The 57,671-nt window shown below is 60.4% G+C and carries 49 protein-coding genes (1 of these 49 running past the window's edge); 21 read left to right on the top strand and 28 right to left on the bottom strand.

The features are described 5' to 3' along the window. The 9 genes from G5134_RS13270 to rmf all read left to right on the top strand — a co-directional run. Nucleotides 1-4,586: the 3' portion of an NAD-glutamate dehydrogenase gene (locus G5134_RS13270; RefSeq protein ID WP_408824798.1), read on the top strand. The gene continues 277 nt to the left of window position 1, outside the view; the window shows 4,586 of its 4,863 coding nt (coding positions 278-4,863); its start codon lies off the left edge, out of view; its stop codon occupies nucleotides 4,584-4,586. A gap of 47 nt (nucleotides 4,587-4,633) precedes the next feature. Further along, complete coding sequence (gene pyrD, locus G5134_RS13265) at nucleotides 4,634-5,644, top strand: quinone-dependent dihydroorotate dehydrogenase (protein WP_065017627.1); 1,011 nt, start codon at nucleotides 4,634-4,636, stop codon at nucleotides 5,642-5,644. 87 nt (nucleotides 5,645-5,731) lie between these two features. After that, entirely contained in the window at nucleotides 5,732-6,268 is a 537-nt protein-coding gene (locus tag G5134_RS13260; RefSeq protein ID WP_065017626.1) for a cell division protein ZapC, read from the top strand. Between the two features lie 270 nt (nucleotides 6,269-6,538). After that, nucleotides 6,539-7,042, top strand: a complete 504-nt coding sequence (locus tag G5134_RS13255) for a hypothetical protein (protein ID WP_065017625.1) — start codon at nucleotides 6,539-6,541, stop codon at nucleotides 7,040-7,042. A gap of 699 nt (nucleotides 7,043-7,741) precedes the next feature. Next, the gene (gene rlmKL, locus G5134_RS13250; RefSeq protein WP_065017624.1) at nucleotides 7,742-9,910 is read left to right on the top strand and encodes a bifunctional 23S rRNA (guanine(2069)-N(7))-methyltransferase RlmK/23S rRNA (guanine(2445)-N(2))-methyltransferase RlmL; all 2,169 of its coding nucleotides are present in this window, start codon (nucleotides 7,742-7,744) and stop codon (nucleotides 9,908-9,910) included. Next, a complete protein-coding gene (locus G5134_RS13245) occupies nucleotides 9,910-10,140 on the top strand; it encodes a glutaredoxin family protein (RefSeq protein ID WP_011706136.1) in 231 nt (76 codons plus the stop codon). The genes rlmKL and G5134_RS13245 overlap by 1 nt, the downstream gene beginning before the upstream one ends. 74 nt (nucleotides 10,141-10,214) lie before the next feature. After that, entirely contained in the window at nucleotides 10,215-12,137 is a 1,923-nt protein-coding gene (locus G5134_RS13240; RefSeq protein WP_065017623.1) for an ABC transporter ATP-binding protein, read from the top strand. Nucleotides 12,138-12,145: 8 nt separating this feature from the next. Then, a complete protein-coding gene (locus G5134_RS13235; protein ID WP_017780101.1) occupies nucleotides 12,146-13,783 on the top strand; it encodes a DUF3466 family protein in 1,638 nt (545 codons plus the stop codon). A 160-nt stretch (nucleotides 13,784-13,943) separates the two neighbouring features. After that, nucleotides 13,944-14,123, top strand: coding sequence for a ribosome modulation factor (gene rmf, locus G5134_RS13230; RefSeq protein ID WP_005315693.1), 180 nt, complete (start codon nucleotides 13,944-13,946; stop codon nucleotides 14,121-14,123). An 88-nt stretch (nucleotides 14,124-14,211) separates the two neighbouring features. Here rmf and fabA read toward each other — a convergent pair whose 3' ends face one another. The 4 genes from fabA to G5134_RS13210 form a co-directional block, all read right to left on the bottom strand. Then, nucleotides 14,212-14,772: a 3-hydroxyacyl-[acyl-carrier-protein] dehydratase FabA gene (fabA, locus tag G5134_RS13225; RefSeq protein WP_065017622.1), complete on the bottom strand. Its 561-nt coding sequence runs from the start codon at nucleotides 14,770-14,772 to the stop codon at nucleotides 14,212-14,214. A 78-nt stretch (nucleotides 14,773-14,850) separates the two neighbouring features. Next, nucleotides 14,851-16,830: a Lon protease family protein gene (locus G5134_RS13220; RefSeq protein ID WP_065017621.1), complete on the bottom strand. Its 1,980-nt coding sequence runs from the start codon at nucleotides 16,828-16,830 to the stop codon at nucleotides 14,851-14,853. Between the two features lie 210 nt (nucleotides 16,831-17,040). Beyond that, complete coding sequence (locus G5134_RS13215; protein ID WP_065017616.1) at nucleotides 17,041-18,318, bottom strand: tyrosine-type recombinase/integrase; 1,278 nt, start codon at nucleotides 18,316-18,318, stop codon at nucleotides 17,041-17,043. Nucleotides 18,319-18,616: 298 nt separating this feature from the next. Then, nucleotides 18,617-18,931, bottom strand: a complete 315-nt coding sequence (locus tag G5134_RS13210) for a YebG family protein (RefSeq protein ID WP_024941798.1) — start codon at nucleotides 18,929-18,931, stop codon at nucleotides 18,617-18,619. A gap of 168 nt (nucleotides 18,932-19,099) precedes the next feature. Between G5134_RS13210 and G5134_RS13205 the strand changes: the two genes are divergently transcribed. Beyond that, a complete protein-coding gene (locus G5134_RS13205; protein ID WP_065017615.1) occupies nucleotides 19,100-19,975 on the top strand; it encodes an esterase/lipase family protein in 876 nt (291 codons plus the stop codon). A 70-nt stretch (nucleotides 19,976-20,045) separates the two neighbouring features. On the opposite strand, the gene G5134_RS13200 is transcribed toward G5134_RS13205, so the two are convergent. After that, nucleotides 20,046-22,016: an SDR family oxidoreductase gene (locus G5134_RS13200; protein ID WP_065017614.1), complete on the bottom strand. Its 1,971-nt coding sequence runs from the start codon at nucleotides 22,014-22,016 to the stop codon at nucleotides 20,046-20,048. 248 nt (nucleotides 22,017-22,264) lie between these two features. Between G5134_RS13200 and G5134_RS13195 the strand changes: the two genes are divergently transcribed. The 4 genes from G5134_RS13195 to G5134_RS13180 all read left to right on the top strand — a co-directional run bounded on the left by G5134_RS13195 (nucleotide 22,265) and on the right by G5134_RS13180 (nucleotide 25,603). Next, nucleotides 22,265-22,843, top strand: coding sequence for a phasin family protein (locus G5134_RS13195; protein WP_065017613.1), 579 nt, complete (start codon nucleotides 22,265-22,267; stop codon nucleotides 22,841-22,843). Nucleotides 22,844-22,925: 82 nt separating this feature from the next. Beyond that, nucleotides 22,926-24,110, top strand: a complete 1,185-nt coding sequence (locus G5134_RS13190; protein WP_065017612.1) for a patatin-like phospholipase family protein — start codon at nucleotides 22,926-22,928, stop codon at nucleotides 24,108-24,110. A gap of 1 nt (nucleotide 24,111) precedes the next feature. Beyond that, nucleotides 24,112-24,762, top strand: coding sequence for a TetR/AcrR family transcriptional regulator (locus G5134_RS13185; RefSeq protein ID WP_065017611.1), 651 nt, complete (start codon nucleotides 24,112-24,114; stop codon nucleotides 24,760-24,762). Between the two features lie 43 nt (nucleotides 24,763-24,805). After that, on the top strand, nucleotides 24,806-25,603 hold the full coding sequence (locus tag G5134_RS13180) for a hypothetical protein (RefSeq protein ID WP_065017610.1): 798 nt from the start codon (nucleotides 24,806-24,808) through the stop codon (nucleotides 25,601-25,603). 66 nt (nucleotides 25,604-25,669) lie between these two features. On the opposite strand, the gene G5134_RS13175 is transcribed toward G5134_RS13180, so the two are convergent. Continuing rightward, nucleotides 25,670-27,094 (bottom strand): wax ester/triacylglycerol synthase family O-acyltransferase, encoded by a 1,425-nt coding sequence (locus G5134_RS13175; RefSeq protein WP_065017609.1) that lies wholly within the window; start codon nucleotides 27,092-27,094, stop codon nucleotides 25,670-25,672. Nucleotides 27,095-27,386: 292 nt separating this feature from the next. Further along, nucleotides 27,387-27,764: a polyhydroxyalkanoic acid system family protein gene (locus tag G5134_RS13170; protein ID WP_082970027.1), complete on the bottom strand. Its 378-nt coding sequence runs from the start codon at nucleotides 27,762-27,764 to the stop codon at nucleotides 27,387-27,389. 211 nt (nucleotides 27,765-27,975) lie between these two features. Between G5134_RS13170 and G5134_RS13165 the strand changes: the two genes are divergently transcribed. Further along, nucleotides 27,976-28,719 (top strand): FFLEELY motif protein, encoded by a 744-nt coding sequence (locus tag G5134_RS13165; protein WP_065017607.1) that lies wholly within the window; start codon nucleotides 27,976-27,978, stop codon nucleotides 28,717-28,719. A 90-nt stretch (nucleotides 28,720-28,809) separates the two neighbouring features. Here G5134_RS13165 and G5134_RS13160 read toward each other — a convergent pair whose 3' ends face one another. The 3 genes from G5134_RS13160 to prpB all read right to left on the bottom strand — a co-directional run bounded on the left by G5134_RS13160 (nucleotide 28,810) and on the right by prpB (nucleotide 32,411). Next, the gene (locus G5134_RS13160; RefSeq protein WP_065017606.1) at nucleotides 28,810-30,255 is read right to left on the bottom strand and encodes a bifunctional 2-methylcitrate dehydratase/aconitate hydratase; all 1,446 of its coding nucleotides are present in this window, start codon (nucleotides 30,253-30,255) and stop codon (nucleotides 28,810-28,812) included. Between the two features lie 129 nt (nucleotides 30,256-30,384). After that, entirely contained in the window at nucleotides 30,385-31,512 is a 1,128-nt protein-coding gene (gene prpC / locus G5134_RS13155) for a bifunctional 2-methylcitrate synthase/citrate synthase (RefSeq protein WP_010633991.1), read from the bottom strand. An 11-nt stretch (nucleotides 31,513-31,523) separates the two neighbouring features. Next, nucleotides 31,524-32,411, bottom strand: coding sequence for a methylisocitrate lyase (prpB, locus tag G5134_RS13150; protein ID WP_024941789.1), 888 nt, complete (start codon nucleotides 32,409-32,411; stop codon nucleotides 31,524-31,526). Between the two features lie 148 nt (nucleotides 32,412-32,559). On the opposite strand from prpB, the gene G5134_RS13145 reads away from it, so the two are divergent. From G5134_RS13145 to rsmF, 4 genes are all read left to right on the top strand, one after another. After that, nucleotides 32,560-33,192: a paraquat-inducible protein A gene (locus tag G5134_RS13145; RefSeq protein ID WP_017779025.1), complete on the top strand. Its 633-nt coding sequence runs from the start codon at nucleotides 32,560-32,562 to the stop codon at nucleotides 33,190-33,192. Then, the gene (locus G5134_RS13140; RefSeq protein ID WP_019840923.1) at nucleotides 33,170-33,778 is read left to right on the top strand and encodes a paraquat-inducible protein A; all 609 of its coding nucleotides are present in this window, start codon (nucleotides 33,170-33,172) and stop codon (nucleotides 33,776-33,778) included. The genes G5134_RS13145 and G5134_RS13140 overlap by 23 nt, the downstream gene beginning before the upstream one ends. A gap of 77 nt (nucleotides 33,779-33,855) precedes the next feature. Continuing rightward, the gene (locus G5134_RS13135; RefSeq protein WP_065017605.1) at nucleotides 33,856-36,408 is read left to right on the top strand and encodes an MlaD family protein; all 2,553 of its coding nucleotides are present in this window, start codon (nucleotides 33,856-33,858) and stop codon (nucleotides 36,406-36,408) included. 130 nt (nucleotides 36,409-36,538) lie between these two features. Beyond that, entirely contained in the window at nucleotides 36,539-37,966 is a 1,428-nt protein-coding gene (rsmF, locus tag G5134_RS13130; protein WP_065017778.1) for a 16S rRNA (cytosine(1407)-C(5))-methyltransferase RsmF, read from the top strand. A 214-nt stretch (nucleotides 37,967-38,180) separates the two neighbouring features. On the opposite strand, the gene G5134_RS13125 is transcribed toward rsmF, so the two are convergent. The 16 genes from G5134_RS13125 to G5134_RS13050 form a co-directional block, all read right to left on the bottom strand. Beyond that, on the bottom strand, nucleotides 38,181-38,462 hold the full coding sequence (locus tag G5134_RS13125) for a RepB family protein (RefSeq protein ID WP_065017604.1): 282 nt from the start codon (nucleotides 38,460-38,462) through the stop codon (nucleotides 38,181-38,183). A 180-nt stretch (nucleotides 38,463-38,642) separates the two neighbouring features. Beyond that, nucleotides 38,643-39,671: a site-specific integrase gene (locus tag G5134_RS13120; protein WP_065017596.1), complete on the bottom strand. Its 1,029-nt coding sequence runs from the start codon at nucleotides 39,669-39,671 to the stop codon at nucleotides 38,643-38,645. A gap of 303 nt (nucleotides 39,672-39,974) precedes the next feature. Next, the gene (locus tag G5134_RS13115; RefSeq protein ID WP_017764494.1) at nucleotides 39,975-40,754 is read right to left on the bottom strand and encodes a TatD family hydrolase; all 780 of its coding nucleotides are present in this window, start codon (nucleotides 40,752-40,754) and stop codon (nucleotides 39,975-39,977) included. A gap of 17 nt (nucleotides 40,755-40,771) precedes the next feature. Then, entirely contained in the window at nucleotides 40,772-41,719 is a 948-nt protein-coding gene (holB, locus tag G5134_RS13110) for a DNA polymerase III subunit delta' (protein WP_017782853.1), read from the bottom strand. Next, nucleotides 41,704-42,345 (bottom strand): dTMP kinase, encoded by a 642-nt coding sequence (gene tmk / locus G5134_RS13105; RefSeq protein ID WP_421232053.1) that lies wholly within the window; start codon nucleotides 42,343-42,345, stop codon nucleotides 41,704-41,706. Before tmk ends, holB begins: the two co-directional genes overlap by 16 nt. Further along, nucleotides 42,345-43,346, bottom strand: coding sequence for an endolytic transglycosylase MltG (mltG, locus tag G5134_RS13100; RefSeq protein ID WP_005300892.1), 1,002 nt, complete (start codon nucleotides 43,344-43,346; stop codon nucleotides 42,345-42,347). Before mltG ends, tmk begins: the two co-directional genes overlap by 1 nt. Further along, nucleotides 43,336-44,190 carry an aminodeoxychorismate lyase gene (gene pabC / locus G5134_RS13095; protein ID WP_017785362.1) on the bottom strand — a complete coding sequence of 285 codons (855 nt, stop codon included), beginning with the start codon at nucleotides 44,188-44,190 and terminating at the stop codon, nucleotides 43,336-43,338. The genes mltG and pabC overlap by 11 nt, the downstream gene beginning before the upstream one ends. 19 nt (nucleotides 44,191-44,209) lie before the next feature. Continuing rightward, nucleotides 44,210-45,451: a beta-ketoacyl-ACP synthase II gene (gene fabF / locus G5134_RS13090; protein WP_010633978.1), complete on the bottom strand. Its 1,242-nt coding sequence runs from the start codon at nucleotides 45,449-45,451 to the stop codon at nucleotides 44,210-44,212. 82 nt (nucleotides 45,452-45,533) lie between these two features. Continuing rightward, on the bottom strand, nucleotides 45,534-45,770 hold the full coding sequence (gene acpP, locus G5134_RS13085) for an acyl carrier protein (RefSeq protein ID WP_005300909.1): 237 nt from the start codon (nucleotides 45,768-45,770) through the stop codon (nucleotides 45,534-45,536). A 157-nt stretch (nucleotides 45,771-45,927) separates the two neighbouring features. Further along, complete coding sequence (gene fabG / locus G5134_RS13080) at nucleotides 45,928-46,662, bottom strand: 3-oxoacyl-ACP reductase FabG (RefSeq protein WP_005300916.1); 735 nt, start codon at nucleotides 46,660-46,662, stop codon at nucleotides 45,928-45,930. 13 nt (nucleotides 46,663-46,675) lie between these two features. Next, nucleotides 46,676-47,611, bottom strand: coding sequence for an ACP S-malonyltransferase (gene fabD / locus G5134_RS13075; protein ID WP_421232055.1), 936 nt, complete (start codon nucleotides 47,609-47,611; stop codon nucleotides 46,676-46,678). Nucleotides 47,612-47,680: 69 nt separating this feature from the next. Continuing rightward, nucleotides 47,681-48,640 (bottom strand): beta-ketoacyl-ACP synthase III, encoded by a 960-nt coding sequence (locus G5134_RS13070; RefSeq protein ID WP_010633976.1) that lies wholly within the window; start codon nucleotides 48,638-48,640, stop codon nucleotides 47,681-47,683. Nucleotides 48,641-48,647: 7 nt separating this feature from the next. After that, on the bottom strand, nucleotides 48,648-49,667 hold the full coding sequence (plsX, locus tag G5134_RS13065) for a phosphate acyltransferase PlsX (protein ID WP_214453766.1): 1,020 nt from the start codon (nucleotides 49,665-49,667) through the stop codon (nucleotides 48,648-48,650). A gap of 9 nt (nucleotides 49,668-49,676) precedes the next feature. After that, on the bottom strand, nucleotides 49,677-49,844 hold the full coding sequence (rpmF, locus tag G5134_RS13060; protein ID WP_005300935.1) for a 50S ribosomal protein L32: 168 nt from the start codon (nucleotides 49,842-49,844) through the stop codon (nucleotides 49,677-49,679). Between the two features lie 19 nt (nucleotides 49,845-49,863). Continuing rightward, nucleotides 49,864-50,385, bottom strand: coding sequence for a 23S rRNA accumulation protein YceD (gene yceD, locus G5134_RS13055; RefSeq protein ID WP_010633974.1), 522 nt, complete (start codon nucleotides 50,383-50,385; stop codon nucleotides 49,864-49,866). Between the two features lie 249 nt (nucleotides 50,386-50,634). After that, the gene (locus G5134_RS13050; RefSeq protein ID WP_065017590.1) at nucleotides 50,635-51,300 is read right to left on the bottom strand and encodes an START domain-containing protein; all 666 of its coding nucleotides are present in this window, start codon (nucleotides 51,298-51,300) and stop codon (nucleotides 50,635-50,637) included. Nucleotides 51,301-51,547: 247 nt separating this feature from the next. On the opposite strand from G5134_RS13050, the gene G5134_RS13045 reads away from it, so the two are divergent. Beyond that, nucleotides 51,548-52,129, top strand: coding sequence for a Maf family protein (locus G5134_RS13045; protein ID WP_065017589.1), 582 nt, complete (start codon nucleotides 51,548-51,550; stop codon nucleotides 52,127-52,129). A gap of 72 nt (nucleotides 52,130-52,201) precedes the next feature. Here G5134_RS13045 and G5134_RS13040 read toward each other — a convergent pair whose 3' ends face one another. Further along, the gene (locus tag G5134_RS13040; protein WP_065017588.1) at nucleotides 52,202-52,849 is read right to left on the bottom strand and encodes an HAD family hydrolase; all 648 of its coding nucleotides are present in this window, start codon (nucleotides 52,847-52,849) and stop codon (nucleotides 52,202-52,204) included. Further along, nucleotides 52,849-53,793, bottom strand: coding sequence for a 23S rRNA pseudouridine(955/2504/2580) synthase RluC (rluC, locus tag G5134_RS13035; RefSeq protein ID WP_231939778.1), 945 nt, complete (start codon nucleotides 53,791-53,793; stop codon nucleotides 52,849-52,851). The genes G5134_RS13040 and rluC overlap by 1 nt, the downstream gene beginning before the upstream one ends. Before the next feature lie 411 nt (nucleotides 53,794-54,204). Between rluC and rne the strand changes: the two genes are divergently transcribed. After that, nucleotides 54,205-57,333 (top strand): ribonuclease E, encoded by a 3,129-nt coding sequence (gene rne, locus G5134_RS13030; protein WP_065017586.1) that lies wholly within the window; start codon nucleotides 54,205-54,207, stop codon nucleotides 57,331-57,333. Nucleotides 57,334-57,671 lie beyond the last annotated feature (338 nt).

Raw genomic sequence — 57,671 nt, 5'->3', positions numbered from 1 at the left:
CCATCGTCGAAATCATCCTGCAGGACTCCCCCTTCCTGGTGGATTCCATCCGCATGGCGCTCAAGCGCCGGGGCATCACGGCGCACATGATGCTGCACCAGCCGCTGCACCTCATTCGCGGCAGTGAAGGCAAGATCAGCGCCATTCTGGATCTGGACAACACGGCCGAACAGACCTCCGTCGAGACTGCCTTCCTCATCGAAATCGATCACCTTACCAGCGAGGAGCAGATGGAAGGGCTGACCGCCGAGCTCAACTCCGTCGCCGGTGAAGTGGCCCTGGCGGTCGGTGACTGGCAGCCCATGCTGGCACGCCTGAACGAGATCATCGACGAGCTGCCCAAACGCAAACACCCGGTCAGCAAGGCCGAGGTGGACTCTTGCGTCGCCTTCCTCAAATGGGTGGCCGCTCACAACTTCACCCTGATGGGCTATCGTCGCTACGACGTCAAGGCGGTGGAAGGGGATCACGAGATCCTGCCGCAGCCGGATTCGAGCCTGGGTCTGATGAAAAACTCCATCAAGGATGAGGGGCAGCGCCTGGGCACCATGCCGGCCAGTGCCCGTCACGCGGCCCTGAGCTCCTCCTTGTTGATCCTCACCAAGTCCAACAGCAAATCACGGGTGCATCGCCCGGCCTATGTGGACTACATCGGCATCAAACGCTTCGACGAGCACGGCAAGGTGGTAGGCGAAGATCGCTTCATCGGTCTGTATGCCTCCTCCATCTACAACACCAGCGCGACCCAGATCCCGCTCATCAGCCACCGCCTCGAGCGCATCATGGCCGCTTCCGGTCACGAGAAGGGTTCCCATGCCTACAAGGCGTTGCTGAACGTGCTGGAAACCTACCCGCGCGATGAGCTGATCCAGGCTCGCGAAGAGGAGCTGCTGGCCACCGGTCTTGGGGTGCTGGAGATGCAGGAGCGCGACATGCTGCGCCTGTTCGTGCGCCGCGACGTCTACGGCCGCTTCTTCTCCTGCATGGTCTATGTCACCAAGGAGCGCTACAACACGGCGCTGCGGGTCAAGACCCAGCAGATCCTGCAGAAGTATTTCGGCAGCAGCGAAGAGGTGGAGTTCAACGTCTACTTCACCGAGGGCGTGCTGGCACGGACCCACTACATAGTGCGGGTCAACAACAACAACGTGGATGTGGATGTGAACGAAGTACAGAACAACCTGATTGAAGCGGCCCGCAGCTGGGATGACCGTCTGGACTCCGTGCTGCTCTCTCACTACGGTGAAGCCCGTGGCAACGAACTGCGCCGCCGTTTCAGCACCGCCTTCCCCCGCGCTTACAAGGAAGACGTGCTGCCGGGTTCCGCCGTGGCCGACATCATGGAGCTGGACAACCTGAGCGAGGCCAATCCGCTCGGCATGCTGTTCTACCGTGCCCAGGAGGAGGAGAACGATCGCCGGGTCCGCCTCAAGCTGTTCCACCGCACCGAACCCATCCACCTTTCCGACGTCTTGCCCATGCTGGAAAACATGGGGCTGCGGGTCATCGGTGAAACCCCGTATCAGGTCCGCACCCCGGCGGGCGACATCTTCTGGATCCTCGACTTCTCCATGCTGCTGCATGGGGAGCAGCCGTTCGATCTGGAGCAGAGCCAGCAACGCTTCCAGCAGGCTTTTGCGGCCATCTGGAACAAGCAACTGGAAGATGACGGCTTCAACCGGCTGGTGCTGGGCGCCGGCCTCACCGGTCGTCAGGTCTCGGTACTGCGCGCCTATGCCAAATACATGCGCCAGACCGGCGTCTCCTTCAGCCAGTCCTATATCGAAGAGACCCTGACCCGCTACCCGGATATCGCCCAGCTGCTGTTCACCCTGTTCGAACAACGTCTGGATCCGGCCGGCAAGCAGGACGCCAAGGTGCCATCGCAAGATGCCAAGGCATCCGCCAAGCTGCACGAGCAGCTCGCCGCCAAGCTCGATCAGGTCGCCAACCTGGACGACGATCGCATCATCCGCCGCTATGTGGAGATGATCGACGCCACCCTGCGCACCAACTACTACCAGCTGGACAAGGCGGGCAACATCAAGCCCTACGTCTCCTTCAAGCTGGCCCCCTCCAGCATCACCGACATGCCGTTGCCGCTGCCGAAGTTCGAGATCTTCGTCTACTCGCCGCGGGTGGAAGGGGTGCACCTGCGCTGGGGCAAGGTAGCCCGTGGCGGTCTGCGCTGGTCCGATCGCAAGGAGGACTTCCGTACCGAGGTGCTGGGTCTGGTGAAAGCCCAGCAGGTGAAGAACACCGTCATCGTGCCGGTGGGAGCCAAGGGCGGCTTCTACTGCAAACAGATGCCGGCAGGCGCCCCCCGTGCCGTCATCCAGGAAGAGGGCAAGGCCTGCTATCGCCTGTTCATCCGCGGCCTGCTCGATGTGACCGACAACATCATCGGCGGCGAGGTGATCCCGCCTAAATCCGTGGTGCGTCACGACGAGGATGATTACTACCTGGTAGTGGCTGCCGACAAGGGCACTGCAACCTTCTCCGACATCGCCAACGAGATAAGCCTGGAATATGGCCACTGGCTGGGCGACGCGTTCGCCTCCGGCGGCTCGGTCGGCTATGACCACAAGAAGATGGGCATCACCGCCCGTGGCGCCTGGGAATCGGTCAAGCGCCACTTCCGTGAGATTGGCGTCAACTGCCAGACTACCGACTTCACCTGCGTGGGGATTGGCGACATGGCCGGCGACGTGTTTGGCAACGGCATGCTGCTCTCCGAGCACACCCAGCTGGTGGGTGCCTTCAACCACATGCACATCTTCGTCGATCCGACCCCCAATGCAGCCAAGAGCTTCGTCGAGCGCAAGCGCCTGTTCGAGCTGCCAGGCTCAAGCTGGGATGACTACAACCGGGAACTGATCTCGGCAGGGGGCGGCATCTTCCTGCGCTCGGCCAAGTCCATCAAGCTGAGCCCCGAAATGCAGACCCTGCTCGGCACCGACAAGGCCAGCATGGCCCCGAACGAGCTGATCAAGGCGCTGCTCTGCCTGAACGTCGATCTGCTGTGGAACGGCGGCATCGGTACCTATGTGAAGAGTGCCCGCGAGAGCGATGCCGAAGTGGGCGATCGCAGCAACGATGTGCTGCGGGTCAACGGCCGCGATCTGCGGGCCCGCATCGTGGGCGAGGGTGGCAACCTGGGCTTCACCCAGCTCGGCCGGGTGGAGTACGCCAGCCAGGGTGGTCGCATCAACACCGACTTCACCGACAACGTGGGCGGGGTGGATTGCTCCGACAACGAGGTGAACATCAAGATCCTGCTGAACCAGCTGGTGGCGGCTGGCGATCTGACCCTAAAGCAGCGCAACCAGATGCTCTACGAGATGACCGACGACGTGGCGCAGATTGTCATCACCAACGCCTATCGCCAGTCCCAGTCCATCTCGGTGACCAGTTTCCGCGGCGCCGAGCAGCTCAAGGAGCAGCAGCGCTTCATCCAGGGGCTGGAGCGCGAAGGCAAGTTGGACCGCGGCCTCGAGTTCCTGCCCTCCGACGAAGAGCTCTCCGAGCGGATGGCGGCAGGGCAGGGGCTGACCCGACCCGAACTGGCGGTGCTGGTGGCCTACGGCAAGATGGTGCTGAAAGAGCAGCTCAACTGCCCGGAAGTGACCGACGAGCCCTTCCTCGCCAACATGTTGGTGACCAGCTTCCCGGCCAAGCTGCAGCAGCAGTTCGGGGCGGCGCTTGCCCAGCATCCGCTGCGCGGCGAGATCATCGCGACCCGGGTGGCCAACATGCTGGTCAACGACATGGGGCTCAACTTCGCCAGCCGGATGAAGGACGAGACCGGTGCCTCGGTGGCGGAAGTGGCCTGCTGCTTCGCCATGGCACGCGAGGTGTTTGGCCTCAACCAGCTGTGGCGCGACATCGAAGGGTGTGACAACCTGGTGGATGCCCAGACCCAGCTCGAACTGATGTTCTACAGCCGTCGCATCGTGCGCCGTGCCACCCGCTGGTTCCTGCGCGCCCGCAACCGCAGCTGGAGCATCAGCGAGAACATCGCCTTCTTCCGTCCGGCCTTCGAGACGTTGGGTCAGCACCTCTACGAGGTGATGGACGAGAGCGAAGTAGCCGAGCACCAGCAGGCGGTCGCCGCCCTGGTGGCCAAGCAGGTGCCGGAAGCGATCGCCCGTCAGGTGGCCCACATGAGCAGCCTCTTCTCCAGCCTGGATCTGGCGCAGATTGCCGCGGAGCACAAGACCGACATCCTGCGCGCCGCCAACGTCTACTATCGCCTCGGCGCCAAGCTGGATCTGCACTGGTTCCTCGACCAGATCAATCATCAACCGGTGGGCAACCACTGGCAGGCGATGGCGCGGGCCTCCTTCCGCGAAGATCTGGACTGGCAGCAACGCAGTCTCACTTCCGTGGTACTGGAAGGGTGCAAAGATCAGGGAGAATGCGCTACCATACTGGCCGACTGGATTTCGGAGCATGAGCAACTCTTGTCCCGTTGGACCCACATGTTGGCCGACTTCAAGACCACCAGCACTCACGAGTTCGCCAAGTTCTCGGTGGCCTTGCGGGAGTTGAACCTGCTCCAGTTGAATTGCCGAACCTCGGCATAACCCCAAAAGCCCCGGCCAGTTGCCGGGGCTTTTTTTAAGGAGCAAACATGCTGTACCCTCTCGCCAGGCATTTCCTGTTCAAGCTCAATCCGGAACAGGCGCACGATCTCTCCATCAAATATTTGCCCCGCCTTCTCGGTACACCGCTCGATTGTTTCTTCCGCCATTCTCTGCCCAAACGCCCCGTCACCGTCATGGGGCTTTCTTTTGCCAATCCGGTGGGTCTGGCGGCCGGGCTCGACAAGGACGGTGAGTGTATCGATGCCTTCGGGGCCATGGGGTTCGGTTTTATCGAGGTCGGTACTGTCACCCCCAGACCCCAGAGCGGCAATGACAAACCCCGTCTGTTCCGGGTCATTCCGGCCGAGGGGATCATCAACCGGATGGGCTTCAACAACAAAGGGGTCGATCACCTGGTCGCTCAGGTCAAGCAGGCCAAATATCAGGGGGTGATCGGCATCAATATCGGCAAGAACAAGGACACCCCCATCGAGCAGGGCAAGGATGATTATCTGATCTGCATGGACAAGGTGTATGACCACGCCGGTTATATTGCCGTCAATATCTCTTCCCCCAATACCCCTGGGCTGCGTTCGCTGCAATATGGCGAGGCACTGGATGAACTGTTGGCCGCCCTCAAGGTTCGTCAGCAGGAGCTGGCCGCACAATATAAGAAGTACGTGCCGCTGGCCGTTAAAATTGCGCCAGATTTGACCCCGGATGAAATTAATCAAGTCGCCGCATCCTTGATAAAAAATGGCATCGATGGCGTGATTGCCACCAATACCACCCTCGAGCGCGACATGATTTATGACATGCCTCATGCCGGTGAAGCGGGGGGGCTCAGCGGTCGCCCTCTGCAGCACAAGAGCACCGAGGTGATCCGCCAGCTGGCCAAGGCGCTGGATGGTGTGCTGCCCATTATCGGGGTCGGCGGCATCGACAGCGCCATGGCGGCCCGCGAGAAGCTGGCGGCGGGTGCCAGTCTGGTCCAGATTTATAGCGGTTTTATTTATAAAGGCCCGGATCTGGTCAAAGAGATCGTGACCCATATATAAGAAATAAATCGGTGCCCTTTATTTAAAGTTGCTGAAATTCTCGACATGGAATAAAGTCGAGTAACGACTTCCAGTAAGGGCACCTCCATGTGTATCCAACCCAATGACAATTGGCAGTGGCATTATGATGCTCATGACGATCGTCTGATGCTGGATTTATCCGATCGCATGATATTTGCCACCGAATATAAAGGGCGGCAATTGGTGCCTAGCTCCTTCACCACCCAGCCGTTTTGTGTGGATGATGCCGCGCTCTATTATCAGCTGATGGACAGGGTGGCAGAACTGGAGTGGAGCGTGCCCCATCAGGTGCAGCTGGTCCTCAATGCCATCGCCGTCAGCCGCTTTTACAAACCCTTGATGCCACAAAGCTGGTTCTTTGGCGAAACCCATCCGGTTATCACTCCGGAAACCGGTGCACTGGTGTGCATGGGGACGCCTCATGGCAAGGGGGAGTTTCTGGTGATTGAAGCCGGCGATCAGGCCAGCGTCTGTTTGAGCCTGACCGACGATCTGATATTGACTACCAGCAAGACACTGCCCCGGTTTGGCGTCATCAAGGTGATGAACAATCGCATGAGCCCAAGACCCGCGGCTCAGGCGCAATATCGCCAAGTCGGTTGATATATTCCCGCATAACGTTACCTGCCCTCTGAAGAGGGCAACTGACAATAGATTGCCAGTTGTCATCACTTTCATCTCCATTCTGAACCTGGTCTGAACGTTCACAAAGCCGAACGATATTTAATTTAATCGTTGACCGTTGTGGCTGGTGGAAATGTGAACTGTGCCACTTGAGGCTTTTCCATAAACTACGTAATCTCAAAATGCGAGTGTAATAATGTGCGTGTATCTGGTTGATACGTGTAAGTAGCATGATCAAGGAAATGACTCATGAAAATAAACAAGTATCTATTGGCCAGCAGTCTATTCCTTCTCCCCTTGACTACCTCGGCGGCAGAAGATCTGTCAGTTCTCATCTATGGAGCATCAATACACAGCGGGTGTGAGAAGGCCAAAGGGCCGCACGGGAAGACTTGTGACTTCAACAATATCAACCCTGGTTTGGGCGTTGACTGGGTATTCTTGGGGGATCAGGACACCGGCAAGCTCTCATTGCGTGGTGGGGCTTATGAAGACTCTTATGAAAAATTGGCAGCATTTGCCGGCTTTATGTACCGCAAGGAGTGGTATTTGACCGGGAGCTTCTTTGCTGGTCTCGGGTTACAGGCCGGCTATCTTGATGGCTCTGGCATGAATGGCTTCGCCGTGCTGCCCGTTGTCAGCCTGGGTTACAAGAATCTGGCATTGGAAATAGGATACGCTCCCAAGATGGACCACGTCCCCGGCAGAAAACATGCTGCAGTGACTTCATTTGGTTTGCGCTGGGCAATTTAAGGCAACCAGACCGATGACAGACCCGCATCAAGCGGGTCTTTTCATTTTACGTTATCTTGTTTGTCATCTGGATACCCGCTTGTCGCGGTCAATAGCGTCAAATACAGGAAGTTACTTTTTCATTCTGGCGCCAGTGAATAAAGACCAATAAAAATGCCCTCACGTCAATTCGAGGCGAGGGCGACAAACACACACTACAGGAGGAATAAGCTGTTGTATCAACAACACGGGACTATTCTAAAACCTGTAGTTTCTCTTGAAACCTGATAGATATGACAGGTGGGGCAATGTCGGCATAAACGGGGAGGGGATGTAAAAAATAGCCCTCCCGTTTACGGACGATAACGGGAGGGCAAAGCACGGGGTTTACAGAAAGGACTTGCTCTGTCGTGAAGAATAATAACGACTTGAGTTTTGTTTGACTCCTGTCAGATGTGGCAATTTAGAAGAGGGCAAGGGGGAATATATATCCGGATAACGGATCAAGACTTGCTCGCAAAATAGCCGATTCTGCTTTTTGTGCCATCACTCGCATTGGCGTTGCGTGTGCTGTCGTTACGAGGTCACTCGCTTGCCATCAATGTCACCATTACCGGCCTTCATCTCGCACCTGCGTAACCACTGCCTCTGGGTCGACTGCGCGCTCTTTATGCCGACATGCCCAAGCTTTTGCTGCTCCGGATCGCCGCTTAAGGTATAATGCGGCACTATTTTTATGGCTTCCCCGTGAGCGTGATGAAAGAATTTTTTGCAACCTGCCCCAAAGGGCTGGAAAACCTGTTGGCCGTCGAGCTGACCAATCTGGGTGCAGAGCAGGTCCGCGAGACCGTGGCCGGCGTCCATTTCTGCGGCGAGCTGGCCATCGGTTACAAGGCCTGTCTGTGGAGCCGTTTTGCCTCCCGCATCGTGCTGGTGCTCTCCGAGTTCCAGATGAACGACGATCTGGACCTCTATCTGGGCGCCCATACCATTCCCTGGGAAGAGCACTTCTCCGGCACCGCCACCATAGCGGTGGATTTCACCGGTACCAATGCCTCCATTCGCAACACCCAGTATGGCGCGCTCAAGATCAAGGACGCCATCGTCGATCGCTTCACCAAGCGTGGTCATGTGCGCCCGGACGTGGACAAGAAATCCCCGGACATTCGCATCATGGCCCATCTGGGCAAGGGCAAGGCCAATATCACGCTGGACTTGTCAGGCCCCGCGCTGCACCAGCGCTTCTATCGTCAGGGCACCGGTGAGGCTCCGCTCAAAGAGAACCTGGCCGCGGCCATGATTGCCCGTAGCGGCTGGGCCGGCGAGCCCATGATGGACCCCATGTGCGGTTCCGGTACCCTGCTGATTGAAGCGGCCTTTATCGCCGCCGACATGGCGCCGGCCCTGCGCCGCGAGCGCTTCGGTTTCGATCGCTGGCTGCAGCATGACAGCGAACTGTGGCAAAGCCTGATGATGGAGGCGCAAGTGCGCGCCAAACGCGGCATGCAGCGCTGCGAGGTGAAGCTGTTCGGTTGTGATGCCGACTCCCGCGTGCTGCTCAAAGCCCGTGACAACGCCAAAGCCGCCGGCGTGGCTCATCTCATCACCTTCAAACAGGCCGATGCGACCGCCCTGGAAAACCCGCTGCCCATGGCGGCGGAAGGGGAGACCCGTCAGGTCGGCATGCTCATTTCCAACCCGCCCTATGGCGAGCGTCTCGGCGAGTTCCCGGCGCTGCTGGAAGTGCACCAGGCCCTTGGCGATGCCCTGCGTCGCAGCTTCCAGGGCTGGAAGGTCTCGATCCTTTCTGCCTCCCCCGAGCTTTTGAGCTGTCTGCGCCTGCGCGCCGACAAGCAATATCGCCTGTTCAACGGGGCGCTCGAGTGTCAGCTGCGCAACTACCAGATCGCGCTGGACTCCGTGGCCTCGCAAAAAGAGGTGGCACAGGACTTTGCCAACCGTCTGCGCAAGAATCTGAAGGCCCTCGAGAAGTGGGCGAAGAAAGAGAACCTCGACTGCTATCGTCTCTACGACGCCGATCTGCCGGAGTACAACGCCGCCATCGACCGCTATCAGGACTACCTGGTGGTGCAGGAGTACGCGGCGCCCAAGGATATCCCCGCCCAGAAGACCCGTCAGCGCCTGCTCGACATGGTACAGGCCGCCATCAAGGTGACCGGCATGGACGGCGAGAAGGTGATCCTGAAAGTGCGCGAGCGTCAGGAAGGCAAACAACAGTACCAGAAACTCTCCGAAGAGCAGCACCGGATGGAGGTGCAGGAGTACGGTGCCCGTCTGTGGGTCAACCTCTACGACTATCTCGACACCGGCCTGTTCCTCGACCACCGTCAGACCCGCCGCATGCTGGGCGAGATGGCCCGTGGCAAGCGCTTCCTGAATCTCTTTGCCTACACCGGCAGTGCCACCGTGCACGCGGGTCTGGGCGGTGCCAGCGAAACCACCACGGTGGACATGTCGCGTACCTACCTGAACTGGGCACAGGACAACATGCGCCTCAACTCGCTGGTGGGCCGCGAACACAAGTTCGTGCAGGCGGACTGCCTGAAGTGGCTCTCCGAGGCGGACGATCAGTACGACCTCATCTTCATCGATCCGCCCACCTTCTCCAACTCCAAGCGGATGGACGAGAGCTTCGACGTGCAGCGCGATCACCTGCTGCTGATGCAGCACCTGAAGCGGCTGCTGGCCGCGGGTGGCACCCTGGTGTTCTCCAACAACAAGCGCCACTTCAAGATGGATCTGGCCGGTCTCGAGGCGATCGGTCTCAAGGCCCAGAACATCACCGGCAAGACCCGGCCCAAGGATTTCGAGCGCAATCAGCATATCCACAACTGCTGGATCATCACCCATGCGGAGGCCCAGGGCTGATGCTGACCCTGTTTCACACTGACGGCTGCCACCTGTGCGAACAGGCGTGGGCGCTGGTGGAGCAGGCCGGTCTTGCGGCCGACACTCGCCAGTGCGACATCATGGATGATGCGCAGTGGCTGGCAACCTATCGGGTCCGCATTCCGGTACTGCGGGATGAAGCGGGGCGTGAACTGGGTTGGCCCTTCACCTTGGCTGAACTGCAAGCGTGGCTTGCCAGGCAGGGGTGAGCGGGCGATTTGACGATGAAACGGGGGGAGATCCAGTCTGCCACCCGTTTTTTCATTAGCAATAAGGAACAAGAATGGCTCTTTTGACATTGCACGGCGCGTCGTTGTCGTTCAGTGATTTTCCGCTGCTCGATCAGGCCGAGCTCACCATCGAGCGGGGCGAGCGCCTCTGCCTGGTGGGGCGCAACGGGGCGGGCAAGTCCACCCTGATGAAGGTTATCGCCGGCGAACTGCCGCTCGATGACGGCCGTCTGGTGCTGCAACAAGATTTGAAAGTGACCCGTCTCGAGCAGGATCCCCCCGCGTCGAGCGAACTCACCGTGTTTGACTACGCCGCCGAAGGGCTGGCCGGGGTAGGGGAGCTGCTCAAGCAGTATCACCATATCTCCATGGAACTGGCACACGATGCTTCCGATGCCAACATCCGCAAGATGAGCCAGCTGCAGGAGCAGCTTGACTACCAGAATGGCTGGCAGTTCGAGACTCGCATCAACCAGGTGCTGACCCTGCTGGGTCTGGATCCCGACGTGACCCTCGAGAGCCTCTCCGGCGGCTGGCTGCGCAAGGTGGCACTGGCCCGCGCGCTGGCTTGCGATCCGGATCTGTTGCTGCTGGACGAGCCGACCAACCACCTGGACATCGATGCCATCAACTGGCTGGAAGAGTTCCTCAAGGATTTTCGCGGCGCCATCGTCTTCATCTCCCACGACCGGGAATTCATCCACAAGCTGGCGACCCGGATCATCGATCTGGACCGCGGCGTGATCACCTCCTGGCCCGGCAACTACGACGAGTACCTGCAGGGGAAAGAGGAGTGGTTGCGAGTCGAGGAGCTCAAGAACGCCGAATTCGATCGCAAGCTTGCCCAGGAAGAGGTGTGGGTACGCCAGGGGATCAAGGCCCGTCGTACCCGTAATGAGGGGCGAGTGCGCGCCCTCAAGGCGATGCGGATGGAGCGGACCCAGCGCCGTGAGCTGCAGGGCAAGGCCAAGCTGCAGCTGGACGAGGCGGGCCGCTCCGGCAAGCTGGTATTTGAAAGTGAAGGCTTGGGTCTCGACTTTGGCGATCGCACCCTGTTTCAGGGGCTGGATCTGCAGGTGTTGCGTGGCGACAAGATTGCGCTGGTCGGCCCCAACGGCTGTGGCAAGTCGACCCTGATCAAGCTGCTGCTCGGCCAGCTCGAGGCTAGCCGCGGCTCGGTGCGTCAGGGTACCAACCTGGAAGTGGCCTATTTCGATCAGTACCGCGAACAGCTCGACCCCGAGAAGACGGTGGTGGACAACGTCGGCGAGGGCAAGCAGGAGGTGATGGTGCGCGGCCGCTCCCGTCACATCCTCGGCTACCTGCAGGACTTCCTGTTTGAGCCAAAACGGGCACGCACCCCGGTGAAAGCCTTGTCAGGGGGCGAAAAAAACCGTTTACTGTTGGCCAAATTGTTCTTGAAGCCCAGTAATTTACTGATCCTCGATGAACCAACCAACGACCTGGATGTCGAAACGCTGGAACTGCTGGAGGAGCTGCTGGCGGACTATCCCGGTACCCTGCTGCTGGTAAGCCACGATCGTCGTTTCATCGACAATACCGTGACCGGTTGCTGGTTGTTTGAAGGGGATGGGCGGATCAGTGATTATGTGGGGGGCTATGCCGACATGATGACCACCCGTGCCCAGCAGCAGTCTCAGCTGGCCGCACAGCAGGTGGCGAAGCAGCCCCAGAGCAAGGCGCCAGAGCCTGTCGTGACGCAGGCGCCGGTCGCGGCAAAACAGAAGAAACTCTCTTACAAGTTGCAGCTGGAGCTGGATAATCTGCCAGCCCGGCTGGAACAGCTGGAGGCGGAGCTGGATGCCCTGCAGACGGAGATCAACCACCCCGGTTTCTTCTCCCTGCCTGCGGAACAAACCCAGACCAAACTGGATGCCCTGAATGCCGCAGAGGCGGCATTGGAACAAGCCTTCTCCCGCTGGGAGGAGTTGGAAGCGTTGAAACATCAGGACTAAGGAAGTAGATGAAAAAGCAATTATCCATGCTGGCCATTCTGGTCAGCGCCAGCCTGAATGCCCAGGCGGCACAAAGTCCCTTTTTCACCATTGTCGATGCGTCCGACAAGGGTTACGCCAGCGGGATCAGCGGCGACGGTAACGGGCTCATCGGGATCAACACCAAGAACAACATGGCCGAGCACTTCTCGACCGTGCGCTTCGCCGACTTCCTGGTTGACCGCTTCCGCTTCGAGCAGGGCTGCATGCTCTCCAACTCGGTCTGCAACTCCTTCTGGAACGACAACAGCAACTTCGCCTACCAGTGGCGTCGTGACTTCCTCGATGGTGTCGACCAGCGCAACAACGTAGGTTACGTGCAGCTGGGCGAGACCGACGGTCTGGTGACCGCGCTGGGTGACGTACCCGGCACCCGGGCGGGCTACAAGATGAATGGCAAGGTGCGTACCGCCTTTGCCGTGGTCGAGGAGGGCAACCCCGTCGAGCTGAAGGATGGCGCCGGCACTCACAGCCTGAGCGTGCCGACCAGCATCAAGAAGCTGGACAACGGCCAGTATCTGGTGACCGGTACCGCTGCCACCGGCAAAAACATCGCCGTCAACTCCGAAACCTACAACTGGTGCTTTGCCGGCAACGACGGCCAGTACGGCGACTACCGCTACTGCCCGGGCCTCAACACCCAGGCGAGCTTCTGGCTGGTCAACAGTACCGGTACCTTCAACAAGTTGCTGCAGGCCAACGAGTATGCCCGGGGCCGCAACGAAGTGGTGCAGACTGCTTCCGCGCTCGGCGTGGGCAAATTCAACGGCACACTGTATGGGGTAGGGTACTCCTCCACCGGCGAGATCGGCACCAACTACCTGGATGGCCGCAACCTGGCCGCCTACTGGACACTGGATCTGGATGGCAGCAAGGTAGGGACCACCCAGATCATCCCGCTGGCAGAAGGCGAGCCCGGCAAGGATGACGCCAAGCTGCAACACAGCTGGGCCGTGGGGGTCAACGACAACGGTTATGTGGTCGGCAACCAGCTCTATCGTATCAACAAGGGCCAGAACCGCCCGGTGGAGATGTTCGTGTTCAACCTGAACACGCCGACCACCAACGCCGTGGTCTCCCTGCAGGACAAGCCGCTCAGCGGCTCCGGCTCGGAAGCGGCCGCCATCAACAACCACAACATGGTGGTTGGCTGGCGTGACTCCCGCCATCAGACCCAACCCGTGGTCAACGGCACCAACCGCATGCAGGAAGGCTTCCTGCTCAACGCGGCGACCGGCAACAACTGGTACCTGAACGATCTCATCTGCGGTCTGGATGATGCGGGTGCCAAACAGTGTGCCCAAAACGGTTACTACTACCACATCGCCTATGCCAGCGGCATCAGCGAGAATGGGACTGTGGCCGCGACCGCCTATCGCTACAACAGCGAAAGCGATCTGAACAACCGCACCAACGCTACAGTGGTCAGCGTCAAGCTGGCACCGGTCGTGACCGACTACAAGAACAACGATCCGGCCGGTTATGTGGTCGCCAACGCACCGGTCAACAACCAGACCGGTCAGGATGGCGGCAGCGGTGGTGGCAGCCTGTTCTGGTTGACTCTGCTGGCCCTGCCATTCGCCTGGCTGCGCCGTTTCCAGCGCTAAAAAGTTGTGTCACTAAAAATTAATGCGGTTCAGTGTCTTGTGTCACAATGACCGGATAGCATGAAATTTTTTGTTTGACCCTGCCAACCCCCTGGGGTAAAGATGAAAGCGACCGATGAAAAATTGGTCGCTTTTTTTGTTCCACGGAAGAGGGTCGTAGATGATGAAGAGACAAAAACGGGACCGTCTGGAAAGAGCTCGTGCTCGTGGTTATCAGGCTGGCGTGGTCGGCAAACAGAAAGAAGCGTGTCCGTATCAATGCCTGGATGCACGTGGGCACTGGCTTGGTGGTTGGCGTGATGCCATGGAAGGGCGGGGCTCAGGCCTCTTCATGAAGTAGTCGGTACTTCATCACACATTGCAAAAAGGAAAGGGGCCATGGCGGCCCCTTTACGTTGTGCGGTCTGACCAGGTGGTCAGTCAGCTCATCAGAATGCGGTGGTGTCCTTGAACAGGCCCACTTTCAGGTCGGTGGCGCTGTAGATGGGGCGACCATCCACCTCGACCACGCCATCGGCAATTCCCATCACCAACTTGCGATTGATGACGCGCTTGAAGGTGATCTTGTAGGTCACTTTCTTGGCAGTCGGCAGGATCTGACCGGTGAATTTCACCTCGCCAACCCCCAGCGCACGACCCTTGCCGGGGCCGCCTTTCCAGCCGAGGAAGAAACCAACCAGCTGCCACATGGCATCCAGACCGAGACAGCCAGGCATGACGGGATCACCCGGGAAGTGGCAATCGAAGAACCAGAGATCCGGCGTGATGTCGAGTTCTGCCAGGATCTCACCTTTACCGTGCTCACCACCATGGTCATTGATCTTGACGATGCGATCCATCATCAACATGTTGGGGGCGGGCAGCTGGCTGTTGCCCTCACCAAACAGCTCGCCACGGCTGCAGGCGAGCAGCTCTTCACAGGTAAACGAGTCTTTGCCTTGTTCACACAGGGAAAGGCGGGCATCAATGGTGGAATTGTCTACGGTCACGCTGGTTATCCTTAAAATGGGTCAAAGCCGGGCCAATTTAGCGTACAGATGTTCGCTAAACAACTCCGATCACTTCGTTTATACCCCGAACAGCCTGCCAAACAGGCGGCGCAGCACGCCCCCCTTGACGGCCTCGGTGCCGTTGAGCTCATCCAGGCGCTGCTGGATGCGGCCAAACAGGGTATCCGGCATGTCCGGCTCACCTGCAACACAACCAGTCAGCAGCTCGATGGCCTCTTCCACATGATCCACCGGGTGGATATGGAACTGGCCGGCCTCTACTGCCGCGATCACTTCATCAGAGAGGTTGAGCTGCTGGGCGTTGGTACCGGGCAGCAGGATCCCCTGTTTGCCGGTGAGGCCGTGGATCTTGCACACCCGGAAGAAGCCCTCGATCTTCTCGTTGACGCCGCCGACGGCCTGTACGTTGCCAAACTGGTCGACCGCGCCGGTAACCGCAAAGTGCTGGTAGATAGGCTGGCGGGCGAGGGCGGAGAGCAGGGCACACAGACCGGTCAGAGACGCGCTGTCACCATCGATCTCATGGTAGGACTGCTCGAACACCAGGTTGGCCGACAGCGGGGAGGGGTTTTCGGCACCAAATTTGTTGGAGAGATAACCGTGAATGATCATCATCGCCTTGGCGTGGATATGACCTGCCAGCTCCGCCTTGCGTTCGATGTCCGCCACGTCACCATCCCCCAGATGCACGGTGGCGGTGAGGCGCACCGGCTCGCCGAAATCATAGGGGTGCCCTGAGACCTGAATGACGGAGAGACCGTTGATCTGACCCACTTCCTCACCATCGGTCTGCAGCAGGATCTGGCCGTCGATGACCCCCTGATCGGACTGCTCGACCAGGTAGTTGAGCCGATAATCCTGCTCTTCCAGTGCTCCGCGGATGTGCTCGTCGGTGACGACGTCCGCTTCCAGCTCACGTGCCAGGCTGTCGGCCATGCGCATGATGGCTGAGAGCTGCACCTCGGAGAGCGAGAGCCACTCCTGATGATCACAGAGCCGGCTGGCATGGCGGCAGAGGGCGGCGAGGGCGGCCGGCGTGAAGTCCAGCAGGTTCCAGCGCTCGCGCAGCCAGGCCAGATATTGCAGATAGTCAGGCAGCTCCTCTTCGATGTTCACCTCGGAGACCAAGTCCGCGCGCAGGAAGATGCGCTCCGACATGTCTCTGTCCAGCATCTGGAACTCGGCCACATCGAGCCGGTCACCGACCAGGATCAGCTTGAGCTTGATGGGGGTGGCTTCCGGCGTAAAGAAGGGGGTGAGGGTCTTGCCTTCCTGATAGGCGTTCCAGTCCAGCTCGCCTTTTTGTATCGCGTTCTTGAGCTTGAACCAGAGATGGGGCTGATCCAGCAGCTCATCCAGCTGCAGGATCAGGTAGCCACCGTTGGCCTGACGCAGCAGGCCAGGTTCCAGCAGGTGCTGGTTGGCATAGACGGAACCTTGCTCGGTCTGGTAGTTGATGGAGCCGAACAGGGTGTCCCAGTTGAGGTCGCGGCCATACACCACGGGGGCTTCCTGTTCCTCATGGTGGATCAGCAGGTTGATGAGGACCGGGTGCTGAAATTCGAGCCCCTGTGCCACATGGGCGGCCAGATCGGAGAGGAAATCATCGATCTTGGGATCGTTGTTCTGCTTGCGCATGATGCGGGTGACCAGACGCTCGGCATCCAGATGATGGCTCATCAACTTGAGCAGTTCACCGACCATTTCACAAAACTCGATGCCGGTACCGGGTTGCAGGCGCAGCCAGATGGGTTTGAACGGATTGTTCAGGTTTTCCGTGTAGCAGAGATCGAACAGGTCGCCATCCTTGCCATTGGAGGCGGCGATCAGCGTCTGGCAGACATCTTCATAGTCGACCCCGGGAAAACCGTTGAGCAGCATGACCGGGCAGTCGCCATCAAAACTGGCGAGACGCTTGATGCCGGAGATGGCCCTGGGTTGCAGCGCGGCAAACGGAATGGGTTCGAGCTCGCTGAGGGCAGGAAACTGTTCAATCGCAAAAGCAGGTTTTAATTGTTCTGATGTTAATTCAGCCACTTAAGACATCCGGTCGGAGATAGGATCAATTGTTGCCATTATACACAGTTCAATAAGTGGTAACAGGAAACAAGATATTTCATTTAACATAATATACATTATGCGCGGTTGTGAATATGGAGCAATTTAGTGTCCTGGATTGGTTCAACTGCACTGGATTGGTTTGCCATGAACGAATCTTTTTCTTTCTGTTATCTCTCACTTTTGAACTTAATCATGTAGCCGATCCAGTGGCTTGTGATTGGCACTCTCGTGACGTTCGCTGTTGTCGGTGTGCAGGTATTTGGAGGTGGTATCGATGCTGTCGTGGCCGGCATCGGCTTGCACATGGGACAAGGGCCGGCCGTTGAGATTGATGTCGTGAGTGATACCAGTATGACGAATGGAGTGCGGTGTCAGGTTGCGCATCTCGGCGCCATCCTGGGCAAAGCCATCCTGTTCTGCCAGCGTAGCGGCCGCCTGAATGACGGCCATCACCAGCTCGCGCAGCTGACGGATGCCGAGGTTGGCATTGAGCTCACCTTGTTCACGGCCGTGGGCTGCGGCCTTGTGGCGCACAAACAGTGGCGTCTGTTCATCGGGTACCGGCAGTGGCGAGAGACCGAGAAACGTCCGGTAGCGTTTGAGGGCCTCCAGCAAGGCATGGGAGACCGCCACGGTGCGGCGCTTGCCACCCTTGCTGCGGGGAATGTAATAGCCCCAGACGCCGGTTTTCCCGTCGCGGCGAAACTGCCCCATGACGGGGGTAAAACCCGGCCTTGCCGCCACCTCGGAGATGCGCAGGTAGCAGGCATACATCAGGCTGATCAGAAAGCGGCTGCGCTCATGCTGCTCCGGTGACTCGGTGGCCAGCCGATCGGCCGCCTGCATCACATAGGACCACTGCAGCTCGCTGAAGGCCTGGCCCTGATCATCCGGCTCCTGCTGTACGGTGCGCTTCACCCGTTGCAGCAGAAGCGCTGGGTTGCGGTCCATGTACTCTTCCTGGATCAAAAACTGGAAAAAGGCCGACAGAATGGCGAGCTTGGTCTTCATGGCTTGCTCACTGAGTCGGTACGGCAGTTCGCGGCCCAGCTCCCGTTTGCCAAGAAAGGGTCGCCACTGGGGATTGGGCAGACGCTCTCCCCACTCCTTGTCGAGCACGAACTGCGCCACATTGCGATAGGCAATCAGGGCCGCTGGCGGTGACTGGCAATAATCGAGGTAGCGCATCATGATGCGCCGGGTCAGATCCTTTGGGCTGATGCGCATCTCGCCAAAGCACCAGTGCAAGAACGTGGTCAGCTCACTGCGATAGGTCTTGTAGTTGTTCTCGTTGTTGCGCTGCTCCAGCAGCCAGTCGACGGCGAGTTCGTAGACGATCCCGGCATCGGGTACGTCGGTGAGGCTGAGGTTGGCCAGGTACTGATTGACCTGGGGGTTGCCCGCCTCCAGGTATGCTAAGCCATCGAACAGCGGCATGGCGGGTGGAAGTATGGTTGTGGTCATGGTCTTGCTTGAAATGGTTCTGGCTTGCGGCCTGCTCAAGGGTAATGCCGATAAATGGGGTTATCGGCATCATCGGTGGTGGGAACATTGTCAGGAAACATGGATGCAGTCACCACGTGGAATCACTGCGAACACATTCTTATCCCATTCAATGAATATGCACTCTTGTCAGAAAATTCTCGGGGTAAATAGTCTGAAAGTTGACTGTTAATTCTATCTTTTTGAATAAGAAAGTGTTTGGCCGTGATGGCTCGCCCCTTTTCCCTGTCCTTCCTCACCCTGTTATCCAGACGCCTTGCTACGCAACCCGCTTGAGTGACTTGCCTTTGGGGTCGGTTGCTTCACTCTGGGTTTCCTGGCTCTCTGTCTTGTTGCTCCCCTGCCCCTTTCCACCACGCAATACGCTCTGCAGTGCGTCCCGCTGTTCGGCCAGATAGAAGGCCAGGCTCTCCTGCTGTTCCGGCGCGAGTGCAATGGGAGCCGCGGCCAGCAACGTCATCAACTCATCGGCAGTGTCCAGCAGCTTGTCATAGGCGTCAGCCTCTTTCTTGCTGGTAAAGGTCATCTTCTCCACTCCCCCACGAACCACAACATATTTGATCTCAACGGCCATAGTGGCGTCCTCCTTCTGATGGTGAATACAAGTATATGTATGGATATACAGTATTGCAAATAGCCACAGGCAGGTAGGTTTGAGCCGAGACTGACCGAGAGCGGGTTGGCCGTACATTGATGAAAGGGTCATTTGACTTCCACGCCAAACTGGTCGGATGATTGAGTCATGACGATAACAAAGCAATTACTGATCCTGCTGCTGGTTGAGGTGACGCTCCTTGGGAGCATCGCCCACCTTGCCATCGACCTCTCTTGGGCACCCTCCATCTTGTTTGTGGTGGTAGCCCTGCTGGGGCTGCGCACCTTGGTGGTATTGCTGACCTGGGGCTTTTCCCGCTTCTACCCGGTGCCAGCCATCGGCTGGCGAGCCTGGCTGCCCATGGTGGGGCGGGAGATAGCCGCCTACCTGCTGACCTTCACCTGGCTGCTGCCGTTCGAGCGCTGGTTAATGCCGCCTGACAAGTTGCCCCCCTCTCCCCTGCCCCTGCTGCTGATCCACGGTTATGGCTGCAGTCGCGGCATCTGGCGGGTGCAGCGGGCACGGCTGGAGGCCGCCGGTCACACGGTGGCAACCGTCACCCTGACTCCTCCCTTTGGCCATCTCGACGACATGGTGCCGCTGTTGGCCAGGCGTATCGACGAGGTGTTGGTCGCCACCGGCGCATCGCAACTGGTGTTGATCGGTCACAGCATGGGCGGACTGGTGTGCCGCGACTATCTGGCGGTGGCGGGTGGTGACAAGGTGGCGCAGCTCATCACCCTGGCCACCCCTCATCAGGGCAGCCAGCTCGCCACCCTGGGACTCGGCGACAATGCCCGCGAGATGGAGCCAGGCTCCGGCTGGTTGCAGCGCTTTGCCGCCGTGCCGCTCTGCGTACCCGGTGTCTCGGTGCGCACCAGTCACGACAACTTCGTGCTGCCCCAGTCCCGCCAGCGTCTCGATGGCATGGAGGACGTGGAGCTTGCCGCCCTTGGCCACCTCTCCTTGCTCTACTCCCGTCGCACCACGGCCCTGCTGCTGACTCTGCTCTCCCGCCCGTAACCGCAAATGAAAAGGGCCTGATTGTTCAGGCCCTTTCCGTTTTTGCTACATCAACTCGTTGTGGTCACCACTAGAAGTGGATCCCCTTGATCAGGGTGGAGACTGCCATCTGATCCGCCGACGCCTTGGACTCGTTGCCCTCCTTGGGGTCGGAGAAGGTGCGGAAGCTGGTGTTCATGATCACCTGGGCCACCCGCGGCGCCAGGGCATGGATCACCTGGCCAAACACCCCGAGCCGGGTAGCCAGTCGCACATGCTTGTTGATGATGGTGTCGCACACCAGATCGGCGGCCTCTTCCGGGGTCATCATGGGCACCTGTTCATACACCTTGGTGGGGGCCACCATGGGAGTTTTAACCAGCGGCATGTTGATGATGGAGAAGTTGACCCCCTTGTCGGCAAACTCGGAGGCCGCGGTACGCACCCAGGCATCCAGCGCCGACTTGGAGGCGACGTAGGCGGAGAAGCGCGGCGCATTGGTCAGCACCCCGATGGAGGAGATGTTGATGATGTGGCCCTTCTTCTTCTCGATCATGGTGGGCAGCACCCCCATGATCACCTTGAGGGTGCCGAAGTAGTTGAGCTGCATGGTGCGCTCCAGATCGTGGAAACGATCGAAGGAGTCTTCGATGGCGCGGCGGATGGAGCGACCGGCGTTGTTGACCAGAATGTCTACGCCGCCATGCTCGGCCACTATCTGCCGGGTGATCGCCTCCCCCTGCGCCAGGTCGGCGAGATCACCCTGATAGACCTGCAGGGTCAAGCCCAGCTCGGCAAACTCGGCCTGGGTTTCGGCAATCTTGTGCTCGTCCCGGGCGATGGTCAGCACCCTGGCCCCCGCCTCTGCCAGTTTCTTCGCGGTGGCCTTGCCGATGCCGGAAGTAGCACCGGTGATCAGCACCACCTTGCCCTCGACCCGGCCGCGCAGGGTGCGATCGATGAACAGATCCGGGTCGAGGTGACGCTCCCAGTAATCCCACAGGCGCCAGGCGTAGCTGTGCAGCGGCGGCACTTCGATGCCGGTCCCCTTCAGCACCCGCTGGGCCTCGCGGTTGTCAAAACGGGTCGGATAGTTGATGAGCCGGAAGATGTCCTTGGGCAGGCCGAGATCGGCGATGGCCGCATCGCGAATGCGCCGCACCGGGGTCAGCGCCATCAGCATGGTCATCAGATGGCGGGGAATGAAGCTGAACAGGGCTGCATTGATGCGAATGGCCGGTTCGGGGGCATGGGCCGCCCGGGAGAAGGTGCTCAGCATGTCGCCGACCCGCATGGGGTGAGAGTCGGTCAGGTGGAACGCCTTGTTGTCTTCCCCCTCCAGGTGGGCGATGTGATCGATGGCATCCACCACGAAGTTGACCGGTACCAGGTTGATGCGTCCCCCCTCGACCCCGATGGCGGGCATCCAGGGCGGCAGCATGCGGCGCAGCTTCTGGATGGTCTTGAAGAAGTAATAGGGGCCGTCCACCTTGTCCATCTCGCCGGTATTGGCGTCGCCGACCACGATGCCGGGCCGGTAGATGCGCCAGGGGATGGTGCTCTCCTTGCGCACTATCCCTTCGGCCTCGTGCTTGGTCTGGAAATAGGGCATGTCGAGGTGTTCGGCCTCATCGAACATGTCTTCCCGAAACAGGCCGTCAAACAGGCCGGCCACCGCGATGGAGCTGCAATGATGGAAGCAGCGCACCTTGAGCCGCTCTGCCAGTTGCAGGGCCTGACGGGTGCCCTCGGCATTGACCTGCTGCTGAATGCCCGCCTTGGCGTTGAGATCATAGATGGCGGCGAGATGCAGAAAATGATCGACCTTGCCGATGAGGGGGTCCAGTTCTCCGTTGCCCACGCCGAGCAGCGGGTGGGTCATGTCGCCCACCACGGCAATGGCGCGATCCTCACCAACGCCCCAGTAGGCCAGCAGGTCGGGTACCCGCTCGAGATGGGCTGCCCGCATCAGGAAATGCACCCGACTATTTGGACGCTGCAGCAATTTTTTAATCAGCCGGCGGCCGATGAAGCCGCTGCCACCTGTGATGAAATAATCCATGGTATTTATATCCCTTACTGATTGGGCTGTTAGTTGCTGTTAGATATATCACGATTTTACTGAAAATATTCATTCGAATATCATTCTTCGTGACCCAGTCCAAAATTACCAGGGTTGCCTGTTTCGTTATTAGGTAGAACCCTCTATTTTTTCTCCCTAGACTGAGGATGAAAGTTAAGTAATGCCACAACGAATATACCAAGGTTGTTGTCATTACCATCATCTATATCACGAGTAAGGAGACTGTCATGGCCAAAAAATTGAAAGCACTGGCAAGTTCGGTGACCGACAACCACCTCACTTCCACCATCAAAGAGTCCACCCAGCAGATCTGGCTGGCTGGCCTGGGTGCCTATGCCAAGGCGCAAGAGGAAGGCGGCAAGATCTTTGAAGCCCTGGTTCAGGAAGGGGAAGCCCTGCAAACCCGTACCCGTCAGAGCGCCGATGAAAAGATCGCGGCCATGACCGACAAGACCGCCGGTACCTGGGGCCGTCTGGAGCAGGTATTTGAGGATCGCGTGGCCCGCGCCGTCGCCAGCCTCGGCATCCCGACCCGCAAGGACATCGACAAGCTCTCCAAGCGGATGGCCGAGCTGACCGAAGTGGTGCAGCAGCTGATCGATGCCCAGGACGACACTGCCCCGGCTGACGAGGCCAAGCCTGCTGCGGCAGCGGCCAAGAAGCCGGTTGTTGCCAAGAAGCCGCCGGTCAAGAAAGCCGCCCCCGCCCCCGTCGCCAAAGTGAAGGAAGAGGTCAAGGAGCTGGCAACGGAAGTAGAGAACGTGGCCAATGAGATCAAGGAGAAGGGCGAAACCGCACTCTTCTGATCCTGACCGGCTTGTTCTGACTGATGATCCACCGGCCCATGCCCTCTGCTGGGCCGGTTTTGCGTGATAAGGGAGGCAAATCATGAGCACGATTGCGGTTGCCCTCGCCGGGGGGGGACCTCTGGGGGGGATCTACGAGATCGGTGCCTGCGCCGCCCTGGCCGACAGCATCAAGGGAGTGCGTTTCGAGCAGGCTGACATCTATGTGGGGGTGAGTTCGGGGGCGGTGATCGCCTCGGCGCTGGCCAACGGCATCTCCCCCGACAAGCTGGTGCGGATCCTGCTGAGCGACGACAGTGGCGAGTTCTTCGACCCCTCTACCCTGCTGCGCCCCGCCTTCGGGGAGTATGTTGAGCGGCTCACCTCGCTGCCGCCGCTGGCGCTGGCGTGTCTGGCCGACTACCTCTCCTCTCCCTGGAACAAGAGCCTGCTCGGCTCACTGCAGGGGCTGTCCAAGGCGATCCCCACCGGCATGTTCGACAGCCGCGGGGTGGATCGGATCCTGACCCAGTTCTTCTCGCGCCCCGGTCGCAGCAACGATTTTCGCGAGCTGACCAGCCGGCTGTTCGTCATCGCCACCGAACTCGACACCGGTCGGGCGGTGGCCTTCGGCAGCCCAGGGCTCGACCAGGTGCCCATCTCCGCCGCGGTGCAGGCCTCCGCCGCCTTGCCCGGTCTGTTCCCGCCCTCCCTCATCGATGGTCGCTACTACGTGGACGGCGCGCTCATCAAGACGCTGCACGCCTCGGTGGCGCTGCAGGAGGGGGCCGATCTGGTGTTCTGCATCAATCCGCTGGTGCCCTTTGATGCGGGCCTGGCCAGCGAGCGCCCCGCCAAGCTGGTGGATAGCGGTCTGCCGGTGGTGCTGGCCCAGACGTTTCGCGCCATCATCCACTCGCGCATGCACGTGGGGATGGATCGCTACAAACACCAGTACCCAGAGGCGGATGCCCTACTGTTCGAGCCCTCCCCGGCCGATGGCGAGATGTTCTTCACCAATGTGTTCAGTTATCGGGACCGGCGCCATCTGTGCGAGCACGCCTTCCAGCATACCCGCCGGGATCTGTGGCAGCGGCGGGCCGAGCTTGGTCCCATCCTCGCCAGACACGGGCTGGAGCTGGATCTTGACGCGCTGGCCGATGAGCAGCGCTCCCTGCTGACCCCGGGCATCGGCGCGGTGGCGGCGCTGGATGCCTCACTGACCCAGTTGCAGCACTGGCTGACCCGTCGCTATGGCGACAAGGGCCGGCGTCAACCGAAGGAGTAGCATGGATCGCAAACCCAAGCGGCGTACCAGGGATCGCATCCTGGCCACCGCCCTCGCCCAGTTCAACCTGCTGGGCGAGCCGACCGTCACCACCACCGCCATCGCGGCCGAGCTGGAGATGAGCCCGGGCAACCTCTATTACCACTTTCACAACAAGGAGGAGATAGTCAACGCCCTGTTCGGCGAGTTCGAACAGGAGATGGCCCACCTGCTCGACACCATTACCCCGCCGTTGAACGAGGCGGAGGACATCTGGTTCTTCTTGCACCTGATGTTCGAACTCATCTGGAAGTACCGCTTTTTCTATTACGACATCAGCACCCTGATGAACGGCAACCACAAGGTGGAGCTGCGCTTTTCGGCCCTGCTGCGGCGCAAGGAGCTGACCGCCGCCGCCATCTGCCACCACCTCTGGCGCAGCGGTCTGCTAGAAGGTGACGAAGCGCAGGTGACGGCGCTGGCTGCCAACATCGCACTGGTGGGGACCTTCTGGATCTCCTATCAGCGGGCGCTGCATCCACGCGCCGATGCCGACATCGCCCTCGGCGTTGTTCAGGTGATGGAGCTGGTGGCCCCCAGGCTGCGAGCCGATGCCCGCGCAGCGCTCGATGCCATCGCCAGCCATTATCGTCCCGCCACCGTGGCGGGTTGACCGAACCGTGTTTTTTGATTGTGTTTTTAACAGGGAGAATCATATGACCACTTCACAGCCCAACTTCGATTTCACCCCCTTCCCCTGGCCGGAGGCCACCTATGACTATGCCGGGGAGCGCCTTGAGCAGCACTGGGAGCGGCTGCACCAGGGGGATGCCGAGCCCTGGCCCGAAGATGAACAGGTACAGGAAGCATGGCGCGCCTATCACGCCGGTGATTTCGCCCGGGCCGTCAGCCTGGGGCTGGCCGCCGGCGAGGATGGCCTCAACGTGGCGAACAAGGCGCTGGTGATCCACGCCAGCTACCTGCTGGATGACAAGTATGCCAAGCGCGAGGCGTTCGAGCTGGCCGCCAGCAACGCCGAGAGGCTGCAAAAACGTCAGCCAGACAACGTCAACGCCTGGTACTTCCACGCCCTGGCGCTGGGTCGCTACAGCCAGGTGATCTCGGTCTCCAAGGCACTCTCCATCGGCATAGGTGACAAGATCAAGAGCAGCCTGGAGCAGGCGCTGGCGCTGGAGCCTGACCACGGGGAAGCCCATATCGCCTTCGGTGCCTGGCATGCGGAGATCATCGACAAGCTGGGCGCCATGATCGGCGGCATCACCTACGGCGCCAAGAAGGATGAGTCCGAGCGTCACTTCAAGGCGGCGCTGGCCATCATCCCTCACTCCGCCATTGCCCGCATGGAGTACGCCAATGCCATGGTGATGATGCACGGCAAGAGCAAGATGGCGGCGGCCGAGGCACTCTATGGCGAGGCTGCCGAGTGCGAGGCGCTGGATGCCATGGAGCGGCTCGATGTGGAAGCCGCCCGTGAGGAGCTGGAGGAGGAGTAATTCGCCAGACTCATAAAACAAGAGGCCAACCCCCGGGTTGGCCTCTTGCGTTTGAAGCGCGGCGGATCAGCCGTGCAGCAGCTGATCCAGCATGGCGGGGTCGCAGAGCAGATCCGGCTCCATCAGCACCAGCAGCAGCAACTGCTCAAACTCCACCGCGAAGCGCTCGACGATGAGATCCGGGTCCGGCACCCGCTTCTTGTCGGTGATCAGGCCCACCTGCACCTTGTTGTCATAGGAGAGGATGGAGACGCCGACTGCGATATCGCCGGCCTGGGGCACCCAGAACAGCGGCTGGCGCAACCTGGCGCCGGCCAGATAGAGGGTCTGCTGCGGGCCAGGCACGTTGGTGATGACGGCGCTGGCCTTGGCGGAGAGGATGTCGATGGCCTGTTGCTGCACCGCCTTGGGGGCCATGCCCATCACTTCCAGCAGGTTGAGCACCACCGCCGGCTGCAGGGAAGATTTGAGCGCCTGCATCCGATCCCGCACCGCATAGAGGCGTTGCAGCGGATGTTCGATGTTGAGGGGCAGATCCAGGGCCACCAGCCCGAAGCGGTTGCCAAGGGCCCCCTTGTCGTCCGGAGCGCGCATGTTGACCGGCACCAGGGCCCGGATGTCGACGTCGGCCTCGTCGCCCTTCTCCAGCAGATAGTGGCGAAAGGCCCCGGCGGTGGCGGCGATCAGCAGGTCGTTGACCGAGCAGCCGAGCACCCGCCCCACCGCCTTCACGTCCGGCAGCGGGATCTGTTCTGACCAGGCTACCCGCTTGGTGCAGCCGGTCTCTCCCCTGAGCCGGGTATCGGCATCATCGGAGAGGGTGGCAATGGTGTAGAGCTCGGCGGTCACGTCCCGGCTGGTCTTGAGGTAGTCCATCGCCTTGGTGGGGTGGGTCAGCACCTCGACGTATTTGGACCAGAGGGTGCCGGTCAGCTTGAGGCCGGCCCGCAGCAGGCGACTGCCCTGCTGATCGTGCTCTTCGTCGCCGTCGTCGTTGGCCACCGGCTCGGGCTGCGGTCTGGGAGGGGCAACCGGGCTCTCGTCCATCATGGTGAGCATGGCCCGCACCAGGGAGAAGCCGTCCCCCATGGCGTGATGAAAGCGCACCACCAGCGCCTGGCCGCCGAGGGAGGTGTCTACCAGGTGCATCTCCCAGAGCGGACGCTGGTGGTTGAGGGGGGTGGAGGCAAAGTCGGCCACCAGCCGCTCCAGTTCGGCCTTGCCGGCCTTGCCCGGCAGGATCACCCGCTTGAGATGCAGGTCGAGATCGAAATCGGGGTCGGTACGCCAGTAGTACTCTCCCCCTTCCAGGCAGGCTTTCTGCGCGAAGCGCGGCTGTACCCGTACGGTGTGCAGCAGGCTCTCGCGCAATCTGGTTTCATCCAGCTGACCGTCGAACATCAGCACGCCGACGATCTGCATCAAATTGTTGGGCCTGTCCATCCGCAGCCAGGCGGTATCGACACAGGAGATGAGTTCACACACAGACATGTATTATCCCTATCGTTTCGCATTATTTGTGCCACATTTCGTTCTGGACGTCGGCGACCAGAACGGAAGCAACAAACAATGTTTTCTTATGTTGGTGAAACTGCACGGCGATTAATTTACGCCAGCCATCCATGACAAAGGCAGAGGCTCTTATTGCCCAGTGAAAATTAAAAATCAGACTTGTGATATGCCGCCTGAATAATAATCTCCAGGTCGGCCATTTCGTCAAAAGAATATAAAGCGCGCTATTTCACCATTATTTATTGCGCTGGATCAGTCTTTATTGGATTGGTTATCGCCGCGCGGGACAAGGCAGGCGCTGATCGACATATTCGAGGATCTCCTGCTCCAGTACGCTGCGTACCGGTAACAGCATCAGGCCGAGGCGCACTTCCAGCGACAGGGTATCCTCGGTGAGGCAGAGGGAGCCATTGACCCCGGCGCCGCGAAACAGCAAGCGGGTCTCCTCCTCGTCTTCCCACTCGCAGTCGAGCTCGTACTCTTCGCTCATGTCCTGGGCGATGGCTTCGGCAGCGAGCCGAGCACCGGCGAGGCCGAGCGGGTGTTGACGGCTGACCTGGATGGTCGACAGGCTGCTGCCGGCAAGGGGATCGTATAGAAACATGCTAACTCTCTGAGCGGTGACGACATTTACTGATATTAAACACATGAATCAAACAAGTGAAAGTGATTTGCAACATATTTGGGACTCACTTAACAAAGGCTGTCGAGTAAAAGCTCCATCGATTCCGCCTGGGTTGCCTCCGCGTTACACTGGGCTGACGGCTCGTGACGAGTGACTCCCGCCCCTCGCCGGCCGCCCGTTTTATCCGTCACAGGCCATGGGGTACACCAGAGAACACAGGTCAAGAGAGCAGCAGATGACCCAAGAGAAACAACCATCCGATGACCACCACATGGATGAAGAGAGCACCCTGGGGCGACTCTACCGTCAGCTCAACCAGGTGGCCGCCTTGCGCGAGCAGATGCGCACCCATCCGCAGGATCAGCAAGACAGGGACGCATTGCGCCAATGGCAGGCCGATCGGCTGGGGCGCACTCACCGCGATCTGCTGGAGAGCAAGCGCTACGGCCCGGCCGCGCAGTTTTTCCTGACCGACCTCTACGGGCCGGGGGATTGTGCCCGCCGCGATGCGGACGTGATGCGGGTGATGCCGACCGCCGAGCGGCTGTTGCCGGAGTCCGGCCTCAAGGTGCTGGCGCAGGCCATTGAACTCGATGCTCTCTCCGAGGAGCTCGACTACCTGATGGTGGTGGCGCTGCGCCGTAGCGGCAGCATGGCACGGCTGAACGCCAAGGCCTATGCCCTCGCCTATCAGGAGGTGGGTGAAGAAGCGCGCCGCCGTCATCAGTTGCAACTGGTCAACGAGCTGGGGATGACCCTGGACCGGCTGGCCAGGAAACCGCTGCTCGGGGCGACCTTGAAGCTGATATCGGGGCCGGCCCATCTGGCGGGGTTGGGCGAGCTCTTCTCCTTTGTCGAGCGGGGTTACCGGGTCTGTCACCACATGGGGCGGGCCAGCGGGTTTCTCGAGACCATCGCCAGCCGCGAGACGGCGATCATGCAGGCGTTGCTGGCGGGCGATGACACAGTGCTGGATTGACCTTGGGAGTCATGCAGGCACACATGCAGTCAAACATGACAAAGCGGGCCGAGTGGCCCGCTTTTCGTTTATTGCTGGACAGGAGTGCGGTCAGATCACCAGCAGATCCATGAAGGCGTGCACCGGGGTGGCGGCCAGTTGCTTGCCATCCTGGCAGAGGGCCAGGATGGCCTCGGCCCGTTTGGCCGGGAAGCGGGTGGCCAGGTTGTGGCGGAACTTCTCTACCAGCAGCGGGATCCCCTCCTCGCGGCGACGACGATGGCCGACCGGGTACTCCACCTCCACCTTGGCGGTATGGGTGCCGTCCTTGAAGAAGATCTGGATGGCGTTGGCAATGGATCGCTTGTCCGCTTCCAGATACTCGCGACTGTAGCGCTTGTCCTCCTGCACCACCATCTTGGCGCGCAGCCCATCGATGCGGGGATCGGCGGCCACGGCGTCCTCGTAATCCTCGGCGATGAGACGCCCGAAGATGAGCGGCACCGCCACCATGTACTGCAGGCAGTGATCCCGGTCGGCCGGGTTGTTGAGGGCGCCCACCTTGCTGATGATGCGAATGGCCGACTCATGGGTGGTGAGCTCGATGCGGTCGATCTCGTCGAGGCGTCCCTTCACCTGCTCATGCAGCTTCATGGCGCACTCCACCGCGGTCTGGGCATGGAACTCGGCAGGGTAAGAGATCTTGAACAGCACGTTCTCCATCACATAGCTGCCGTAGCTCTGATGCAGGGAGAACTGGTTGCCCTTGAACAGCACGTCGTAGAAGCCCCACTTGGGAGCCGTCAGAGCGCCGGGATAACCCATCTCGCCGCTCATGGTGATCAGCGCTAGGCGCACCGCGCGGGAGGTGGCATCCCCCGCCGCCCAGCTCTTGCGCGAACCCGCATTGGGTGCATGACGGTAGGTACGCAGGCTCTGGCCATCGACCCAGGCCTGGGAGACCGCATCGATCACCTGATCGCGGGTCCCCCCCAGCATGTGGGTCACCACGGCGGTACTGGCAACCTTCACCAGCACCACGTGATCGAGACCGACCCGGTTGAAGGAGTTCTCCAGCGCCAGTACCCCCTGGATCTCGTGGGCCTTCACCATGGCCGTCAACACATCGCTCATGGTGAGCGGCGCCTTGCCTTCTGCCACGCGGGTACGGGAGAGCCAGTCGGCGGTGGCGAGGATCCCCCCCAGGTTGTCGGAGGGGTGACCCCACTCGGCGGCCAGCCAGGTGTCGTTGTAATCGAGCCAGCGGATGATGGCACCGATATCCCAGGCGGCCTTGACCGGATCGAGACAGAGCTGGGTACCGGGCACCCGGGCACCATGGGGTACCAGGGTACCGGGCACGATGGGACCAAGGTGCTTGGTGCACTCGGGAAAACGCAGGGCCAAGAGGCCACAGCCCAGGGTATCCATCAGGCAGTAACGGGCGGTATCGAGGGCGGCCTGGCTGGTAATGGGGTGATTGCAGACGTAATCGGCAATATCGACCAGCACCTGATCGGGGTCTGGTCTGTGGTTGACGTCGACGTTGGCGGACATCGTGACTTCCTTATCGTTGTAGTGAATGAAACGGGGTGATGAAACGGCGCCCTGCCCGACCGCCTGCGCACATCGACCCCGCTGTTGCCGGTGTCGGGTGACGCAATGGGGTGACAGGGCCGCCCATGGTTATCGCTGCTGCAGCGAGACGAAATGCCGGGGCGCCGGGCCGACGTAATCGGCGCTCGGGCGGATGATCCGGTTGTGTTCGCGCTGCTCCATCACGTGGGCGCACCAGCCGGTGACCCGCGAGCAGACGAAGATGGGGGTGAACAGCTTGGTCGGGATCCCCATGTAGTGGTAGGCGCTGGCGTGGAAGAAGTCGGCGTTCGGGAAGAGCTCTTTCTCTTCCCACATCACCTTCTCCGCCTCGCAGGAGACGCGATAGAGCCGGTCATCGCCCACCGCCTCGGCCAGCTTGGCCGACCAGTTCTTGATGATGACGTTGCGCGGATCCGAGGTGCGATAGACGGCGTGGCCAAAGCCCATGATCTTCTCCTTGGCTGCCAGCTTGGCCTGCAGCTCGCGCCGCGCCTGGGCCTCATCCTGCCAGGGCTCGATCATCGCCATGGCGGCCTCGTTGGCGCCGCCGTGCAGCGGGCCGCGCAGGGTGCCGATGGCCGCGGTAACGCAGGAGAACATATCCGAGAGCGTCGAGGCGCAGACCCGCGCCGCAAAGGTGGAGGCGTTGAACTCATGCTCAGCGTAGAGAATGAGGGAGACGTGCATCACCCGGCGCTCCAGCTCGCTCGGCGCCTTCTGGTGCAGCAGTGCCAGGAAGTGGCCGCCGATGCACTCTTCGTCGGTGTCGAGGGCGATGCGCACCCCGTCGTGGCTGAACTTGTACCAATAGAGGAGAATGCCAGGGAAGGCAGCCAGCAGCCGATCCGCCACTTCATGCTCGTGCTCGAAGCCATCCTCCGGCTCCAGATCACCGAGCATGGAGCAGCCGGTGCGCAGCACATCCATGGGATGGGCGTCGGCAGGAATGCGCTCGAGCACCTCCAGCAAGGCGGCAGGCAGGGTGCGCAGGCTGCGCAGCGTCCGCTTGTAATCCTCGAGCTGCTGCTCGTCCGGCAGCTCGCCCTTGAGCAGCAGGTAGGCGACCTCCTCGAACTGGGCGCCATCGGCCAGCTCCTGGATGTCATAGCCGCGATAGGTGAGCCCGGTGCCGCTCTTGCCCACGGTGCAGATGCTGGTCTCCCCCGCGCTCTGGCCACGCAGGCCGGCGCCACCCAACGGTTTTTGCTGTCCCATTGCCTTTCCTCCTAGTCCTTGGATGTAAACAGACGGTCCAGCGTCTGCTCGTAGTGGTGATAACCGAGGAAGTCGTAGAGCGACTCCCGGGTCTGCATGGTGTCGACGACGGCCCGCTGATGGCCATCCTGGCGAAGGTGTTGATAGACGTTGAGGGCCGCCTGGTTGGCCGCCCGGCTGGCGCTCAAGGGATAGAGCACCATGTCGACGCCGTGGGCGGCGAGCGCCTCCTTGTCGAACAGCTCGGTTTTGCCGAACTCGGTCATGTTGGCGAGAATGGGGACCCCGGCCGCCTGCTTGAACAGGTCATACTGGCCGAGCTCGGTCACCGCCTCGGCGAAGATCATGTCTGCCCCGGCGGCCACATAGGCGGCGGCGCGCTCCAGCGCCGGGCCAATCCCCTCCACCGCCAGCGCGTCGGTACGGGCCATGATGACGAACTCGTCGTTCTCGCGGGCATCCACCGCCGCCTTGATGCGATCACACATCTCCTCCTGCGAGACCACCGCCTTGTTGGGTCGGTGGCCACAGCGCTTCTGGGCGACCTGATCTTCCATGTGCACGGCAGCTACTCCGGCACGCTCGAAGGCGCGTACGGTGCGGGCGATGTTGAAGGCCCCGCCCCAGCCGGTGTCGATGTCGACCAAAAGCGGCACTCGGGTCGCCGCCGTGATGCGTTCGGCGTCGGTCAAGACGTCGTTCAGGCTGGTCATGCCAAGATCCGGCAGGCCATAGGAGGCGTTGGCCACGCCGGCGCCCGAGAGGTAAATGGCCTGAAAACCGCTGCGCTCTGCCATCAGCGCCATGTAGGCATTGATGGTGCCGACGATCTGCAGGGGGCGTTCATTGGCGAGGGCGGTGCGAAAGCGCAGACCTGCCGAGGGGGTAAGGCTGGACATCATGACTCCTTTCACTTGTCTGGTCTGACTATCTAATATCACGTTTACGTTAACGTCAATCATACTTTCGTGGCAGACCCCTGCCAGGCAAGACAGGACGCGGCTTTTAGGGTAAATTTCACCAATTCCTTCAACAGGTTGAATCGTAATGTCGGATCCCAATCCCGTGATCGTCTGCCCGGCTTGCGACTTGCTGATCGAACGCAAGTTATTGCCGCTTGGGCGCCACGCCCACTGCCCCCGCTGTCATCAGCATTTGTACGGGCGCTACGCATTTCGCCCCTCCCAGCTGATGGCGCTGACCATCACCGGTTTCCTGTTGCTCCCGTCCGCCTTCTTCGAGCCGCTGATCTACCTGCGCCTGGCCGGCGTCAATTCGGACGCCAACCTGCTCAAAGGGATCCTGGTGCTGCTGCTCGAACACGAGATCTGGGTGGCGGGGCTGGTGTTCTGGTGCGCCGTACTGGCGCCGGTGGGCTTGCTGCTCGGGATCTTTGCGCTGGCCTCGGGCCTCGCCAAACGCTGGCACATACTGGCGCCGACTCTGAAGTCGGTGGAGGTGTTTCGCCACTGGGCCATGCTGGAGGTCTACATCGTCAGCCTGCTGGTCGCCCTGTTCAAGCTGGTCGACATCGCCGACGTGCGCCTCGGCGGCGGCCTGCTTAGCCTGGGGATCCTGATGCTGCTCAACCTGACATTGCTGATCCTGTTTGACCCCGCCCCCTATTGGGAGCGGGTACCGCTGGAGGAGCCGGACCATGTCCCAGACCAGCGCCCGTGAACTGGGGCTCTGCCGCTGCCACACCTGCGGCCTGCTGGTGCGCTATCAGGTGGGCAGCGTCTGCCCCCGCTGCCACAGCCGGCTGCAAGTGCGCATTCCCCACTCCCTGGCCTGGTCCTGGGGCTTGCTGGCGCTGGCCAGCTTCATGTTGTTGCCCGCCAACCTGCTGCCCATCACCCACTTCTACAACAAGGGGTTGTTGCAGTCCGACACCATCTTCAGCGGTATCATGATGCTCTATCGCAGCAAGATGTCGGGGATTGCCACCATAGTCCTCACCGCCAGCATCATAGTGCCGGTGGGCAAGATCCTGGGGCTGGGCTGGATCTGCTGGCAACTGCAGCGCAGCAAGCCGGTGCGGCGCAAACGCCAGCTCATCATGTATCGCATCATCGACTTCATCGGCCGCTGGTCCATGCTGGACTTGTTCGTCATCTCGCTGATGGTGGCCCTGGTGGATCGCGGGGTGCTGCTCAACGTGCGGGCCGGCCCCGGCGCCACCGCCTTTGCCGGTGTGGTTGTGCTGACCATGATGTCGGCCCGCATGCTGGATACGCGCCTGCTGTGGGACAAGGCGGCCCGTTAGGGTCGGCCATCACATATGCCTGAAACTGTTTGTCTTTATCTGAACTGCTGTTTATCTCAGCCAATTAAGGAGTCGGTATGATCGGGGCTGAACCCGTCATTGAGAAGCGTCGCTGGTTGTCACCCGTCTGGTTGCTGCCCTTTATCGCCCTGTTGCTGGCGGGGGGCTTCATCTACCAGCAGTTTGTCAGCAGTGGCCAGCTTATTCGCATCAACTTCGCCCAGGGCAACGGCATCTTGCCGGGCAAGACCCAAGTGCGTTACCAGGGGGTCGCCATCGGGGTGGTACAGGAGCTGGCGCTGGCCGAGGATGGCCGCAAGATAGCCGTGCTGGCCAAGATTGACAGCCGAGCCCGCCCGCTCATCCGCAAAGGTTCGGATTTCTGGCTGGTGAGCCCCAAAGCGTCGCTCACCGAGATTTCCGGCCTCGATACCCTGGTCTCCGGCAACTACATCAACCTGCAGCCCGGGCGGGACAACAACCCGCTGCAGGAGGAGTTCGACGCGCTGGACGGCCCTCCCCCCGGTTATCAGGCCCAGGGGCGGATGCTGCACCTGACCGCCGATTCACTCGGCTCGGTCGGTATCGGCGCCAAGCTCTATTTTCGCGGCATCGAGGTGGGCAGCGTCATCAACACCCGCCTTGGCGAAGAGAACCAGAACGTGATCCTGGATCTGGTGATCGAGCCGCGTTTTGAACACCTCATCAAGGCCGACACCCGCTTCTGGAACATCAGCGGCATCAAGGGCTCCTTCAGCCTGGCCGGGGTCAATGTGGAGGCCGGCAGCCTCACCTCCATCCTGAGCGGCGGCATCGCCTTCGACTCTCCCAAGGACTCCCCGGAGCCGGAGAAAGGCCAGGTCTTCACCCTCTACAAAGGCCTGGCCGAGGCGGCCCGCGGCGAGCGAATTGACATCCAGGCGGGGGATCTGCCCATCAAGGAGGGGATGCCCATCCTGTTTGAAGGCATCGAGATCGGCCGCATCGATCCCATTCGCCTCACCAACAAGGGCCGGGTGGTGAGCGCACTGATCAACCCGGAGCAGGCGTTTCGGATCACCGGTAACAGCCGTCTGGTGTGGGAGAGCGTCTCCCTCGGCGCCGGCGGCATCAAGCATGCAGATCGCCTGCTGGCGGGCCCGGCCATTCGCCTCGACTATGTGGCGGGCGAGCGGGTCAAGGCCATGACCCTGAGCAGCAAGGAGCAACCGGGCGGCATCAAGCTGGTGCTGCAGGCCGACGATCTGGCCGGCCTCAACGAAGGGGCGCCGCTCTGGTACAAGGGCTTGCAGGTGGGCCAGATCAGCCAGCTCACCCTGGATGGCGGTGGCAACGCCAGCGTGGCTCTGGTCGTGCAGAACCAGTATCAGCATCTGCTGAACCGGGCCCGTTTCTATCGGGCGGCGCCGCTGCAGATCGATGCCGATCTGAGCGGCATCAAGGTGGAAACCAGCCCGGCCAGCGCCTGGATTGGCGGTGGCATCAAGCTGGTGCAGGCCCCCTCTGGCGAGCGGGTCAACCGGCTCTATCCCAGCCAGGAGCTGGCCCTGCTCGGCACCCGGGATGCCAAGCCCCGTCGCTGGATGTTGAAGGCTGAACAAGCCGATGGCATCGGTATCGGCTCCCCGGTGCTCTATCTGGGGCTCGAGGCCGGCAAGGTCAATGCGCTGCGCGCCGCCAAGGAGGGGGTGGAGATCGAACTCGAGATCGCCGGTGTCTATGCCCCCCTGCTCGAGCAGCAGCCGCAATTCTGGAAAAAGCCGGCGCTGGATACCCGGGTGCGGGTGGATGGTGTACAGGTCAAGGTGGGGAATCTCGCCACCCTGCTACGCGGCGCCATCGAATTCGATCGGCTCGGCACAGGCCGCAGCAGTCATCAGCTGTTTGACAGCAAGGAGCAGGCCAAGGCCAAGGTTCGGACCCTCTCCCTGGTGGCTGACAGCAACCCGGGGCTCGGGGTCGGCAGCCCGATCCGCTACCGCGGGGTCGACATCGGCAAGATTGAACAGATTGAGCTGGAGCCGACCCTGGGCCAGGTGATCTTCAAGGCCGAGCTGGATGGCCAGTATGCCGCGCGCTTCCTGCAGTCTGGTGCCCGCTTCACCCTGGTGCAGGCCAAGCTGGGACTGGGCGGCGTGGCTCATCTCGATACCCTGATCAAGGGCGCCTTTGTGGAGGCGCAGCCCGGCCAAGGGGCTGGCAAGGAGCGCTTCCCCCTCAGCCAGAGTGGCCCGGCCGGCCTGGCGCTCACCCTCAAGAGCGCGTCGGTCAACGGTTTGAGCGTCGGCAGTCCACTGCTGTTTCGCAAGATGGTGGTGGGCAGCGTGACCAAGGTGGCGCTGGCCCGCGATGGCAGCGAGGTGCTGATCGACGTCAACGTGGAGCAGGAGTACGCCCATCTGGTGCGGGCCAACACCCGCTTCTGGAACGTCTCCGGGGTCAAGGCGGATATCGGCCTGACCGGTGGCACCATAGAGGTGGAGACGGTGCAGAGCCTGCTCGCCGGCGGCATCGCCTTCAACACTCCAGAGAAAGAGATGGGGCCGACCGTCAAGGCCGGCCACAGCTACCCGCTGCATGCCAAGGCAGAGAAAGAGTGGCAGGAGTGGAGCCCCCGCATCCAGCCCTGATCTCTCCCCTCACCCACGCTCACTCAAGCCCGGCACTGTGCCGGGCTTGTTTTTAGCCGCTGCGCTTTCAGAATATTCCTGCCCTTGTGATAAGATGTCGCCCCTCATTTTCGGTCAACGAGACGGCTCCGTGCACGACAACACCTATCTTCCCGATCACTTCTTGCGCCATATCGCAGCCATCATGCCGGCGCACCTCTCCATGGATGAGTTCGTGGCCAGTTGTCGACGACCGCTGCGGCGCAGCATCCGGGTCAATACCTTGAAGATATCGGTGGCGGCGTTTGTGGCGCGGATGCAACCGCTCGGTTGGCAGCTTGATCCCGTGCCCTGGTGCGACACCGGCTTCTGGCTCAGTCGCGAAGACGAGAGCGTGCCCCTTGGCAACACCGCCGAGCACTTGAGCGGCCTCTTCTACATTCAGGAGGCGAGCTCCATGCTGCCGGTCACCGCCCTGTTTGCCTGTGAGCAGACCCGGCGTGACGGCATGTTGCTGGACGCGGCGGCGGCCCCCGGCTCCAAGACCACCCAGATCGCGGCCCTGATGAACAACCAGGGCATGCTGGTTGCCAACGAGTACTCCAGCAGCAGGCTCAAGGTGCTCAGTGCCAATCTGCAACGCTGCGGCGTGACCAACGTGGGCATGACCCACTTCGATGCCAAGGTCTTCGGCCAGTGGTTGCCGGAAACCTTCGATGCCATCCTGCTCGACGCCCCCTGCTCCGGCGAGGGCACGGTGCGCAAGGATGAAGACGCCCTGCGCAACTGGAGCATCGAGAGCATTGACGAAATCGCCGCCGTGCAGCAAGGGTTGCTGGAGAGCGCCTTCCATGCCCTCAAACCGGGGGGCGTACTGGTCTACTCCACCTGTACCTTGAGCCTGCAGGAGAACCAGGCCGTCTGTCAGTCACTGCAAGACAAGTTCGGCGATGCCTTCAGCTTTGACTCGCTGGCCGATCTCTTCCCCGCTGCGGAGAAAGCCTGTACACCGGAAGGATATCTGCACGTTTGGCCCCAGATCTTCGACAGTGAAGGCTTTTTCGTCGCTAGATTGCGCAAGCACCACTCAGTGCCCAACACCATGTTCAAACCGGGCAAGCTCGGCAAATTTCCCTTCTCGCCGCTGCCGGCCAAGGAGTCCGAACCCATGCTGCGCGAGATTGAAGCTGCCTTCGGGGTGGTGCCGCAGGGAAATCTGTTTGGCCGCAGCGAGGAGATCTGGCTCTTCCCCCAGCTGTTCGAACAGGTACAGGGCAAGCTGCGTTTCGATCGCATCGGACTGAAACTGGCGGAGACTTTCAAGAAAGGGTATCGGCTGACCCATGAGTGGGCGCTGGCCTATGGTGACGGTGCGAGCAAGGGATTCGTCGAGCTCGATATAGCGAATGCGCGGGAGTTCATGATGGGGCGGGACGTGTGGCCGGAGCAAGCCGCCGGCACTGGCGAGGTGATCGTCCGCTATCAGGGGCATACCCTGGGCATGGGGAAATGGGTGGGCAGCCGGGTCAAGAATGCCCTGCCCCGCGAGCTGGTGCGCGATAACAATCTGTTCGTGTAGCAAGTTGTACCGGAGCAGGAAAACCCACACTCCGGTTGAACCTTTGCGCGGATCTTGAAAAGCCTTGAGCCTTGTCTAAGCTTAAAGGCAATCCGAACACCAGTTAGCGCACGGCTCTGCAAGGAGCCAATTCCCCTATGCCAGGTACAAGGAATTCGTACCTGGCTTTTTTTATGTCCCTGTTTCTCGATCTCTGCCTCAGTTGCTGGCACGTTTACTCGAGCAGCTCCGCCGGTGCTTGCGCATCGATCTGCGCCCTGTCCTGTTTCTGTTGCTGCTCATGTTGCAGCTCTTGTTGAAAGAGCAGATCGATGGCCTGTTCGATGAGGGATGCCTGGTTGTCTTCTAGCAACTGCCCCAACATGGCCAGCCGCTCGGCATGGCGATTGCTGATCCAGCATTGCAACCGGCTGTGAGTTTCCTGTTTGCGTTTCACGTGCTGGCGCTGCCGTTCGGCGTTGTCTTGCGCCCCGCTCACTTCTATTTCCTGGCTCATATCACCTTGCAACTTTGATTTTTATCGCCTGTTATCTCTCATCGATTCTTCACCATTCGCTGACGAACGTGAGGAGCCTGACTCTCCCCTTCTTGATGGGGTGAGGTCCAGTGCGCTGCAAATATATCATTGGATCAACAAGATATCATTTAACATAAAAAAGAGAGTGACGCGGTTATATCACAGCAGACCATCCAGGGCGTGATCCGAGAACTTGTGAGCGTCGTCGAAATACTCCTGCAAGGTACGGATGTCCTTGTGGCGGGTGACCTCGATGATCTTGTTCATCGGTTTGCCGGCGGTCACCGCCGAGGTGATAAAGCCGCGGCGCAGACTGTGGCCGCTGACCTGGAGATCGTCGATGGCCTGACCGGTGCGCCGCTTGATCATCAGGTTGATGCCTTGCGGGCCGAGCGGTTCCTGGGTGAGCTGGCCCCAGCGATTCATGCGGCGAAACAGGGCCCCCTCATGGATCCGGCTCTGTTTGAGCCAGCGCGCCAGTGCCGATACCGGGCAATATTGTTTGCCGGGCACCAGGGCGATCTCCGTTTCATGCAGCTGATGCTTGCTTGGCTTGAGCCGAAGACGGATCCCCTGCCCCACAAAGTTGAGGTCATCCACCTCAATCCTTGCGGCCTCCGAGCGTCGCAAGGCGCCGCTGAACATCAGCAACAACAGGGTGTAATCCCGCAATCCCGCCAGATTGCCGGTGTCGATTTCGTCGAGCACACAGGCCAGCGGTTGCAGGGTCAGTGCCCCCGTCTTGCGCTTGCGGTTGTCACCGAGCCGCACTATGCCCCGCATCATCTCCTTTATCTCCGCATGCTCGGTCGGCATGGGGTGGATCCCCTTCTGCTTGAAGGCATAACGGATGCCGGCGAGCCGTCTTACCAGGGTGGCTGGCTTGCGGGGATCGCCGTTGCGAAGCTCCCCCTTCCCCTCTTCCTTGTCCAGCCAGACCCAGTCGGCCAGGATGCCGTCGGCCTGATCCGCCAGGAAGTTCATGATGTCATGATGGGTGGTTTGCAGCGGATCGAGCCCATGCAACTGACACCAGAACACGAAGATACGGGTATCGGCTTGGTAGGCATTGAGGGTGGAGTCGGCTTTGGCGCTGCGCAGGAAGCGTCTGGCTCGGCTGTTCAGCTGAGGATCGAAGACGCTCTGTAAGGGTTGCTGAACTGGGTTTGAAATGCGTGGGTAATTCACTTAACTCTATGATTTAATGCGGAGTTTCGTTGGATCTTACAGGATCTTGCAGATCTATCAAGTATCGATAATGAATATTATCGATACTTATGAAGAGTGCTTTTAACCCGATTCACCCCCCTCATTTATTCCTCAAGCACATTGTTATTCTTGCTTCGTTTTATCAGGGTTGAGGGCTTTATTACCTCATCAGCATCCACCACGCGAAGTGAGAGATAACGAACAACTATGATCGTTTTTGGATGGGCCCATGATAGTGCTGATTGTCATAGTAAAACGCCCCGCTATGCGGGGCGTTGTTTGTTATCGCTTTGCCAACTTGAACAATTCAAAGAAGTTGTCACTGGTCGCTTGCGCCAATTCGGCTAGCGGCATTTGCCGCAGATCCGCGATGAACTGGGCTACGTCGCGTACGAAGGCCGGCTCGTTCTCCCTGCCCCGGTGCGGAACCGGCGCCAGATAGGGAGAGTCGGTTTCAACCAGCAGTCGTTCCAGTGGCAGTGCCTTGACTACAGATTGCAGCGCAGCCGCGTTCTTGAAAGTAGCGATACCGGAGATGGAGATATAAAAGCCCATCGCCATGGCCGCTTCTGCCATTTCAAGCGACTCGGTGAAGCAGTGCAGCACCCCGCCGACCTGCTCGGCCCCCTCTTCGCGCATGATCTGCAGGGTATCCTGCTGGGCATCGCGGGTATGGATGATGAGGGGCTTGTTCAGGGCGCGGGCCACCCGGATATGCTCCCGGAAGGAAGCCTGCTGTACCTCCTTGTTCTCCGGCGAATAGAAGTAGTCGAGCCCGGTCTCGCCGATGGCTACCACCCTTTCATCCGCCGCCTGGGCCAACAACAAATCGGCATCGACGCCAGGTTCCTGGTTGAGAGGGTGCACGCCGCAGGAGGCAAACACCTGAGGGTAAGGGGCGATCGCCTCCAGCATGGTCGGGAACTGTGCCTGGGTCACACTCACACAGAGAAAATATCCCACGTCCTGCCTGGCCGCCTTGGCCAGCACATCGGCCATGTCGGTCTGCTTGCTGCCATAACTCAGACGATCGAGATGGCAATGGGAATCAACGAGTAACATACAAAACCTTTTTGGATCTATAACCAGCGAGTGAGCCAGTTCATCAAATGAATGGTGGGGTTGGAGAGCTGCCCGGGCTGGCAGGCCGCCTTGAGCCCAACGAGCTGCTGCTCCGCCTCCAGCAGCTTTTCACTGGAGTGACGCTCCGCCAGTTGTTGACTGAGCGCGGCCAGATCCGGCATGGCCAGCTGGTGAGGGCCACAGCCGGCCTGCGTCTTGAGCGCATCGCACAAGAACAGCTGCACCCAGTGCAGTCTGACCTGGGTATCGCTCGCCAGCAGGCTGCACACATGGTTGGTCCGGGTGGGGGTTTGCGAGAGGGCGAGAAAACTCTCAAGCAGATCACGGCGATCCGTGTCCTGCTGCTGCATCAAGTAATCCAGCACTCGCAGCGGTGCCCCCTGGCAGATCCGCACCTGAGCCTGGGTGGCCTGATGACCCTGCTCGGCGAGCCAGGCCAGGGTCTCCCCTTCCGCCGGCAACTGGCAAACGTGCTTGTGGCAACGGCTGAGAATGGTGGGCAGCAGGCGGGAAACCTGGGAGGCGATCAGCAGCAGCAAGCTGTCGCCAGCCGGCTCCTCCAGGGTTTTGAGCAGGGCGTTGGCGGCCGATTCGGTCATGCGCTCCGCATCCGGGATGATCACCACCTTGCCGCGGCCAAGCTGGGCCGAGTTTTGTAGGCGCGCACAGATCTCGCGGATGGCCTCGACCCCTATGGTCTTGCCCTCAGTGGTGAGTGTGCCCAGATCCGGGTGATGACCCTTTTCAAACAGCTGGCAGGAGTGGCACTGACCACAAGGCTCGCCCCGATCAGGCTGATGGCACAGGTGCAGGCGGGCCAGCTGCTGTGCAAGTTGCTCCTTGCCAAGACCGGGATCACCCAGCAGCAGCCAGGCGTGACCGAGCCGACCGGCGGCGGCAGTCTGACTCAAGGCATGCCAGTCCGGGATCAACCAGGGATACATGAGGACTCGTCTTTCAGGTAGTGGGCCAATGCAGCCTCGATGGCCGCCTTGACCTGCTCCGGCGCTTGGCCGGCGTCGATCACCTTGACTGACGCATCGGCGGCAGCCAGTTCCAGATAACGCTGGCGGGTACGCTCGAAGAAGCTGAGCTGCTCAAGCTCGATCCGGTCCAGCTCACCGCGATGGCGAGCCCGTTGCAGGCCGATGGCGGGATCGATGTCGAGATAGAGGGTCAGATCCGGCTTGAAATCGCCGAGCACGGCCCGCTTGATGGCGCCGATGAGGTTGGCATCGATGCCACGGCCACCGCCCTGGTAGGCCTGGGAGGAGAGATCGTGGCGATCGCCCACCACCCAGACGCCGTCAGCCAGCGCCGGCTTGATGCGTGTCTCCACCAGTTGTACCCGGGAGGCGTACATCAGCAGCAATTCGGCTTCGATGGTGAGCCGCTCGTCGTGCACCTCCTTGACGATGGCCCGCATCCGCTCCGCCAACGGCGTGCCGCCCGGTTCACGGGTACACTCGATCCGCGTCACGCCGTGGGCATGCAGATAGTCGGTCACGTAACGCACCGCGGAGCTCTTTCCTGCTCCTTCCAGTCCTTCAATCACGATAAATTTAGACATTAGGGTTTCTTCAAAATGTATTCACGCACCGCCCGATTGTGTTCATCGAGGGTCTTGGAAAAATAGTGGGCTCCGCCCCCCTTGGCGACGAAATAGAGATAGTCGGTCGACAGGGGATTGAGCGCCGCCTCGATGGAGGCCTTGCCCGGCATGGCGATGGGGGTGGGCGGCAAGCCGTCGATCACATAGGTGTTGTAGGGGTTCACGTCGGTCAGGTCGCTGCGGCGGATATTACCGTCATACCTGTCCTTCACCCCGTAGATGACGGTGGGATCAGTCTGCAATTTCATGCCAAGGCGCAGACGATTGACAAACACCGAGGCGATCCGCGCCCGCTCTTCCGGCATCCCCGTCTCTTTTTCGATGATCGAGGCCATGATCAGCGCCTCATAGGGAGTCTTGTAGGGCAGATTGGCCTGACGCTTCTCCCAGCTCTGCTGCAGGAAGGTCTCCATGTCCTGATGGGCACGGCGCAAAATGGAGAGATCGCTGGCATGAGTGGTATAGGCGTAGGTCTCCGGCAGGAACCACCCCTCCAGCTTGCCGTTTTCGATGCCAAGCTCCTGAGCCAGATCGGTCTCGGGCAACTCGACGGTCAGCCGCTCCAGATAAGGGGCGCTGGCCAGCTGCTTCAACCAATCCTCGAAACGGGAACCTTCGACGAAGGTCAGGCTGAAGTGAAACTCCTTGCCGGAAGCAAACAGGGAGAGGGTATCCTTGAGCGGTGCCCCTTCCTTGATCTCATAGGTACCGGACTTGATGGCAACCAGCTCGGGATGACCGCGCAACCAGAGTCGCACCGCCCAGGGGCTGGTTTCCCCCTCCCCCAGTTCGGCGATCAGACGCGCCGCATGGGCTCCCTTCTCGACGGTAAAGAGACGGGTCGGTCCCTTGTTGGTGAGCGTCTCCACCTGTTGCCACTTGTAATGTACATAGCCCCCGGCAGCGGCGACAGTCAGCGCCGCGCCCGCGAGCAGGGTGTAAAGCCGATTAAACTTCAATGACCAAACGCTCCTGTAAACGGCGGATCAATTCCTGACTGGCATATTGGGTCTCCCCGATGCCGGTGACCGGCACTATGCCCATCAGGGTATTGGTCAGCCATACCTCTTCGGCCTGCCACAGTGACTCCAGCGGAGCCTCCACGACACGCAGTTCAATGCTCATCTGTTTTAGCATTGCCATCACATGGCGCCGCATGATGCCGTCTATGCCGCAGTGGGAGAGATCCGGCGTAAACACCGTTCTGCCACGGCGCCAAAACAGATTGGCACTGACCCCTTCTACCAGAAATCCCCGACTGTTCAAGACTATACCTTCGACCCCGGAACGGGCCGCAAGTTCGCTTTTCAGCAGCACCTGCTCCAGCCGGTTGAGGGTCTTGAGGCCTGCCAGCATGGGGGCATCCCCCAACCGCTGCCGGCATACCAAGAGTGGAATGCCATCTTGCTGCCATGTCGGGTAGTGAGCCGGGTAAGCGGCCAGCGACAGGATCCGGGTCGGTGCATGGCAGGCTGTGCCATCATAGCCCCGGCCACCGCTGCCGCGGGTCAGCATCACCTTGATCACCGCCAGCGCTTGATCGCGGGCCAATTGGGCCACTTCATCGCCAAGTTGTTGCCAGTCCAGCTCGGCAAGGCCGAGTCTGGCGCTCGCTTGCTGCAACCTTGTCAGGTGTGCCGGCCACCAGACGGGTCGGCCATCCTTGACCAACAGGGTGGTGAAATGACCATCCCCATAGGCTAGACCACGATCCATGGCGGACACGCTGTCTGTCGGTATTCCATTGATCAGCAAAAGGATCCCTCCGATAAAAAAGGCCCGATACTGACGTATCGGGCCCATACTATCCGCCCAGGGCGAATTATACGCGTTTGAAGATCAGTGAGCCATTGGTGCCGCCAAAACCGAAGGAATTGGAGAGGGCATATTCGAAGTTGCCGGCCTTGGCAACATGAGGCACCAGATCCAGATCGCACTCATCATCCGGGTTGTCCAGGTTGATGGTGGGCGGCGCCATCTGATCGCGCAGCGCCAGTACCGTGATGATCGCCTCGATGGCACCGGCGGCACCCAGCAGGTGACCGGTCATCGATTTGGTGGAGCTGACCATCAGGGATTTGGCATGCTCGCCAAATACAGCCTTCATGCCGCGCAGCTCGGCGACGTCACCCAGCGGGGTGGAGGTGCCGTGGGCATTGATGTATCCCACCTGCTCGGGGGCGATGCCGGCATCCTTGATGGCATTTTGCATGGCGCGTGCGCCACCGTTGCCGTCAGCGGGAGGCGCCGTCATGTGGTAGGCATCACCACTCATGCCAAAACCGACCAGCTCGGCATAAATCTTGGCGCCACGGGCCTTGGCGTGTTCGTACTCTTCCAGCACCAGCACCCCGGCACCATCACCCAGCACGAAACCGTCGCGATCTTTATCCCACGGACGGCTGGCCTTGGTGGGCTCGTCGTTGCGGTTGGAGAGCGCCTTGGCGGCGGCAAAACCGCCCATCCCCATCGGGGTGGAGGCTTTCTCGGCACCACCGGCCACCATCACGTCCGCATCGCCGTAGGCGATCATGCGACCGGCCATGCCGATGGCATGGGTGCCTGTGGTACAGGCGGTGGTGACGGCGATGTTGGGGCCCTGCAGGCCTCTCATGATGGAGAGATGACCAGAAACCATATTGATGATGGTGGATGGTACGAAGAAGGGGCTCAGCTTGCGGGGACCGCCGTTGACGAGGCTGCTATGGTTCTGCTCAATCAAACCCAGACCACCGATACCGGAACCGATCGCCACACCGACGCGCTCGGCATTCTCCTCGTTGATGACGAGACCGGCATCATCCAGTGCCTGCACGCCTGCGGCGATGCCGTACTGGATGAAGAGATCCATCTTGCGAGCTTCTTTGCGGTTGATACCGTACTGCTCGGGATCGAAATCCTTGACCTGGCCTGCGAAGCGGGTCGCAAACTCGCTGGCATCAAAGTGTTCGATGGGAGAAATGCCGCTCTGCCCGTTGAGCAGGGCTTGCCAGCTGGATTCGGCAGTGTTGCCTACCGGGGAAAGCATCCCCAAGCCGGTCACCACGACTCTGCGTTTTGACACTGAGGTAGTCTCCGAGAGGTGTTTTGAAAAGGAGTAAACATAAAAGAAGCGGCCCTTGGGCCGCTTCTTTCAGAACAGGAACTTATTCCTGATTAGCGGTGATGTAGTCGATAGCCGCTTGAACAGTGGTGATCTTCTCGGCTTCTTCATCAGGAATTTCGGTATCGAATTCTTCTTCCAGCGCCATTACCAGTTCAACGGTATCCAAAGAGTCAGCGCCCAGGTCGTCGACGAAGGAGGCAGCGTTCTTAACGTCTTCTTCTTTAACACCCAGTTGTTCGATGATGATTTTCTTTACGCGTTCTTCGATGTTGCTCATGACCTGAATTTTCCTTTAAAAATACGCTATTGCGTCTGGTTGGGGTAGTTTATTCAATTGACGTGAGTTTGCAAGTAGCTTGCCGCTGGTCAAACCACGAAATTCGCCAAACTTCGGCGTACTATCGCAAATTTGAACAGATTTCACGACAAATTGATTACACCATGTACATCCCGCCATTAACATGCAGGGTTTCGCCAGTGATGTAGGCGGCATCATCCGATGCCAAGAATACCACAGCAGCGGCAATTTCTTTTGGATCGCCCAGACGAGCGGCAGGTACCTGGCTCATGATGCCGGCACGCTGCTCTTCATTGAGCGCCTTGGTCATATCGGTCTCGATGAAACCGGGGGCAACCGCGTTCACGGTAATGCCGCGGGAGGCCACTTCACGGGCCAGCGACTTGGTGAACCCCACCAGACCCGCCTTGGCGGCCGCGTAGTTGACCTGACCGGCGTTGCCCATGGTGCCGACCACGGAACCGATGCTGATGATTCGGCCATTGCGCTTCTTCATCATGGCGCGCAGCACCGGCTTGCTCAGACGGTACAGGGAGGTGAGGTTGGTGTCGATGATCTCGTTCCACTCATCATCCTTCATCCGCATCAGCAGGTTGTCACGGGTGATCCCTGCGTTGTTGATCAGGATGTCGATGTCGCCAAAACGCGCCTTGATGGCGGCGAAGACGGCTTCAATGGATTCCTGGCTGGTCACGTTCAGTGCCATGCCGCAACCCTGTTCACCCAGATAGGCGCTGATTGCCTCGGCGCCGCTCTCGCTGGTCGCCGTGCCGACGACCTTGGCGCCACGGGCCGCAAAAGTTTCAGCAATCGCACGACCGATGCCACGACTGGCACCGGTCACCAACACAACCTTATCGGTAAAGCTCATTCATTGCTCCTGTTTACTTGATCTGGGCCAGCGCCTGCTCGAAAGAGGCGGCATCGTTGGCATGAATACCTTCCACGCGCTTGTCGATGCGCTTGGCGAGCCCGGTCAGTACCTTGCCCGGTCCCATTTCGATCTCGAGGATGACCCCCTCGTTGGCCATCCGCTCGACAGTCTCGGTCCAACGAACCGGGCTGAACAACTGACGCACCAATGCCTGCTTGATGGCGGCCGGATCCTGCTCACAGGATACGTCGACATTATTGATGACGGCGATGGCAGGAACCTTGATCTCGATCCCGTCCAGCGCAGCTGCCAGTTTTTCGGCGGCAGGTTTCATCAGAGCGCAGTGGGAGGGCACGGAAACCGGCAGCGGCAGCGCACGCTTGGCACCGGACTCTTTCATCAGCACGTTGGCGCGCTCGACGGCCTCTTTGTGACCGGCGATGACCACCTGGCCCGGGGAGTTGAAGTTGACCGGAGAGACCACCTGCCCTTCAGCCGCTTTCTCGCAGTTGGCGGCAATGGCGTCGTTGTCCAGGCCGATGATGGCGGCCATGGCACCGGTGCCTTCCGGCACGGCTTCCTGCATGGCAAGACCACGCAGTTCAACCAGCTTGACCGCATCGGTAAAGGCCAGAGCGCCGCTGCAGACCAGGGCGGAATACTCACCCAGACTGTGGCCTGCCATCACGGCGGGGATTGCCCCACCCTGCTGTTGCCACAGGCGCCACAGCGCGACAGAAGCGGTCAGCAGTGCAGGCTGGGTACGCCAGGTCTTGTTCAGCTCTTCGGCCGGACCTTCCATGACCAAGGCAAACAGGTCATAACCCAGCACCTGGCTCGCCTCGGCGAAGGTCTCCTTGATCACGGCATGTTGTTCGGCCAGCTCGGCCAGCATGCCGACGGTTTGGGAGCCCTGTCCCGGGAAGGCAATGGCAAATTGGGTCATCATTGATTCCTTTAAATAAGAGAAAAATGAGAACGGCAGGATGAGACGCTCGTCCCATCCCGCTGACGATCAGAGGCGAACCAGCGCCGAGCCCCAGGCAAAACCGCCGCCGAAGGCTTCCAGCAAGACCAGCTGGCCCGGTTTGATCCGGCCGTCACGCACCCCTTCATCGAAGGCGATGGGCACGGAGGCGGCAGAGGTGTTGCCGTGTTTGTCGAGAGTCAACACCACCTTGTCCAGCCCCATGCCAAGCTTCTTGGCGGTGGCGCTGATGATGCGGAAGTTGGCCTGATGGGGCACCAGCCAGTCCAGCTCGCTTGGCTCGATGCCGGCGGCGGCCAGGGTTTCGGTGACGATCTCGCTCAGACGGGTGACCGCGACTTTGAAGACATCATTGCCCTTCATGTACATGTAGGCTTCGAGCTCGGCCCCCGGCATGCCGCGACGGGGCTGCGGCAGCTTGAGCAGCTCGCCATAACGACCATCGGCATGCAGATGGGTGGAGAGGATGCCGGGGGTGTCGCTGGCCCCGATCACCACGGCCCCTGCCCCATCCCCGAACAGAATGATGGTGCCACGATCCTCGGGATCGCACATGCGCGACAGCACATCGGCGCCGACGACCAGCACGTGGCGGGCGGCACCGGATTTGACGAACTGATCGGCAATGGAGAGCGCATACGTAAAGCCGGCGCAGGCGGCCGCCACGTCGAAGGCCGGGATCCCTTGCACCCCGAGCAGCCCCTGCAGTTCACAGGCGGCGGCCGGAAAGGCGTTTTCGGCGCTGGTGGTGGCCAGCACTATCATGTCGAGATCGGCGGCAGTCAGACCTGCCGCCTCCAGGGCGCGCAGGGCTGCCTGGTGAGACAGGGTTGCAACGGTTTCATCGGCACCGGCAATGCGGCGTTCACGGATCCCGGTACGCTCCACAATCCACTCGTCACTGGTCTCTACCATTTGTTCGAGGTCGGCGTTGGTACGTACTGAGTGTGGCAGATAGCTGCCAGTACCCAAAATTTTGCTATGCATAGAGTTCTTATAGATCCCTGTCGGAAAAGACAGATTCAAGGCGATCTGCGATTTGCAATGGAAGTTGATGCTTGGCCTCTTGCGCGGCCAGCAGGATCGCGTTACACAGGGCACGCCGTTCGGCCCGCCCATGGCTTTTTACCACAATGCCGCGCAATCCTAACAGACTTGCACCGTTATACTGGTCGGGGTTCAGGTAAGAAAAACGTCGTTTGAACATAAATCCGGCGATACGGCCAAGAAAACTGCGTTTCTTGCGGGGATATCCGGCCAGTTGGGCCATCATCCGTACCACCCCCTCTGCCGTCTTGAGGGCGACGTTGCCGACAAAACCGTCGCAGACGATCACGTCGCACTCGCCGCTAAAAATTCGATCCCCTTCGACAAAGCCGACGAAGTTGAGCGCCTGGCACTGGCGCAGCAGCTCGGCACTGTGGCGCACCAGATCGTTGCCCTTGATCTCCTCCTCCCCCACGTTGAGCAGGGCCACCCTGGGAGTGGCAACCCCCTCCACCTTTTCAGCCACCACTGAGCCCATCACGGCAAACTGCAGCAGGGTGTCGGCATCGCAGCTAACGTTGGCACCGAGATCCAGCATCACGGTGCGTTTGCCAGACAGGGTGGGTAGCGCCTTGATGAGGGCGGGTCGGTCGACGCCGGGCAGGGATTTGAGCACGCATTTGGCCATGGCCATCAATGCACCTGTGTTGCCGGCGCTGACGCAGGCATCGGCCTCGCCGGCCTTCACCAGATTGAGTACGACTCGCATGGAGGAGTCTTTCAGGGTGCGCAGTGCCACGATCGGTTTGTCGCCCATCCCAACGACCTGGGAGGCATGTACAAAACGGACGCGAGGGTGATTCAGCAAGCCATGTTGCAGCAGGAGGGGGGTGGTCTGGTGCTGGTCACCGACCAGGATCAATTTCAGCTGGGGTAAAAGAGACAGTGCCTGCACGGCGGCAGGCACTGTTTCCGAGGGGCCAATATCTCCCCCCATGATGTCTAGCGCGACAGTTTGCGTAGACAAAGGCAATCCTTAAGCGATTACCTTTTTACCGCGGTAGAAACCATCGGCAGTCACGTGGTGACGACGATGGATTTCGCCACTGGTCTGATCAACAGTCAGGGCAGCGGTGGTCAGCGCATCGTGGGAACGACGCATGCCACGCTTGGCACGGGTTTTACGGTTCTGTTGTACGGCCATTGTAGGCTAACTCCTAAATTCACTTACGTTTAAGCTCTTCAAGAACTGCAAAGGGATTCGGCCGCTCATCAGCAGGTTCGATTTCACCCCAGGTCATCTCCATGTTACCGCGCGGGCAAGCATCCATGGGATGCATGGCCACCTGCGGCAACGAGAGGATGAGTTCATCCTCCAGGATTTGATGAAGATCCATCTCGCCGTTTTCGTCCAACTCAATGGGCTCATAAGCTTCCGGCAGTTCTTCCTCGTTTGTTCTTTCGAACAGCGGAGTGTAGATAAATTCAGCTTCACAGAGATGTTCGAATGTCTCTCCACAACGCTGGCAAACCAGGTCAACCTTGGCATGGGCAGTGCCTTTCATAACGGTCAACTTCTGGACATCTTTGCCAAAGTGCAGCGATACATCGATATCACTCCGCAAGCCTGCGGTTGATTCCTCCAGCCTGGGCATCTGCGACTTTTCCACTATCCCGACATAATCGAGCAGCTTCGAGGCACTACGGACTGGATCAACCTTTACGGGCAACTTCACCTTTTGCATAGGGCGCGAATATTATAGGTCCAACAACTGATAGTCAAAGGAAAAAGTCCTACCGCCGATGATTTTAACCTCACAACACCCGCACATGGCGGAACTTGCGCTCACCGGTGCCTGATTATGCCACAAACCTGAGGATCCGACACCGGATCCTGGCCGGATTTGCTGGTGCGTCAGGCCCCAGACAGTTGTCAGACCGTCCCGCCGTCACTTGCTTGTCCAATTCGCCCTGCCTTCCCCACCCTGCTGCAGTCAAGGGGTTGCGCCACAAACACCAGGCTTTCCACCATGTCGCTGATGAAGACAGGCACAGATCTCCACCGGGGCGGCCTCCATCAGGCGGCGAATGGCGCGAAAACTCTGCAGCGCAGCGTCGGCAGCCATGGGATTGACGAGCCAGGCAGGCAGCGTGTCGCCCGGGTTGGTATAGGTTTTGAGGCGCACCAGCGTCGTACCGTTCAGCTGAGGCAGCGCTTCCCAGCGTCCTTCACTGGTGCGGATCCGCACCCGACCGGGATAAGGCGGCAAAGCATCGGGGGCCGCCCAGACGCTCAACACCAGGCCGCAATCTGGCAGCCGTTGCAGGCGGGAGTGGGTGATCAGCTCCCTGTCCTGTACGGGCCAGGGGGCAGCGAGGCGGGTATAGACAATATCCTCATCGGGGGCGGGCTTGGCCAATACCCTCACCTCCAGGCTTTGGGGCAGCCACTCCTGATGTCGACCGGTATCACGCAGCACCGCGAGCAACGCCGCAGGGGGCGCTGCCACATACATCTCCAGTCGCAAGGCCAGAAAGGCGCCGGGTGGATGAGGGCGGGTCCAGAGCAGTATGCCCTCCTCCCCTGCCTGCAGGTGCCAGCCTTGTCCCCAGACGGGCAGACAGAGCAGCCACAACAACCATGCCCCCAGCTTGTTCATCTCATCGCCCCCGTTACCCCGCTCTTATGCTTATAGCCGTTTTCGGACGGGACAGAGACAGTCAGTGAACGGGGAGCCAAACCAAGTCACTCCATCAGCCAGATGTAGCCGACGCGCACTGTGTTCTGAGCAAGGCCAGCGCATCGAGCAGGATCACCCGCTTGCGAGCGCGGCGATATTTGCCCGCGCCGCACGATGGCGATACCATCGGCGCCTGCCCGTTTCTGAACCTGGATACCTGATTGCCATGTCGCGCCCCCTGATCCTCGCCTCCACCTCCCGTTACCGCAAAGCCTTGCTGGAAAAGCTGGGCCTCCCCTTTGAGTGCGCCGCGCCCGAAGTCGATGAATCTGTGCTGCCCGGTGAAGAGGCACAAGCGCTGGTGGCCCGCCTTGCCCATGCCAAGGCCAGCGCCATTGCCGGCCTTTGTGATCAAGGGCTGATCATCGGTTCTGATCAGGTGTGCGTCTGCGATGGCCGGATCCTGGGGAAACCGGGAACGGTCGAACAAGCGGTAGCCCAGCTGATGGCGGCCCAGGGGCGCAGCGTCACCTTTTATACCGGCCTGTGCGTACTGGATGCGGCCTCCGGCCGGGTCGAGCAGCTGGTTGAGCCTTTCACTGTCCATTTTCGCCAGCTGGATGAGGCTGCCATCCGCCGCTATGTGGAGGCCGAACGTCCCCTCGACTGCGCCGGCAGCTTCAAGTGTGAAGGCATGGGGATCGTGCTGTTCAAGGCTCTGGAAGGGCGCGATCCCAATGCGCTGATCGGCTTGCCGCTGATCGGACTGATCGAACTGCTGGAGCGCCACGGCCTCTCTCTGCCCTGATGAAGGCAGAATGTTGGCAATAAAAAACGGAAGCCTTGGCTTCCGTTTTTTATTGCATCCCGGTGCTTGTCATCAACCCAGCAGCGCCCTCAGCTCCGCCATGGTATCGACCACCGCCAGCGGATGGTGGGCCTGCAGGCGCCCCCGGTCGTGCACGCCCCAGCTTACGCCGATGCGCGGCATGGCCAGCGCCTCGGCCATCGCCATGTCGTGGATGGAATCGCCGATCATCACCGCTTGGTGCGGGGCAATGCCCAGCTCATCCAGAATTTGCGTCAGCATCAGCGGATCGGGCTTGGAGTTGGCCTCGTCCGCCCCGCGCGTGGCGGCAAAGAGCGGCCGCAACCCGGTATCATCCAGTACCCTGTCCAACCCCCGCCGTGACTTGCCGGTCGCCACCGCCAGCGCAATGCCCTGCTCGTGCCAGCCGTGCAGCAGCTCCCTCGCCCCAGTAAACAGGGGGCTGGGAGTGGCATCGTGCAGGTAGTGGTGGCGATAGCGGGCGATCAGGGCATTGGCTCGCTCACCGCCCTGCTCAAGGGAAAACAGCCGGGGGATGCCGACCTCCAGACTGAGGCCGATGATCTGATGAGTCTCGGTGGCGGTGGGTACCGGCTCGGCACAGTCACGGGCCGCGGCAGCCACGCAGGCCACTATCCGGCCCACCGAGTCCATCAGGGTACCGTCCCAGTCGAAAATGGCGAGCCGGATCTGCGTCATCAGCGCGCCAATCCGTTGAGGAAGGTCTCGAGCTCGGGCGACAGGGGCGCTTCGACCTGAATCTCGCGACCATCGGCGGGGTGGGTGAAGGTCAGCCGCCAGGCATGCAAGAAGAGCCGTTTCAGGCCTTGGCTGCGCATTTTCTCGTCAAATGCCGCTTCTCCATACTTGTCGTCACACGCGATGGGGTGGCCGGCATGCAGGGTATGCACCCGGATCTGGTGGGTACGGCCGGTGATCGGGCTGCACTCGACCAGGGTTGCTTCGGCGAATTGACGGGCAATGCGAAACCGGGTTTCAGACGGCTTGCCATCGGCACTGACCCGCACGACCCGCTCGCCGGATTGCAGATCATTCTTGCGCAGCGGCGCATTGACCACCTTGACGTGGGGTTGCCACTGGCCACGCACCAGTGCCAGGTACTGTTTGCGCATGGTCTTGACCCGCAGCTGCTCGTGCAGGCTGCGCAGGGCGCTGCGCTTCTTGGCGACCAGCAGCACACCGGAGGTGTCGCGATCGAGACGATGCACCAGTTCCAGAAAACGGGCTTCCGGGCGCAGGGCGCGCAGCCCTTCGATGACCCCGAAGCTCAGCCCGCTGCCGCCGTGAACGGCCATGCCGGACGGCTTGTTGAGCACGATCATGGCGTCGTCTTCAAACAGGATCTGGCTCTCCAGACGCTGGATACTGCCAAGGTTGGCCGAGGGCAATTCATTCTTTTCGGCGACCCGCACGGGAGGAACCCGTACCTCGTCGCCGGCGCAGAGTTTGTACTCCGGTTTGATGCGCTTTTTGTTGACGCGTACTTCCCCCTTGCGAAGGATGCGATAGATCAGGCTCTTGGGGACGCCCTTTAGCTGAGTCTTGAGAAAATTGTCGATGCGCTGCCCGTCATGCTCAGCTTCGATGGTGAGCAGCTGCACTTGTTGTTGTATCTGTGTCATGGCGCGGATTTTAACACTGCCGACGGCCCTTGGCTGCATGCTTTGTTGAAAAATGGCGCCTTGCTATAAAAGTGATTTAAATGGGATAATAAACAAGGTTTTGTCATTGTGTTCAAGCCTTGTACTAAGTGGCCAAAAATTATGCCACCCAATCCCGAAACACCGTGTATACAAGAACATGACGGTTCCCGGGTGCGAGGTACAGCGCATGGAGAACGCAAACAGAACCGCCTATTTGTCTCCACACCGGTATCCTTTTCATGCCTTCTCGAGAAGGCTGAACCAGAGTGCCCTTAGTTTGCGCCTCATGCATACCCCAACCGGGAGGTTGCCCCAGTATGCTGAAGACCCGAGGCCGGCGCCGGCAGGATCCTGTGGAGGAAATCAAAATGACAAAATAACGAGAACTCAATGAAAAGAATGCTAATCAACGCGACTCAGGAAGAAGAGTTGCGCGTAGCGCTGGTTGACGGACAACAGCTCTACGATCTGGATATTGAAAGTCCGGGACACGAGCAGAAGAAAGCGAACATTTACAAGGGCAAAATCACCCGCGTAGAACCCAGTCTCGAAGCTGCTTTTGTCGACTATGGCGCCGAGCGCCACGGTTTCCTGCCGTTAAAGGAAATCGCCCGCAATTACTTCCCCTCCGGTTACTCCTATCAGGGTCGTCCCAACATCAAAGAAGTGGTCCGCGAAGGCCAGGAAGTCATCGTCCAGATCGACAAGGAAGAGCGTGGCACCAAGGGTGCAGCCCTCACCACCTTCATCAGTCTGGCCGGCAGCTACCTGGTGCTGATGCCGAACAACCCCCGTGCCGGCGGTATATCCCGTCGCATCGAGGGCGATGAACGGACTGAACTGAAAGAAGCCCTGAGCGGCCTGACCGTGCCGGATGGCATGGGCCTCATCGTGCGTACCGCCGGTGTGGGCAAGTCCCCGGAAGAGCTGGAATGGGATCTGAACGTTCTGCTCAACCACTGGGACTCCATCCACAAGGCGTCACAGAGCCGCTCCGCGCCGGTGCTGATCCATCAGGAAAGCAACGTCATCGTGCGTGCCATCCGTGATTACCTGCGCCGCGATGTGGGCGAGATCCTGATCGACAACCCGGTCATTTTCGAACGCGCCAAGTCACACATCGAGCTGGTACGTCCCGATTTCCTCAACCGCGTGAAGCTGTACAAGGGTGAAGTTGCCCTGTTCAACCACTTCCAGATTGAGAGCCAGATCGAGTCTGCCTTCCAGCGTGAAGTGCGCCTGCCCTCCGGCGGCAGCATCGTGATCGATCCGACCGAAGCGCTGACCTCCATCGATATCAACTCCTCCCGCGCCACCAAGGGCGGCGATATCGAAGAGACTGCGCTGCAGACCAACCTGGAAGCGGCCGATGAGATTGCCCGTCAATTGCGTCTGCGTGACCTGGGTGGTCTGATTGTTATCGACTTCATCGATATGACGCCGGTTCGCCATCAGCGCGAAGTGGAAAACCGTCTGCGTGAGGCCGTGCATCAGGACCGAGCCCGCATCCAGCTCGGCCGGATCTCCCGTTTCGGTCTGCTGGAGATGTCTCGTCAGCGTCTGCGTCCTTCCCTCAACGAGTCCAGCAGCCATATCTGCCCCCGTTGCCAGGGTCAGGGCGTGATCCGTGACAACGAGTCACTGGCGCTGTCCATCCTGCGTCTCATCGAAGAAGAGGCGATGAAGGACAACACCGAGCAGGTGCATGCTCAGGTGCCGGTCGATGTCGCCGCCTATCTGCTCAACGAGAAGCGCAGCTCCATCGCCAGCCTGGAACAACGCAATGATGTGCGTGTCTACATCATTCCGAACCAGCACCTGGAAACCCCGCACTACGAAGTGACCCGCATCCGTCAGAACGAGATCCCGGAAGCGGCCAGCTACGAGCTGAAAACCGAAATTGCCAAGCCGGTCTACCAGCCGAAACAGGCCCAGACCATCGAGCGCGAGCAGCCCCTGCTGCAAGGCTTCGTCCAGGCACCGCAACCGGCTGCGCCGGCGGCCCCCGCCCCTGTTGCAGCCCCGGTTGCCGAAGAGCCGGGCCTGTTCGGCAAGCTGTTCAAGAGCCTCTCCAACCTGTTCGGCGGCAATGCTGACAGCGCCGAGGTCACCGCGCCTGCCGAGAAACCGGCAACGCGCGAGGCTCGCAAAGAGGACGGTCACCGTCATCAGCGCGATGAATCCCGCAGCCGTGGTCAACGTGGTCGTCGTGACGACAACCGCAGCAGCCGCAACGGCGATGCCGGCGAGAAGCGCGAAGGCGTGGCCAGCCGCGAGAACGGCGAAGGCCGCAACCGTCGCCCACGCAAAGAGCGTGAGCCGCGTCAGGAACGTGAAGCCCGTGGTGACGTGCGCGAACAGCGCATGGAACGTGAACCTCGCGAGGCTCGTGAGCCGCGTCAGGAGCGCGAACCCCGTGCCCCACGTCAGGCTCGTGAGCCCCGCGCTCCGCGTGAACCCCGTGCCGAGGTAGTGGTTGACACGCTGGACAGCGTAGAAGCCGTTGCCACCAACGTGGAACAGCGTCAGGAAAAAGAGCAGAAAGTGGCCGAGCGCCGCGAACGCCGCCAACTGCGCAAGCAAATCCGCGTCGATGCGCCTGCCGATGACGCCGCTGTTGCCCAAGCTGCCGATGTAGCGCCGGTTGCCACCGTCGATGCCGTTGACGCGACTGAACAGCAGGATGAGCAGGCAGAAGGCCAGCGTCGTTCCCGCCGTACTCCGCGCAATCAGCGTATCGAAGGCCAACGCCGCAAGCGCATCAACGAAGAAGCTCGCAGCCAGCGTGACGATGAAGAGCAGACTGCCGAAGTCGCTGCACCGACTCTGACTGCCGCCGCGCAAGCCGATGCAGCCCAGGTCAAAGTGGAAGAACCGGCCGTGCCCGTGATCACCATCCCGAGCGCTGAAGCCGTTGCTGCTGCCCTGCAGGCCTCCTCCGCCCTGACCGAGCACGTGGTTGCCGAGGCCGTCGCCGAAGAAGCCCGCGAGCAGGCCGAAGCCGTTGTCGCCGCTGAACCGGTAGCAACCGTCGTCGAAACCGCCCCCGTGGTTGCCGAACCGGTCATTGCTGCTGTTGAAGCCGCACCTGTTGCAGTGGAAACCGTGGCAGAGGCGGTCGTTGAGCCCGCACAGGCTGTTGAGACTCCGGTTGTCGAGACCAAGCCAGTTGTGGAAGCGACCGTAGAAACCGCTCCGGCAGTTGCAGACGTCGTTGCCGCACCGACCGTTGAACCGGTTGCCGCAGTGGCCGAGCCTGTTGTCGCTGCAGAGACTGCCAAGGTTGAACCCGCAACCGCAGCCCCGGCTGCCAAGCAGGTCAAGCGCGGTGGCAGCCTGCTGGCTGGTGCCCGCAAGGCCTCTGCCCCGATGGCAACTCCGGCCGCCGCCCCTGCCCTGCCGGCACGCGAGCCGGTCGAGTATGCACCCTTGGTGCGCAGCGAAGTGGCCACCTCCGGTCGCCATGGTGGCAGCACTGCCGCCGTCAACGTTGCAACCAGCCCGGCCGGTCGTCCCTGATTGACCCGCTAGCCTGATAAAAGAGCCACACAGTGTGTGGCTCTTTTATTATCTCTTTATGTAGCTCGTATTGACCCAGGAGCAGCACCTGCAACCCGCTCCATTACCGTCTGCTCATCTTCTTTATGCCACTCTGTGCAAACCTAACCCTGGCTTCTCGCACTGCTGATGGTTACCCGTCATGCTTCCCTACCCCACTATCCAGGCTTCATACCACTGATGCATCCATATGACCTGAAACCCCGATCGTTTTACGACAGCATGTATGGAGATGGTATTCACCTGACAGTTGCCCACAAAAGGGAGTGGTCATACGGCTTCAAACCGGATAACAAAAC

This window comes from Aeromonas sp. 600276, from assembly GCF_049175815.1.
In the GTDB taxonomy this organism is placed as follows: domain Bacteria; phylum Pseudomonadota; class Gammaproteobacteria; order Enterobacterales; family Aeromonadaceae; genus Aeromonas; species Aeromonas dhakensis.
The sequence above is the reverse complement of the archived record's forward strand: the minus strand, read 5'-3'. Positions and strand labels throughout refer to the sequence as shown.

Bases quoted from the DNA above. Each gene is read 5' to 3' on its own strand.
- fabG (WP_005300916.1), bottom strand. From the start codon at position 46,662: ATGAGCTTTACCGATAAGGTTGTGTTGGTGACCGGTGCCAGTCGTGGC.
- G5134_RS13255 (WP_065017625.1), top strand. From the start codon at position 6,539: ATGAAAATAAACAAGTATCTATTGGCCAGCAGTCTATTCCTTCTCCCC.
- prpC (WP_010633991.1), bottom strand. From the start codon at position 31,512: ATGGGACAGCAAAAACCGTTGGGTGGCGCCGGCCTGCGTGGCCAGAGC.
- G5134_RS13140 (WP_019840923.1), top strand. From the start codon at position 33,170: ATGTCCCAGACCAGCGCCCGTGAACTGGGGCTCTGCCGCTGCCACACC.
- G5134_RS13200 (WP_065017614.1), bottom strand. From the start codon at position 22,016: ATGGATTATTTCATCACAGGTGGCAGCGGCTTCATCGGCCGCCGGCTG.
- fabD (WP_421232055.1), bottom strand. From the start codon at position 47,611: ATGACCCAATTTGCCATTGCCTTCCCGGGACAGGGCTCCCAAACCGTC.
- G5134_RS13235 (WP_017780101.1), top strand. From the start codon at position 12,146: ATGAAAAAGCAATTATCCATGCTGGCCATTCTGGTCAGCGCCAGCCTG.
- G5134_RS13115 (WP_017764494.1), bottom strand. From the start codon at position 40,754: ATGTTACTCGTTGATTCCCATTGCCATCTCGATCGTCTGAGTTATGGC.
- G5134_RS13165 (WP_065017607.1), top strand. From the start codon at position 27,976: ATGACCCAAGAGAAACAACCATCCGATGACCACCACATGGATGAAGAG.
- pyrD (WP_065017627.1), top strand. From the start codon at position 4,634: ATGCTGTACCCTCTCGCCAGGCATTTCCTGTTCAAGCTCAATCCGGAA.
- pabC (WP_017785362.1), bottom strand. From the start codon at position 44,190: ATGGGCCCGATACGTCAGTATCGGGCCTTTTTTATCGGAGGGATCCTT.
- acpP (WP_005300909.1), bottom strand. From the start codon at position 45,770: ATGAGCAACATCGAAGAACGCGTAAAGAAAATCATCATCGAACAACTG.
- rpmF (WP_005300935.1), bottom strand. From the start codon at position 49,844: ATGGCCGTACAACAGAACCGTAAAACCCGTGCCAAGCGTGGCATGCGT.
- G5134_RS13210 (WP_024941798.1), bottom strand. From the start codon at position 18,931: ATGGCCGTTGAGATCAAATATGTTGTGGTTCGTGGGGGAGTGGAGAAG.
- G5134_RS13185 (WP_065017611.1), top strand. From the start codon at position 24,112: ATGGATCGCAAACCCAAGCGGCGTACCAGGGATCGCATCCTGGCCACC.
- tmk (WP_421232053.1), bottom strand. From the start codon at position 42,345: ATGTCTAAATTTATCGTGATTGAAGGACTGGAAGGAGCAGGAAAGAGC.
- prpB (WP_024941789.1), bottom strand. From the start codon at position 32,411: ATGTCCAGCCTTACCCCCTCGGCAGGTCTGCGCTTTCGCACCGCCCTC.
- G5134_RS13160 (WP_065017606.1), bottom strand. From the start codon at position 30,255: ATGTCCGCCAACGTCGACGTCAACCACAGACCAGACCCCGATCAGGTG.
- G5134_RS13135 (WP_065017605.1), top strand. From the start codon at position 33,856: ATGATCGGGGCTGAACCCGTCATTGAGAAGCGTCGCTGGTTGTCACCC.
- G5134_RS13040 (WP_065017588.1), bottom strand. From the start codon at position 52,849: ATGACGCAGATCCGGCTCGCCATTTTCGACTGGGACGGTACCCTGATG.
- yceD (WP_010633974.1), bottom strand. From the start codon at position 50,385: ATGCAAAAGGTGAAGTTGCCCGTAAAGGTTGATCCAGTCCGTAGTGCC.
- G5134_RS13245 (WP_011706136.1), top strand. From the start codon at position 9,910: ATGCTGACCCTGTTTCACACTGACGGCTGCCACCTGTGCGAACAGGCG.
- G5134_RS13215 (WP_065017616.1), bottom strand. From the start codon at position 18,318: ATGACCACAACCATACTTCCACCCGCCATGCCGCTGTTCGATGGCTTA.
- G5134_RS13145 (WP_017779025.1), top strand. From the start codon at position 32,560: ATGTCGGATCCCAATCCCGTGATCGTCTGCCCGGCTTGCGACTTGCTG.
- G5134_RS13260 (WP_065017626.1), top strand. From the start codon at position 5,732: ATGTGTATCCAACCCAATGACAATTGGCAGTGGCATTATGATGCTCAT.
- G5134_RS13190 (WP_065017612.1), top strand. From the start codon at position 22,926: ATGAGCACGATTGCGGTTGCCCTCGCCGGGGGGGGACCTCTGGGGGGG.
- G5134_RS13240 (WP_065017623.1), top strand. From the start codon at position 10,215: ATGGCTCTTTTGACATTGCACGGCGCGTCGTTGTCGTTCAGTGATTTT.
- G5134_RS13170 (WP_082970027.1), bottom strand. From the start codon at position 27,764: ATGTGTTTAATATCAGTAAATGTCGTCACCGCTCAGAGAGTTAGCATG.
- G5134_RS13195 (WP_065017613.1), top strand. From the start codon at position 22,265: ATGGCCAAAAAATTGAAAGCACTGGCAAGTTCGGTGACCGACAACCAC.
- rmf (WP_005315693.1), top strand. From the start codon at position 13,944: ATGATGAAGAGACAAAAACGGGACCGTCTGGAAAGAGCTCGTGCTCGT.
- G5134_RS13070 (WP_010633976.1), bottom strand. From the start codon at position 48,640: ATGCATAGCAAAATTTTGGGTACTGGCAGCTATCTGCCACACTCAGTA.
- G5134_RS13175 (WP_065017609.1), bottom strand. From the start codon at position 27,094: ATGTCTGTGTGTGAACTCATCTCCTGTGTCGATACCGCCTGGCTGCGG.
- G5134_RS13050 (WP_065017590.1), bottom strand. From the start codon at position 51,300: ATGAACAAGCTGGGGGCATGGTTGTTGTGGCTGCTCTGTCTGCCCGTC.
- G5134_RS13045 (WP_065017589.1), top strand. From the start codon at position 51,548: ATGTCGCGCCCCCTGATCCTCGCCTCCACCTCCCGTTACCGCAAAGCC.
- G5134_RS13205 (WP_065017615.1), top strand. From the start codon at position 19,100: ATGACGATAACAAAGCAATTACTGATCCTGCTGCTGGTTGAGGTGACG.
- holB (WP_017782853.1), bottom strand. From the start codon at position 41,719: ATGTATCCCTGGTTGATCCCGGACTGGCATGCCTTGAGTCAGACTGCC.
- rluC (WP_231939778.1), bottom strand. From the start codon at position 53,793: ATGACACAGATACAACAACAAGTGCAGCTGCTCACCATCGAAGCTGAG.
- G5134_RS13125 (WP_065017604.1), bottom strand. From the start codon at position 38,462: ATGAGCCAGGAAATAGAAGTGAGCGGGGCGCAAGACAACGCCGAACGG.
- rlmKL (WP_065017624.1), top strand. From the start codon at position 7,742: ATGCGGCACTATTTTTATGGCTTCCCCGTGAGCGTGATGAAAGAATTT.
- rne (WP_065017586.1), top strand. From the start codon at position 54,205: ATGAAAAGAATGCTAATCAACGCGACTCAGGAAGAAGAGTTGCGCGTA.
- G5134_RS13180 (WP_065017610.1), top strand. From the start codon at position 24,806: ATGACCACTTCACAGCCCAACTTCGATTTCACCCCCTTCCCCTGGCCG.